Origin of the sequence: Enterobacter sp. 61D5 (assembly GCF_034107965.1) — a bacterium.
GTDB classification, from domain to species: Bacteria; Pseudomonadota; Gammaproteobacteria; order Enterobacterales; family Enterobacteriaceae; genus Enterobacter; species Enterobacter cloacae_M.
Genome location: NZ_JAWNFK010000004.1, coordinates 113,944 through 170,455 on the forward strand (window position 1 = coordinate 113,944; position 56,512 = coordinate 170,455).

The 56,512-nt window shown below is 57.2% G+C and carries 53 protein-coding genes (2 of these 53 running past the window's edge); 31 read left to right on the plus strand and 22 right to left on the minus strand.

What is annotated here, in order from left to right; all coding sequences use genetic code 11:
* The 4 genes from UTM25_RS03470 to UTM25_RS03485 form a co-directional block, all read left to right on the plus strand.
* A protein-coding gene (locus tag UTM25_RS03470; protein WP_194400257.1) for a 6-phospho-beta-glucosidase crosses the window boundary here: on the plus strand, positions 1-939 show its 3' portion. 492 nt of this gene lie to the left of the window's left edge; only the last 939 of its 1,431 coding nucleotides appear in the window; its start codon lies off the left edge, out of view; its stop codon occupies positions 937-939.
* A gap of 227 nt (positions 940-1,166) precedes the next feature.
* Positions 1,167-1,793 carry a uracil phosphoribosyltransferase gene (upp, locus tag UTM25_RS03475; RefSeq protein ID WP_023308769.1) on the plus strand — a complete coding sequence of 209 codons (627 nt, stop codon included), beginning with the start codon at positions 1,167-1,169 and terminating at the stop codon, positions 1,791-1,793.
* 83 nt (positions 1,794-1,876) lie between these two features.
* Complete coding sequence (gene uraA, locus UTM25_RS03480) at positions 1,877-3,166, plus strand: uracil permease (RefSeq protein WP_194400259.1); 1,290 nt, start codon at positions 1,877-1,879, stop codon at positions 3,164-3,166.
* A gap of 96 nt (positions 3,167-3,262) precedes the next feature.
* A complete protein-coding gene (locus tag UTM25_RS03485; RefSeq protein WP_211438414.1) occupies positions 3,263-3,964 on the plus strand; it encodes a DnaA inactivator Hda in 702 nt (233 codons plus the stop codon).
* 41 nt (positions 3,965-4,005) lie between these two features.
* Here the strand turns inward: UTM25_RS03485 and UTM25_RS03490 are convergent, their stop codons facing one another.
* Genes UTM25_RS03490 through celB form a run of 3 tightly spaced genes read right to left on the minus strand, consistent with a single transcriptional unit; the run spans position 4,006 to position 7,706 of the window.
* Positions 4,006-5,427, minus strand: coding sequence for a leucyl aminopeptidase family protein (locus tag UTM25_RS03490; RefSeq protein ID WP_194400649.1), 1,422 nt, complete (start codon positions 5,425-5,427; stop codon positions 4,006-4,008).
* Positions 5,427-6,383, minus strand: a complete 957-nt coding sequence (locus UTM25_RS03495) for a N(4)-(beta-N-acetylglucosaminyl)-L-asparaginase (protein ID WP_194400261.1) — start codon at positions 6,381-6,383, stop codon at positions 5,427-5,429. Before UTM25_RS03495 ends, UTM25_RS03490 begins: the two co-directional genes overlap by 1 nt.
* 3 nt (positions 6,384-6,386) lie before the next feature.
* Positions 6,387-7,706: a PTS cellobiose transporter subunit IIC gene (gene celB, locus UTM25_RS03500; RefSeq protein ID WP_024907562.1), complete on the minus strand. Its 1,320-nt coding sequence runs from the start codon at positions 7,704-7,706 to the stop codon at positions 6,387-6,389.
* A 146-nt stretch (positions 7,707-7,852) separates the two neighbouring features.
* On the opposite strand from celB, the gene UTM25_RS03505 reads away from it, so the two are divergent.
* Entirely contained in the window at positions 7,853-8,677 is an 825-nt protein-coding gene (locus tag UTM25_RS03505; protein WP_194400263.1) for a helix-turn-helix domain-containing protein, read from the plus strand.
* Here the strand turns inward: UTM25_RS03505 and arsC are convergent.
* Together arsC and bepA are read right to left on the minus strand one after the other, a co-directional pair.
* Positions 8,674-9,030: an arsenate reductase (glutaredoxin) gene (arsC, locus tag UTM25_RS03510; RefSeq protein WP_023308762.1), complete on the minus strand. Its 357-nt coding sequence runs from the start codon at positions 9,028-9,030 to the stop codon at positions 8,674-8,676. The genes UTM25_RS03505 and arsC overlap by 4 nt on opposite strands.
* 18 nt (positions 9,031-9,048) lie before the next feature.
* Complete coding sequence (bepA, locus tag UTM25_RS03515) at positions 9,049-10,512, minus strand: beta-barrel assembly-enhancing protease (RefSeq protein ID WP_023308761.1); 1,464 nt, start codon at positions 10,510-10,512, stop codon at positions 9,049-9,051.
* Between the two features lie 221 nt (positions 10,513-10,733).
* On the opposite strand from bepA, the gene UTM25_RS03520 reads away from it, so the two are divergent.
* On the plus strand, positions 10,734-11,798 hold the full coding sequence (locus UTM25_RS03520) for an AI-2E family transporter (RefSeq protein ID WP_194400265.1): 1,065 nt from the start codon (positions 10,734-10,736) through the stop codon (positions 11,796-11,798).
* Between the two features lie 100 nt (positions 11,799-11,898).
* Here the strand turns inward: UTM25_RS03520 and bcp are convergent, their stop codons facing one another.
* Both bcp and UTM25_RS03530 read right to left on the minus strand, forming a co-directional pair.
* Positions 11,899-12,369, minus strand: a complete 471-nt coding sequence (gene bcp, locus UTM25_RS03525; RefSeq protein WP_094934579.1) for a thioredoxin-dependent thiol peroxidase — start codon at positions 12,367-12,369, stop codon at positions 11,899-11,901.
* Positions 12,369-12,938 carry a glycine cleavage system transcriptional repressor gene (locus UTM25_RS03530; protein WP_023308758.1) on the minus strand — a complete coding sequence of 190 codons (570 nt, stop codon included), beginning with the start codon at positions 12,936-12,938 and terminating at the stop codon, positions 12,369-12,371. Before UTM25_RS03530 ends, bcp begins: the two co-directional genes overlap by 1 nt.
* A gap of 145 nt (positions 12,939-13,083) precedes the next feature.
* On the opposite strand from UTM25_RS03530, the gene dapA reads away from it, so the two are divergent.
* The 6 genes from dapA to ypfH all read left to right on the plus strand — a co-directional run bounded on the left by dapA (position 13,084) and on the right by ypfH (position 19,538).
* The gene (gene dapA / locus UTM25_RS03535; protein ID WP_194400267.1) at positions 13,084-13,962 is read left to right on the plus strand and encodes a 4-hydroxy-tetrahydrodipicolinate synthase; all 879 of its coding nucleotides are present in this window, start codon (positions 13,084-13,086) and stop codon (positions 13,960-13,962) included.
* A 16-nt stretch (positions 13,963-13,978) separates the two neighbouring features.
* A complete protein-coding gene (bamC, locus tag UTM25_RS03540) occupies positions 13,979-15,013 on the plus strand; it encodes an outer membrane protein assembly factor BamC (RefSeq protein WP_194400269.1) in 1,035 nt (344 codons plus the stop codon).
* 109 nt (positions 15,014-15,122) lie between these two features.
* Positions 15,123-15,836 (plus strand): phosphoribosylaminoimidazolesuccinocarboxamide synthase, encoded by a 714-nt coding sequence (purC, locus tag UTM25_RS03545; protein ID WP_032659350.1) that lies wholly within the window; start codon positions 15,123-15,125, stop codon positions 15,834-15,836.
* A 120-nt stretch (positions 15,837-15,956) separates the two neighbouring features.
* Positions 15,957-16,823, plus strand: coding sequence for a neutral zinc metallopeptidase (locus tag UTM25_RS03550; RefSeq protein WP_047749253.1), 867 nt, complete (start codon positions 15,957-15,959; stop codon positions 16,821-16,823).
* The gene (locus UTM25_RS03555) at positions 16,823-18,769 is read left to right on the plus strand and encodes a tRNA(Met) cytidine acetyltransferase TmcA (protein ID WP_194400271.1); all 1,947 of its coding nucleotides are present in this window, start codon (positions 16,823-16,825) and stop codon (positions 18,767-18,769) included. Before UTM25_RS03550 ends, UTM25_RS03555 begins: the two co-directional genes overlap by 1 nt.
* A gap of 73 nt (positions 18,770-18,842) precedes the next feature.
* A complete protein-coding gene (gene ypfH, locus UTM25_RS03560; protein ID WP_039263710.1) occupies positions 18,843-19,538 on the plus strand; it encodes an esterase in 696 nt (231 codons plus the stop codon).
* A gap of 38 nt (positions 19,539-19,576) precedes the next feature.
* Here ypfH and UTM25_RS03565 read toward each other — a convergent pair whose 3' ends face one another.
* Genes UTM25_RS03565 through UTM25_RS03575 form a run of 3 tightly spaced genes read right to left on the minus strand, consistent with a single transcriptional unit; the run spans position 19,577 to position 21,287 of the window.
* Positions 19,577-19,774: a YpfN family protein gene (locus UTM25_RS03565; RefSeq protein WP_014171111.1), complete on the minus strand. Its 198-nt coding sequence runs from the start codon at positions 19,772-19,774 to the stop codon at positions 19,577-19,579.
* A gap of 24 nt (positions 19,775-19,798) precedes the next feature.
* Positions 19,799-20,926 (minus strand): succinyl-diaminopimelate desuccinylase, encoded by a 1,128-nt coding sequence (gene dapE / locus UTM25_RS03570; RefSeq protein WP_039263709.1) that lies wholly within the window; start codon positions 20,924-20,926, stop codon positions 19,799-19,801.
* Between the two features lie 10 nt (positions 20,927-20,936).
* Positions 20,937-21,287 (minus strand): ArsC family reductase, encoded by a 351-nt coding sequence (locus tag UTM25_RS03575; RefSeq protein ID WP_109845422.1) that lies wholly within the window; start codon positions 21,285-21,287, stop codon positions 20,937-20,939.
* Positions 21,288-21,673: 386 nt separating this feature from the next.
* Between UTM25_RS03575 and ypfM the strand changes: the two genes are divergently transcribed.
* Positions 21,674-21,733 carry a protein YpfM gene (gene ypfM / locus UTM25_RS03580; RefSeq protein ID WP_015572204.1) on the plus strand — a complete coding sequence of 20 codons (60 nt, stop codon included), beginning with the start codon at positions 21,674-21,676 and terminating at the stop codon, positions 21,731-21,733.
* A gap of 109 nt (positions 21,734-21,842) precedes the next feature.
* Here the strand turns inward: ypfM and acrD are convergent, their stop codons facing one another.
* Together acrD and narQ are read right to left on the minus strand one after the other, a co-directional pair.
* Positions 21,843-24,956, minus strand: coding sequence for a multidrug efflux RND transporter permease AcrD (acrD, locus tag UTM25_RS03585; protein ID WP_194400273.1), 3,114 nt, complete (start codon positions 24,954-24,956; stop codon positions 21,843-21,845).
* Between the two features lie 142 nt (positions 24,957-25,098).
* On the minus strand, positions 25,099-26,793 hold the full coding sequence (gene narQ, locus UTM25_RS03590; RefSeq protein WP_194400275.1) for a nitrate/nitrite two-component system sensor histidine kinase NarQ: 1,695 nt from the start codon (positions 26,791-26,793) through the stop codon (positions 25,099-25,101).
* 152 nt (positions 26,794-26,945) lie between these two features.
* Between narQ and aegA the strand changes: the two genes are divergently transcribed.
* The 3 genes from aegA to UTM25_RS03605 all read left to right on the plus strand — a co-directional run bounded on the left by aegA (position 26,946) and on the right by UTM25_RS03605 (position 30,727).
* Positions 26,946-28,922 carry a formate-dependent uric acid utilization protein AegA gene (gene aegA / locus UTM25_RS03595; protein ID WP_194400277.1) on the plus strand — a complete coding sequence of 659 codons (1,977 nt, stop codon included), beginning with the start codon at positions 26,946-26,948 and terminating at the stop codon, positions 28,920-28,922.
* 66 nt (positions 28,923-28,988) lie between these two features.
* Complete coding sequence (nudK, locus tag UTM25_RS03600; protein WP_023308745.1) at positions 28,989-29,582, plus strand: GDP-mannose pyrophosphatase NudK; 594 nt, start codon at positions 28,989-28,991, stop codon at positions 29,580-29,582.
* Between the two features lie 101 nt (positions 29,583-29,683).
* A complete protein-coding gene (locus tag UTM25_RS03605; RefSeq protein ID WP_023308744.1) occupies positions 29,684-30,727 on the plus strand; it encodes a DUF1176 domain-containing protein in 1,044 nt (347 codons plus the stop codon).
* A gap of 2 nt (positions 30,728-30,729) precedes the next feature.
* Here the strand turns inward: UTM25_RS03605 and tkt are convergent, their stop codons facing one another.
* Together tkt and tal are read right to left on the minus strand one after the other, a co-directional pair.
* Entirely contained in the window at positions 30,730-32,748 is a 2,019-nt protein-coding gene (tkt, locus tag UTM25_RS03610) for a transketolase (RefSeq protein WP_320714300.1), read from the minus strand.
* A 19-nt stretch (positions 32,749-32,767) separates the two neighbouring features.
* Complete coding sequence (gene tal / locus UTM25_RS03615) at positions 32,768-33,718, minus strand: transaldolase (RefSeq protein ID WP_194400280.1); 951 nt, start codon at positions 33,716-33,718, stop codon at positions 32,768-32,770.
* Between the two features lie 289 nt (positions 33,719-34,007).
* Here tal and maeB point away from each other — a divergent pair, with 289 nt between their 5' ends.
* Entirely contained in the window at positions 34,008-36,287 is a 2,280-nt protein-coding gene (gene maeB / locus UTM25_RS03620) for an NADP-dependent oxaloacetate-decarboxylating malate dehydrogenase (RefSeq protein WP_023308741.1), read from the plus strand.
* Positions 36,288-36,343: 56 nt separating this feature from the next.
* Here maeB and hemF read toward each other — a convergent pair whose 3' ends face one another.
* A complete protein-coding gene (gene hemF, locus UTM25_RS03625) occupies positions 36,344-37,243 on the minus strand; it encodes an oxygen-dependent coproporphyrinogen oxidase (RefSeq protein WP_059446261.1) in 900 nt (299 codons plus the stop codon).
* Positions 37,243-38,118, minus strand: coding sequence for an N-acetylmuramoyl-L-alanine amidase AmiA (gene amiA, locus UTM25_RS03630; protein ID WP_023308739.1), 876 nt, complete (start codon positions 38,116-38,118; stop codon positions 37,243-37,245). The genes hemF and amiA overlap by 1 nt, the downstream gene beginning before the upstream one ends.
* A 212-nt stretch (positions 38,119-38,330) precedes the next feature.
* On the opposite strand from amiA, the gene UTM25_RS03635 reads away from it, so the two are divergent.
* From UTM25_RS03635 to pdxK, 10 genes are all read left to right on the plus strand, one after another.
* Positions 38,331-38,756, plus strand: a complete 426-nt coding sequence (locus UTM25_RS03635) for a GNAT family acetyltransferase (protein WP_032643505.1) — start codon at positions 38,331-38,333, stop codon at positions 38,754-38,756.
* A complete protein-coding gene (locus UTM25_RS03640; RefSeq protein ID WP_194400284.1) occupies positions 38,743-39,192 on the plus strand; it encodes a DUF2919 domain-containing protein in 450 nt (149 codons plus the stop codon). Before UTM25_RS03635 ends, UTM25_RS03640 begins: the two co-directional genes overlap by 14 nt.
* A gap of 63 nt (positions 39,193-39,255) precedes the next feature.
* A complete protein-coding gene (locus UTM25_RS03645) occupies positions 39,256-39,831 on the plus strand; it encodes an RpoE-regulated lipoprotein (RefSeq protein WP_194400286.1) in 576 nt (191 codons plus the stop codon).
* A 92-nt stretch (positions 39,832-39,923) separates the two neighbouring features.
* Complete coding sequence (locus UTM25_RS03650) at positions 39,924-40,823, plus strand: Dyp-type peroxidase (protein ID WP_194400288.1); 900 nt, start codon at positions 39,924-39,926, stop codon at positions 40,821-40,823.
* Positions 40,824-40,996: 173 nt separating this feature from the next.
* Positions 40,997-42,010 (plus strand): sulfate ABC transporter substrate-binding protein, encoded by a 1,014-nt coding sequence (locus UTM25_RS03655; protein ID WP_023308734.1) that lies wholly within the window; start codon positions 40,997-40,999, stop codon positions 42,008-42,010.
* Positions 42,010-42,843 carry a sulfate/thiosulfate ABC transporter permease CysT gene (gene cysT / locus UTM25_RS03660; protein WP_004123378.1) on the plus strand — a complete coding sequence of 278 codons (834 nt, stop codon included), beginning with the start codon at positions 42,010-42,012 and terminating at the stop codon, positions 42,841-42,843. Before UTM25_RS03655 ends, cysT begins: the two co-directional genes overlap by 1 nt.
* Positions 42,843-43,718 carry a sulfate/thiosulfate ABC transporter permease CysW gene (gene cysW, locus UTM25_RS03665; RefSeq protein WP_023308733.1) on the plus strand — a complete coding sequence of 292 codons (876 nt, stop codon included), beginning with the start codon at positions 42,843-42,845 and terminating at the stop codon, positions 43,716-43,718. The genes cysT and cysW overlap by 1 nt, the downstream gene beginning before the upstream one ends.
* A complete protein-coding gene (cysA, locus tag UTM25_RS03670; protein ID WP_194400290.1) occupies positions 43,708-44,802 on the plus strand; it encodes a sulfate/thiosulfate ABC transporter ATP-binding protein CysA in 1,095 nt (364 codons plus the stop codon). The genes cysW and cysA overlap by 11 nt, the downstream gene beginning before the upstream one ends.
* A gap of 118 nt (positions 44,803-44,920) precedes the next feature.
* Positions 44,921-45,832 carry a cysteine synthase CysM gene (cysM, locus tag UTM25_RS03675; RefSeq protein ID WP_194400292.1) on the plus strand — a complete coding sequence of 304 codons (912 nt, stop codon included), beginning with the start codon at positions 44,921-44,923 and terminating at the stop codon, positions 45,830-45,832.
* A 5-nt stretch (positions 45,833-45,837) separates the two neighbouring features.
* Positions 45,838-46,674: a pyridoxine/pyridoxal/pyridoxamine kinase gene (gene pdxK / locus UTM25_RS03680; RefSeq protein WP_023332955.1), complete on the plus strand. Its 837-nt coding sequence runs from the start codon at positions 45,838-45,840 to the stop codon at positions 46,672-46,674.
* Positions 46,675-46,718: 44 nt separating this feature from the next.
* Here pdxK and crr read toward each other — a convergent pair whose 3' ends face one another.
* The 5 genes from crr to cysZ form a co-directional block, all read right to left on the minus strand.
* Complete coding sequence (crr, locus tag UTM25_RS03685) at positions 46,719-47,228, minus strand: PTS glucose transporter subunit IIA (RefSeq protein WP_003861316.1); 510 nt, start codon at positions 47,226-47,228, stop codon at positions 46,719-46,721.
* A 40-nt stretch (positions 47,229-47,268) separates the two neighbouring features.
* A complete protein-coding gene (gene ptsI, locus UTM25_RS03690) occupies positions 47,269-48,996 on the minus strand; it encodes a phosphoenolpyruvate-protein phosphotransferase PtsI (RefSeq protein WP_023332954.1) in 1,728 nt (575 codons plus the stop codon).
* A gap of 44 nt (positions 48,997-49,040) precedes the next feature.
* Positions 49,041-49,298 (minus strand): phosphocarrier protein Hpr, encoded by a 258-nt coding sequence (gene ptsH, locus UTM25_RS03695; protein ID WP_000487600.1) that lies wholly within the window; start codon positions 49,296-49,298, stop codon positions 49,041-49,043.
* 317 nt (positions 49,299-49,615) lie between these two features.
* Entirely contained in the window at positions 49,616-50,587 is a 972-nt protein-coding gene (cysK, locus tag UTM25_RS03700) for a cysteine synthase A (RefSeq protein ID WP_014884739.1), read from the minus strand.
* Between the two features lie 163 nt (positions 50,588-50,750).
* Positions 50,751-51,512 (minus strand): sulfate transporter CysZ, encoded by a 762-nt coding sequence (gene cysZ, locus UTM25_RS03705; RefSeq protein ID WP_194400294.1) that lies wholly within the window; start codon positions 51,510-51,512, stop codon positions 50,751-50,753.
* A 230-nt stretch (positions 51,513-51,742) separates the two neighbouring features.
* Between cysZ and zipA the strand changes: the two genes are divergently transcribed.
* The 3 genes from zipA to UTM25_RS03720 all read left to right on the plus strand — a co-directional run bounded on the left by zipA (position 51,743) and on the right by UTM25_RS03720 (position 55,028).
* Positions 51,743-52,726, plus strand: a complete 984-nt coding sequence (zipA, locus tag UTM25_RS03710; protein ID WP_194400296.1) for a cell division protein ZipA — start codon at positions 51,743-51,745, stop codon at positions 52,724-52,726.
* Between the two features lie 69 nt (positions 52,727-52,795).
* The gene (ligA, locus tag UTM25_RS03715) at positions 52,796-54,811 is read left to right on the plus strand and encodes an NAD-dependent DNA ligase LigA (RefSeq protein ID WP_194400298.1); all 2,016 of its coding nucleotides are present in this window, start codon (positions 52,796-52,798) and stop codon (positions 54,809-54,811) included.
* Position 54,812: 1 nt separating this feature from the next.
* On the plus strand, positions 54,813-55,028 hold the full coding sequence (locus UTM25_RS03720) for a DUF3820 family protein (protein ID WP_121931860.1): 216 nt from the start codon (positions 54,813-54,815) through the stop codon (positions 55,026-55,028).
* Here the strand turns inward: UTM25_RS03720 and UTM25_RS03725 are convergent.
* Positions 55,025-56,020: a bile acid:sodium symporter family protein gene (locus UTM25_RS03725; protein ID WP_047060698.1), complete on the minus strand. Its 996-nt coding sequence runs from the start codon at positions 56,018-56,020 to the stop codon at positions 55,025-55,027. The two genes, UTM25_RS03720 and UTM25_RS03725, sit on opposite strands and share 4 nt — an antisense overlap.
* 89 nt (positions 56,021-56,109) lie before the next feature.
* Here UTM25_RS03725 and UTM25_RS03730 point away from each other — a divergent pair, with 89 nt between their 5' ends.
* Positions 56,110-56,512, plus strand: partial view of a LysR family transcriptional regulator gene (locus UTM25_RS03730; RefSeq protein ID WP_194400300.1) — the 5' portion only. It continues 533 nt past the right edge of the window; 403 of the gene's 936 nt are visible here — the first part of the coding sequence; its start codon is at positions 56,110-56,112; the stop codon falls past the right edge of the window.

The window sequence follows — 56,512 nt, forward strand, 5'->3', positions numbered from 1 at the left end:
CAGCATAAGGTGAAGTACTGGATGACCTTCAACGAGATCAACAACCAGGCTAACTTCCACGAAGACTTTGCGCCATTCACGAACTCCGGGCTGAAGTACGCGCCGGGTGAAGACCGTGAGCCGGTGATGTTCCAGGCGGCGCACTATGAGCTGGTGGCCAGCGCCCTGGCGGTGAAGGCGGGGCGCGAGATTAACCCGTCGCTGCAGATTGGCTGCATGATTGCCATGTGTCCTATCTATCCGCTGACCTGCGCCCCTGACGATATGATGATGGCGATGAACGCCATGCACCGCCGCTACTGGTTCACCGACGTACACGTGCGCGGCAAGTACCCACAGCACCTGCTCAACTACTTCGAACGTCGCGGCTTCGCGCTGGATATAACCGAAGAGGATAAAGCCGCGCTGAAGCAGGGCTGCGTCGATTACATCGGCTTCAGCTACTACATGTCCTTCGCCACCAAGGCGACGGCGGACAACCCGCAGCTGGATTACGACGAAAGCAAGAGCCTGGTCTCTAACCCGTACGTCCAGAAATCCGACTGGGGCTGGCAGATTGACCCGGTCGGGCTGCGCTACTCCCTGAACTGGTTCTGGGATCACTACCAGCTGCCGCTGTTTATCGTTGAGAACGGCTTTGGCGCGATCGACGTGCAGGAGAGCGACGGTACGGTGAACGACCAGTACCGCATTGACTACCTGGCCGCCCACATCCGCGAGATGAAAAAAGCGGTGGTGGAAGATGGCGTGGATCTGATGGGCTACACCCCGTGGGGCTGTATCGACCTGGTGTCTGCCGGCACGGGCGAAATGAAAAAACGCTACGGCTTTATCTTTGTGGATAAAGACAATGAAGGAAACGGCACGCTGAACCGCAGTAAAAAGAAATCGTTCGACTGGTATAAGCAGGTGATTGCGAGCAACGGCGAGAACCTGTAGTTGTCGGGTGGCGCTAACGCTTACCCGACCTACACTACACGTAGGCCCGCGTAAGCGCAGCGCCACCGGGCAGAACCCCGCCCCCAGGCCGGAGTCTCGCCTCCGGTTTTTTTGTCTCTAAATCACTTTGCTTGATATACGTCAAGCAACATGGGTATGGCCTAATCCGAAAAAAGCGGTATAATCCCGCGATTTTTTTGCGGACGCCACCTCAGAGGAGAAAGAGAATGAAGATTGTGGAAGTGAAACACCCACTCGTTAAACACAAGTTGGGCCTGATGCGTGAGCATGACATCAGCACGAAGCGTTTTCGCGAACTGGCATCTGAAGTCGGCAGCCTGCTGACCTACGAAGCGACCTCTGATCTGGAAACAGAAAAAGTCACCATCGAAGGCTGGAACGGCCCGGTGCAGGTTGAGCAGATCAAAGGTAAGAAAATTACCGTGGTGCCAATTCTGCGTGCCGGTCTCGGCATGATGGAAGGCGTGCTGGAGCACGTGCCAAGCGCGCGTATCAGCGTGGTGGGTATCTACCGTAACGAAGAAACCCTTGAGCCGGTTCCTTACTTCCAGAAGCTGGTCTCTAACATCGACGAGCGTATGGCGCTGGTGGTTGACCCAATGCTCGCGACCGGCGGCTCTATGATCGCCACCATCGACCTGCTTAAAAACGCGGGCTGTAACAGCATTAAGGTGCTGGTACTGGTTGCGGCGCCGGAAGGGATCGCGGCGCTGGAAAAAGCGCACCCGGACGTTGAGCTGTATACCGCCTCTATCGACCAGGGGCTGAACGAGCACGGGTACATCATCCCGGGGCTCGGCGATGCCGGCGATAAGATCTTTGGTACGAAATAATCGAATAACGATAAATAAGCCGACTTTGATAGTCGGCTTTTTTTTGAATAAAACACCAACAATACTACACAGAGGAAAACACTATGACGCGCCGTGCTATCGGGGTGAGTGAAAGACCGCCGCTTTTACAGACTATCCCGCTTAGTTTGCAGCACCTGTTCGCCATGTTTGGCGCAACCGTGCTGGTGCCAATCCTGTTCCACATTAACCCGGCCACCGTGCTGCTGTTCAACGGCATCGGTACGCTGCTGTACCTCTTTATCTGTAAAGGCAAAATCCCGGCGTATCTCGGGTCGAGCTTCGCCTTTATCTCGCCGGTGTTACTGCTGCTGCCGCTGGGTTATGAAGTCGCGCTGGGCGGCTTTATCATGTGTGGCGTCCTGTTCTGCGTGGTGTCCTTCATTGTGAAGAAAGCCGGTACCGGCTGGCTGGACGTGATGTTCCCCCCTGCGGCGATGGGCGCAATCGTTGCCGTCATCGGTCTTGAGCTGGCGGGTGTAGCGGCGAATATGGCCGGTCTGCTGCCTGCTGACGGTCAGTCACCGGATTCCAAAACCATTATCATCTCGCTGGTAACGCTGGGCGTCACGGTGTTTGGCTCCGTGCTGTTCCGAGGCTTCATGGCGATTATCCCGATCCTGATCGGCGTGCTGGCGGGCTATGCGCTCTCCTTCGCGATGGGCGTGGTGGACACCACCCCGATCGCTCAGGCCCACTGGTTTGCGCTGCCAACCTTCTATACGCCGCGCTTTGAATGGTTTGCTATTTTCACCATTCTGCCTGCGGCGCTGGTGGTCATTGCGGAGCACGTCGGCCACCTGGTGGTGACGGCGAACATCGTTAAGCGCGATTTAATCCGCGACCCGGGCCTGCACCGCTCCATGTTTGCGAACGGTTTCTCCACCATCATCTCCGGTTTCTTCGGCTCGACGCCAAACACCACCTACGGTGAGAACATCGGCGTGATGGCGATTACCCGCGTCTACAGTACCTGGGTTATCGGCGGCGCGGCGATTATCGCCATTCTGCTCTCCTGCGTCGGCAAGCTAGCGGCAGCGATTCAGATCATTCCGGTGCCGGTAATGGGCGGCGTTTCTCTGCTGCTGTACGGCGTGATCGGCGCCTCCGGTATTCGCGTGCTGATTGAATCCAAAGTGGATTACAGCAAAGCGCAAAACCTGATCCTGACCTCCGTTATCCTGATCATCGGCGTGAGCGGCGCGAAGGTGCACATCGGTGCGGCAGAGCTGAAGGGCATGGCGCTGGCGACCATCGTCGGCGTGGGCCTGAGCCTGATCTTCAAGCTGATCTCGGTCATTCGCCCGGAAGAAGAAATTCTCGACGCGGACGACAGAGAAAAAGCGCCACATTGATCGAAAAGTCGGGCGAGGGATCGCCCGGTTCTCTCCTTGCAGGTTCCGTGTTAAACTCCATTCCGATTTTACGTAGGATCTCTGGTTGAGGTATTTCTGAACGGACCGGCACAGCTCTCTCTGCCACTCTATCTCCCTGACGACGAAACTTTCGCGAGTTTCTGGCCGGGTGATAACCCCTCTTTACTGGCTGCACTGCAAAACGTGCTGCGCCAGGATCACAGCGGATACATCTATATCTGGTCACGCGAAGGCGCGGGGCGCAGCCACCTGCTGCATGCCGCCTGCGCGGAGCTTTCGGCGCGCGGTGATGCGGTAGGCTACGTGCCGCTGGATAAACGTACCTGGTTCGTACCTGAGGTGCTGGAGGGAATGGAACATCTCTCGCTGGTTTGCATCGATAATATCGAATGCGTGGCGGGGGACGAGCCGTGGGAAATGGCGATCTTTAACCTCTACAACCGCATTCTGGAGTCGGGCAAAACCCGGCTGCTGATCACCGGCGATCGTCCGCCGAGACAGCTCAATCTGGGGCTGCCGGATCTGGCGTCTCGTCTGGACTGGGGGCAAATCTACAAGCTCCAGCCGCTGTCGGATGAAGATAAGCTTCAGGCGTTACAGCTGCGCGCAAAGCAGCGCGGGTTTGAGCTGCCGGAGGACGTGGGGCGCTTCCTGCTTAAACGACTGGATCGCGAAATGCGCACGCTGTTTGACACGCTCGATCAGCTCGATCGCGCCTCTATTACCGCCCAGCGCAAGCTGACCATTCCGTTTGTGAAAGATATTCTCAAGCTGTAGTTGTGCCGGGTGGCGGCTGCGCCTTACCCGGCCTACGAAAACTAGACATCCCCCAGCAAGTGCTCAACCAAAAGTGGAATTGGTCTTCCCGACGCCACGCTCCTGCCGCTCTCTCGCCACAGCGCTGTACCGCTGATATCCAGATGCGCCCACGGAATGGTCGGCGGGCAAAAGTGGTGCAGCAGCCACGCCGCCGAGGCGCTGATCGCCGCATTGTTGGTCGGCGTGTTGCACCGATCGGCAATCGCGCTGTCGGTCTGCTTTTTCAGCCGCGCATCCAGCGGCAGGGACCACACTTCATCGCCACTATGTTTACCCGCCAGCGTCAGCGCCGCGCGCAGCGGTTCATCCTGCGTCATTAGCCCGCTCAGCTCATACCCCAGCGCCTTCACGACCGCGCCGGTTAAGGTCGCCATATCAATAATATAGCGCGCCTGCGGATGGCGCTGGCTGGCCCAGGCGATGGCGTCCGCCAGCACCAGCCGGCCTTCGGCATCGGTGTTGTTGATTTCAACCGTGGTGCCGTTGCAGGCCGTCGCCACCGTGCCGGGCTGCATGGCGTCCGGGCCGATGGCATTTTCCGCCAGCGCCAGCACGCCCATGATGCGCACGGGCAGCGCCAGCTCTGCGACGGTCAGCATCATGCCCAGCACGTTAGCCGCACCGCACATGTCGTATTTCATGGTGTACATGCCCGCGCCGTCCTTCAGCCACAGGCCGCCGGTATCGAAGGTAATGCCTTTACCTACATAGCAGCGCACCGGGCCGTCGTTGACGCCGTCATAATGAATAGCCAGCAGGCGCGGTGGACAGGTCGCCCCTTTGCCAACGGCCTGCAGCAGCCCCAGACCCTGCTCAGCAATAGCCTTTTCGTTCAGTACTTCGCAGCGCAGGGCGGGGAAGGCGGCACAGAGCCTTTGCGCCTCTTCCACCACAAACTGCGGCGTGCATCGGTCGGACGGGATATCCGCCAGACGTCGCGCCGCGACCATGCCGTGGGCGATGGCCTGCTGCTGGCGGAAAACACCCTCCAGTTTTGCCTGCTGTTCCGGCAGGCAGAGGGCGGTGATGTTCGCAAGTCGCACCGCCGATTCATCCGTTTTCTTCAGCTTCAGGTCGCTCAGCCTGTGCGCCTGATTAAAGAGAAAGCGCAGTATCTGCGCCAGCACCACATCGTCGATATCGGTAACGTCCAGTATCAGCTCTGGACTGACGGGCGAGGCCATCAGCGGGCGCAGCGCCGTCAGTAATCCTTCGGTCAGGCTATCCTGCCAGAGGGCATCCGGCAGCAGGGTGATCCGGGCAAACGGGGCGCAGCCAAAGCGGGTGTCAGCGATGCTGGCAGACTCGCGCATTTCCGCGACAAGCGCCGTTTCGGGCAAATGCGTACAGGAGGCGGACGCAATCAAATGGCTTTGCGGAGCCGCGTCAGAAAGCGCGGTGATAAACTGATACGTAATCATCATGACTCCTCAATCGGCGCGCGGATCCGCGCGGCATAGGCCTGCATCCACTCATCGTCTACGGCGTAATAATGCGTTTTCTCCCGCAGGCGTTCGGTACGAAAAACGGTGAGGGGCTGGCGAGCCGTCGCCACCACAAACGAGAAGGTTTTGATGTTGGTGGCTGCCCCGAATTCGCCCCTGTTGTTCATGCACACCACGGAAAGATCGCCCGCGCGGCCAAAGCGCGACATCAGCTTGTCCTCCAGTTCGAACACCACCGAATCCGCCGCCTGCTGCGGCGTCATACCCTGCGCCATGCGGCGGACGATTTCGTAGCTGGTGCAGCCTTTCATCAGATCTTCACCGACGCCCGTGGCGGTGGCGGCGCCGGTTTCACTGTCGCAGTAAAATCCGGAACCAATAATGGGCGAATCGCCGAGTCGACCACGTTTTTTCATGAACAGGCCGCTGGTGGAGGTGGCGACGCTCATTGACCCTTGTTTATCGAGGCCGATAATGCCGACGGTGTCATGCCCGTCGTAAGGGCTTAAGCCCTTATCCAGCGTCTCGCGGCAGCGTTTGCGGTAGTGCTGCATGGCGCGCTCGGTGAGCATGGTTTTGTCGGCGAAGCCCTGGCTCAGCGCCCATTCCCGCGCGCCCTGGCCGACAAGCAGGCTGTTGTAGCGCTGACGGCTTAACGCATGCGCCACGCGCACCGGGTTGGCGATATCCACCAGGTTGCCCACGGCGCCAAACGCCAGCGTATCGCCGTCCATGTAGGCGGCGTCCAGCTCCACCTCGCCATTTTCGGTGGGCAGCCCGCCGTAGCCGACGGATTTATAAAACGGAAAGTCTTCGACGGCGGCGACGGCATCCACCACTGCCGCAGAGACCGGTTTACCCGCAGCCAGCGCAGACGCAGACTCCGTAACGCCTTCAAGCGCCATTCTCCAGGTCGCGATAATTCCCCACATGCTTTACTCCTGTTTTGCAAGGGTGGTGTCGGTTTGCGTAACGGTGGCCATTTCCGCCGCGCGGTACTGTTTGTCCACGATACGCATAAAAGGCAGATACAGCATGGCGCCAATCAGCAGGTTGATAAGCTGCATGACGCTGCCGCTCAGGTGTCCGGTAACGATAAAACCGCTGATGACCGGCGGCAGCGTCCAGGGAATAAACACCCCGGTGGTGACGGCAACCGCGCCAATCTTCATCGCCGCATACTGCACGGTGACCAGCACCAGCGGCACCAGGTTGAACGGGATGAGCATGATCGGGTTCATGATCACCGGCAGGCCAAACAGGATCGGTTCGTTGATGTTAAACACCGATGCCCCGGCGCCGAGGCGCGCCACTTCACGCATGTTTTTGCTGCGGGCGAAAATCAGCATCGCAATCACCAGCGACAGCGTGGCCCCCGCGCCGCCCATCCAGATCATGTCAAAAAACTGTTCAGTAATAATGTGCGGCGGCGTCGTGCCTGCCTGAATCGCGGCGATGTTGTCGGTCTGGTTCTCCATCCACAGTGGGCGAATGATGCCGTTGATCATCGAGCCGGAGTTAATGCCCACTGACCACAGAATGGTGATGCTGAACACCGTCATCAGCGCGCCAAAGTAAGAGGTACCGTAGTGGCGCACCGGCGTGGCAACCACTTCGTAAATAAACTGGTGGATGGTGTTGTAGTGGGTGTTTTCAAACACGATGCGGATACCCAGCACCAGAATCATCACCAGCAGGGCCGGGATCAGCGCTGCGAACGACTCCTGCACCGCCGGAGGCACGCCGTCCGGCATTTTGATCACCAGCTTTTTGCGCTTGAGCCAGCAGAACAGCTCCGTCCACAGCAGGGAACCGATCATCGCCACGAACAGCCCTTTGCTGCCAATCCACTCCACCGGAATGACGGTAATACCGCCGTTTTCCGCCACTTTGATAAAGGGCGTCAGGATGAGAAAGGCGACCAGCGCCAGGATGCCGCAGGAGATGCGGTCTTCACCGTAGTGTTCCGCCAGGCGGAAGGCCACCAGGAAGCTGATGAACAGCGACATGGTGGAGAACACCGCGTTGAACGGGATTTCTATTATGGCGCTCCAGCTCTCACCAAAGGCCTGAGACATAAACTGCTGATAGGCTTGATTCGGGAACGACGAGATCACCAGCAGAATAGAGCCGACGATGATAAACGGCATGAAGGATACGTAGGCGCCGCGAATGGCCCCGAGATGACGCTGCTGGGCCGTTTTGGCCGCCAGCGGCATCAGTTTTGCTTCAAGAAATCCCAGAACATTGTTCATTGTGAACTCCGTACAAGATTGAGGGGTGTTGTTTGTGTTATGTCTGGGGATTATCAGTGAAGCGCGGCGAGCGAAAGGTGAAATCGGTCACAAAGCAATCGCTGGTGTAGTATAAATCTCATAAGATTGGTTCTGAGGATCCTGCGATGGAAATTAAACTGCATGCTAATGCCACCACGACGCCGCGCATCCGTCGCTATCTTCAGCAGTCAGATAAAAGCGACAGAGAGCTGGCTACCGAGCTGGGCATTTCGGTCACTACCGTCAGGCGCTGGCGCAACCGCGAGCAGGTTTCGGATAACCACACGACGCCAAAAGTGATACACAAAGCATTGAGACAGGAACAGGTTGCGCTGGTCAATGCCCTGCGTGATATCACCGGCGCCCCGCTGGACGAACTGCTGCAGATGGTCAATAGCGGACTCGGGATCGCCGTGTCCCGCGCGACCCTGAACCGCTATCTCAAACCGGCTTCGATAAAGCAGAAGGGCGCGACGTTGCAGGGAAAAAAGGCGCTGAAGGCAGGTATCGTGCCGCAAAAACTCCTGTTACATCATCAGCCTCTGTCGCTGCATATGGACGATGGCGGAGAACAGCATCTGCTGTGGGCGCGTGAACCCGTGAGCGGCTGGTGCTATGCCCGGCTGTACGCGGGCATTTCTCCGCAGCTGCTGACCCACTGGGCGAACGACGCGCTGGCAGCCTGTCCGGCTGATATTCAATCTGTTGAGACTTTTGGTTTCGAGGTGAAGCTTGGGGAGCGTAATACCACCGTGACAGCGCATCCGCAGCAGTACCGTGCCGTTCAGGTTGCTCTGCCGCTATGTGAAATCATCCCACGTCTGAGCAGTGAACCGGCAGGCGAGCTGTTGATCCAGCTGTGTGAATTTTACAACCGCGGAAAAGCGCAGAAAAAGCTGGGAGAGAGTACGCCGCAGGCCTTTCTGGAAGCGCTGCGGCATAAGAACTAGAGGATCTCGAGCACGTCTTCCGGCGGGCGTCCAATGCGCGCCTGGCCGTTCGCCACCACAATCGGGCGCTCAATCAGCTTTGGATTTTCAACCATCGCCTGGATCAGCTCAGCCTCGGTGAGGCGGCTGTCATCCAGGTTAAGCGACTTATACAGATCTTCTTTCTGGCGCATCAGCTCTCTTGCACTGCCCATTCCCAGCATGTGCAGCAGCTGGCGGAGGGTTTGCGCGTCAGGTGGGGTGTCGAGGTACAGCACCACTTCCGGCTCAACGCCGTTAGACTTCAGCAGGCTCAGGGTATCGCGGCTCTTGGAGCAGCGAGGGTTGTGATAAATTTTTACGGCGTCTGTCATGACGTGAATTCTCCTTTATTACATCTTCTCGTACGGCTTAAAGCGCTGCTGCAGGCCGCGCAGCTGATCGATACGCGCGTCGTAACGGGCCTGCTGGAGGCTGCCGAGCTTGACCTGCGAGCTGGCGCTGCTGAGCGCGGAAATTGCCTGATCGAGGCGGCCCACCAGGGCAAAACCTTCGGCACGCGCCGCCAGCTCCTGATCGCGGTTGCCGAGCTGGGCTTGCGCCTGAGCGAGCAAATCCCAGCCGTTTTGATCGTCTTTATTGTTAAAGGTATAGCGGTTCAGAATGGTCGCCGCTTCGCCAGGCTGACCGCCCTGTAAGTAAGCGTTCGCCAGGTTAAGCTGCAGCACCGGGTTGGTACGGACGTCTTTCGCCCCCTTCAGACGGTTAATCGCATCGGCCGTTTTCTTCTGGCCCAGATCGATATCCGTCGACAGATCGAGGTACCACGGGTTGTTCGGGTCGGCAGCCAGAAGCGGTTGCAGCGCTTTGCGCGCCTCGTCGTATTTGCTGGCTTCCATCGCCTGGAGCGCCTGACCATACTGCGCGGCGTTTTTCTCACGCACGTTGCCTTTCGCCAGGGTATCCAGCAGGTCGCTGGTGAGCTGGTTACGCCCGGAATTGTACATCCCAAGCGTTCTCACTTTCGCCATGTAGAAATCCTGCGAAGACTGAACCACGACCGGACGCATCTGGTTGGCACGGTTGCGCGCGTCCGACAGTCGGCTTTCCGGCAGCGGGTGGGTCAACAGAATTTCCGGCGGACGGGAAGAGTAACGCGCCTGATCGAGCAGTTTTTCCAGGAAGCTCGGCATGGCCTGCGGGTCAAAGCCCGAACGCTGCAGCACCTGAATCCCGATGCGGTCCGCTTCCTGTTCATTTTGCTGGGTAAAGCTGATCATTCCCTGACGCGTTCCCGCCAGCGTACCGGTCAGGGCCGCCATCCCGGCCTGCGGGCTGGCCATTGCCAGCAGAATAGAGCCCAGCGCGCCCACCCAGGTGAGGGGGGCGTTACGTTTCTGGTCTTCCATGGCGCGCGCCAGGTGGCGCTGGGTGACGTGCGAAATTTCGTGCGCCATTACCGATGCCAGCTGGCTTTCGTTGTCAGAGTAACGGAATAACGCCGAATGCAGCACCACGTTACCGCCAAAGAAGGCGAAGGCGTTGATTTCGTCATTATTGATTAAATAGAAGTGGAAGGGCGTTTTTACCGAGTCGGCGTGCGAAACCAGACGCATCCCCAGCCCGTTAATGTACTGTACCAGCAAAGGGTCGTTAATCAGCGGGGCGCTGCCGCGCAGCTGGCGAACATAGTAATCCCCCATTTGCATCTCTTGCCCAATAGAGAGCGTGCTTCCTGCTGTGGTGCCCATGTCCGGCAATGAATCGGACGAGTCAGCAAAAGCGGGCAACACCTGACCGACCGTCACCGCGGCAATCAGTGTTGCAACCAGTGTTTTTCTCAATTGCCTGAACATAACCACTGTCCTGTATGTTGGATGTGCTAATTTGACCGATGAACCGGCATAACGTTCATCTCTGCTGCTCTGCGAGTGTAGCCGTGTTGCAGCATGAAGAAAATCCCATTCATCAGGCTTTTGCGGATTGCGATCGGGATACAAAAAGCGAAAGTCTTTTTTGTGACAGTTAGATACAATTCACCGTCTCACTCCCGCCATTCGATTCAGGGAAGGGTTGTATGCTCGAAATGTTAATGCAGTGGTACCGGCGTCGGTTCAGCGACCCGGAAGCCATTGCTTTGTTGGTTATTCTGGTTGCCGGGTTCGGTATTCTGTTCTTCTTCAGCGGCCTGCTCGCACCCCTGCTGGTGGCGATTGTGCTGGCGTACCTGCTGGAGTGGCCAACGGTGCGCCTGGAGCACATCGGCTGTTCCCGGCGCTGGGCGACCAGCATCGTACTGGTGCTGTTTGTCGGCATCCTGCTGTTGATGGCCTTTGTGGTGATGCCGGTTGCCTGGCAGCAGGGAATTAACCTGATCCGCGACATGCCCGGTATGCTGAACAAGCTGTCTGATTTCGCCGCCACGCTGCCGCGCCGTTACCCGGCCCTGATGGATGCCGGGATTATCGACGCGATGGCCGAAAATATGCGCGCCCGCATCATGACGATGGGCGATTCGGTGGTGAAGTACTCTCTGGCCTCGCTGGTTGGACTGCTGACGCTGGCGGTTTACCTTGTCCTCGTGCCGCTAATGGTTTTCTTCCTGGTGAAAGATAAAGATCAGATGCTCAACGCCGTGCGACGTATTCTGCCGCGCAACCGCGGGCTGGCTGGGCAGGTCTGGGAAGAGATGAACCAGCAGATCACCAACTACATTCGCGGCAAGGTGCTGGAGATGATTGTCGTGGGGGTAGCCACCTGGATTGGCTTCCTGATTTTCGGCCTGAACTACTCGCTGCTGCTGGCGGTGCTGGTGGGGCTGTCGGTCCTGATTCCGTACATCGGCGCGTTTGTGGTGACCATTCCGGTTGTTGGGGTCGCGTTGTTCCAGTTTGGGCTGGGGACAGAGTTCTGGAGCTGCTTTGCGGTGTACCTGATTATTCAGGGGCTGGACGGTAACCTGCTGGTGCCGGTGCTGTTTTCCGAAGCGGTGAACCTGCATCCGCTGGTGATTATCTTATCCGTGGTCATTTTCGGCGGGCTGTGGGGATTCTGGGGCGTATTCTTTGCGATTCCACTGGCGACGCTGATTAAAGCCGTGGTCCACGCGTGGCCGGATGTGCCGGCGGTGGCAGAGAAGTAGTTTTTGTTCGTCCTGATGCCCTCACCCCGGACCGTACACCCCCACGGGGAGAGGGGGAAAACACTAAAAACGGCAACCTGGGTTGCCGTTTTGCTGTTTATCAGGCGTTCTCTTTCAGCCAGTTCAACACCACGTCGTGGTGGTTGCTGGTTTTGAAGTCGTCAAACACATGTTCAACTTTACCGTCAGCGTCAATCAGGAAGCTGATGCGGTGAATACCGTCGTAGGTTTTACCCATAAACGTCTTCTCGCCCCAGACGCCGAACTGCTCGCATACCTGATGGTCTTCATCAGAAAGCAGCGTGAAGTTCAGCAGCTCTTTTTCAGCAAATCGTGACAGCTTTTCTGGTTTATCCGTGCTGATACCCAGCACTTCCACGCCGACTTTTTTCAACTCGTCCATGTTGTCGCGTAAGCCGCAGGCCTGTACGGTGCAGCCGGGGGTCATGGCTTTCGGGTAGAAATAGACCAGAACACGCTGTCCCTGGAAGTCGGTCAAATTTACTTGCTCGCCGTCTTGATCCGGTAAGCTAAATTTCGGTGCGATGTCACCGGCTTTCAGTGGGTTCATTACTCAACTCCATCCTGTTCGTGCTGCGAATAATTGACGACGCTTATACTGCCCTGCGCGTTTAATTCTGTACAGAGGGCTTTGAACGCTTGCTCGATATTTGACGCATCCTGTGAGGCAGGGCTGTGCGCGGTAATTTGAATAAACAGCACCGGAAGACCATGGTCATCGCTTGTCTGCGTACGGGAAACCAGTTCGGCAATATTCATCTGATGGCTGTCAAAAAGCGCCGTGAAACGCTCAATCAGATGCGGAGAATCAGGCACTTCAACCTGTACCCAGACGGTAGAAGGCAGTGCCGGACGCGGACGCGCAGTGGTGCGCTTCATGACAATCAGCAAATCCAGTTCGGCCCCTTTCAGCGGCAGGGTCGATTCAATCAACGTAATGGCGTTCCATGTCCCGGAAAGCAACATAATAAATGTGAACTCTTCGCCAAGCATCGCCAGACGGCTGTCTTCGATATTACAGCCGCAGCTGCTTACGTGACGGGTGATGGTGTTCACGATACCCGGCCTGTCGGCACCCAGCGCAGTGATAACCAGGTAATGTTGTGATGAGGTTGTCAAACCTGTTCTTCCTTTGCATGGTTAAGTCTTCCTAAGGAAAGCATAAAAAAAACATGCATACAACCGCCTGAGAGCCTCAGGTCGCTTGCTTTTATTACAGTTCCAAACGTAACATTGAGGCTCTTGTTCGCACAGAGGATGGCTCATGTTCACGGGAAGTATTGTCGCGCTTGTTACACCGATGGATGAAAAAGGTAATGTCTGCCGGTCAAGCATGAAGAAGCTCATTGATTACCATGTCGCCAACGGAACCTCGGCGATCGTTTCGGTAGGGACTACCGGTGAATCCGCAACGCTGAGCCACGACGAGCACGGCGATGTGGTGATGCTGACCCTGGAACTGGCTGACGGACGTATTCCGGTCATCGCGGGGACAGGGGCTAATGCAACCGCAGAAGCTATCAGCCTGACCAGGCGTTTTAACGACAGCGGCATCGTTGGCTGTCTGACGGTGACCCCTTATTACAACCGTCCTACTCAGGAAGGTTTGTTCCAGCACTTCAAAGCCATCGCTGAACATACTGACTTGCCACAAATTCTGTATAATGTGCCGTCCCGTACCGGTTGCGATATGCTGCCGGAAACCGTTGGTCGTCTCTCGGAAGTAAAAAATATTATCGGTATTAAAGAGGCGACAGGGAACTTAAGCCGCGTTCATCAGATCAAAGAGCTGGTTTCAGACGACTTTATCCTGTTGAGTGGTGATGATGCGACCGCGCTGGACTTTATGCAGCTCGGTGGTCATGGCGTGATCTCCGTAACAGCAAACGTTGCGGCGCGCGATATGGCAGAAATGTGCAAACTGGCCGCAGCCGGTCACTTTGATGAAGCGCGTGTCATTAATCAGCGTCTGATGCCGCTGCACAATAAATTATTTGTCGAACCCAATCCTATCCCAGTGAAATGGGCATGTAAGGAGTTGGGACTTGTAGCATCCGACACGCTGCGTCTGCCAATGACACCGATTACCGACCACGGTCGTGACATCGTCAGGGCGGCGCTGAAGCATGCCGGTTTGCTGTAGAGTTTAGGGAGATTTGATGGCTTATTCAGTACAGAAGTCGCGCCTGGCGAAGGTTGCGAGTGTTTCGCTTGTTATGCTGCTCGCTGCCTGTAGTTCAGATTCGCGCTACAAGCGCCAGGTGAGCGGTGATGAATCCTATCTGGATGCGACCCCGCTTGCTGAACTTCACGCACCGGCTGGTATGATCCTGCCGATTCAGAACGGCGATTATAATATTCCCGTGACCAACGGCAGCGGCCTGGTCGGTAAAGCGCTTGATATTCGTCCGCCAGCACAGCCTCTGGCGCTGGTGAGCGGGGCGCGTACCCAGTTCACCGGTGATACGGCGTCTCTGATGGTTGAGAGCGCGCGCGGTAGCTCGCTGTGGCCGCAGGTTGTCAGCGTCATTCAGTCGAAGAATTACACCATCGATAAACGCGATGACGCCAGCCAGACGTTAACCACCGACTGGATAGAATGGAACCGTCTGGATGAAGACCAGCAGTACCGCGGTCGCTATCAAGTCTCCGTTAAACCACAGGGTTACCAGCAGGCGGTTAACGTTAAGCTGTTGAACCTGGAACAGGCGGGTAAACCGGTTGCGGAAGCCGCGTCCCTGCAGCGTTACAGCACCGAAATGCTGAACGTGATTGCCGCGGGTCTGGATAAGACCGCTACCGATGCTGCCAACGCCGCGCAGAGCCGCAACGGCGCGACCTTCGATGTACAAAGCGGTGCGGATGATACCGGCCTGCCAATGCTGGTGGTGCGTGCACCGTTTAACCAGACCTGGCAGCGTCTGCCAGCGACGCTGGAAAAAGTGGGCATGAAAGTGACCGACAGCACGCGTTCAACCGGCAGCATGACGGCAACGTATAAGCCGCTCTCCGACAGCGCATGGCAGGAACTGGGCGCGAAAGATCCTCAGCTTGCCTCCGGTGACTACAAGATTCAGGTAGGCGACCTTGATAACCGCAGCAGTCTGCAGTTTATCGATCCAAAAGGTCACACGCTGACCCAGTCGCAGAACGATGCGCTGGTCGCTGTCTTCCAGGCAGCATTCAGCAAATAAATACGAGGGCTGGTGAATCCAGCCCTTTTTATTTTAGTGCTACGCAAACGTGTGCGTGGCATAATATCCCCAGTTTTGAACACAAATCATCACACCAGGAGTAATGAAGATGCAGAAGCAAGCTGAGTTGTATCGTGGCAAAGCGAAGACCGTATACAGCACGGAAAACCCGGATCTGTTGGTGCTCGAGTTCCGCAATGATACGTCAGCAGGGGATGGTGCACGCATTGAGCAGTTCGATCGTAAAGGCATGGTGAACAACAAGTTCAACCACTTCATTATGACCAAACTGGCCGAAGCGGGCATCCCGACCCAGATGGAAGCGTTGCTGTCCGATACGGAATGTCTGGTGAAAAAACTGGATATGGTTCCGGTTGAGTGCGTTATTCGTAACCGTGCGGCGGGCTCCCTGGTGAAGCGTCTAGGCATTGAAGAAGGTATCGAACTGAATCCACCGCTGTTCGACTTGTTCCTGAAAAACGATGCCATGCACGACCCGATGGTCAACGAATCCTACTGCGAAACCTTCGGCTGGGTGAACCAGGAGAACCTGGCGCGCATGAAAGAGCTGACCTACAAAGCCAACGACGTGTTGAAAAAACTGTTTGATGACGCGGGTCTGATCCTCGTCGACTTCAAGCTGGAGTTTGGTCTGTTCAAAGGCGAAGTGGTGCTGGGCGATGAGTTCTCACCGGACGGTAGCCGCCTGTGGGATAAAGAAACCCTGGATAAAATGGACAAAGACCGTTTCCGTCAGAGCCTGGGTGGCCTGATTGAAGCGTACGAAGCGGTTGCTCACCGTTTAGGCGTTAAGCTCGACTAACTTCCTCACTTGCCAAAGGATGTTCCCATCCTTTGGCGTCTTACCCTTGTTTCCTATGGTAATCTTGCCGTTAACCGCCTACGATCATAGCTATTATAAATGGAATAGTTCGAGGTGGTTATGCGCTGGCAAGGGCGTCGTGAAAGTGACAATGTAGAAGACAGACGCAGTGATGGTGGCGGCGGTCCTTCAATGGGAGGACCCGGCTTCCGGTTACCCAGCGGCAAGGGCGGGATAATCCTGCTGATTGTCGTGCTGGTTGCGGGGTATTACGGCGTCGATCTCACCGGTTTAATGACCGGTCAGCCGCTGCAACAGCAGCATTCTCAGCGCTCCATCAGCCCGAATGAAGATGAAGCGGCCAAATTTACCTCCGTTATTCTCGCCACAACAGAAGACACCTGGAGTCAGCTGTTTGAGAAGATGGGGCGTACCTACCAGCAGCCGAAGCTGGTGATGTACCGGGGGGCAACCCGCACCGGATGCGGTACCGGGCAATCTGTGATGGGGCCGTTCTACTGCCCGGCAGACGGCACCGTCTATATCGATCTCTCTTTTTACGATGACATGAAACGCAAGCTTGGCGCTGACGGTGATTTTGCCCAGGGCTACGTGATCGCGCATGAAGTCGGCCATCACGTGCAAAAGCTGCTGGGGATTGAGCCAAAAGTGCGCCAGCTCCAGCAAAATGCGTCTCAGGCGGAAGTGAACCGCCTTTCCGTTAAAATGGAACTGCAGGCAGACTGCTTCGCGGGCGTCTGGGGCCACAGCATGCAGCAGCAGGGCGTGCTGGAATCCGGCGATCTTGAGGAGGCGTTAAATGCCGCTCAGGCTATCGGTGACGACCGTCTTCAGCAGCAGAGCCAAGGGCGCGTCGTGCCGGACAGCTTCACTCACGGTACTTCACAGCAGCGCTATAGCTGGTTCAAACGCGGCTTCGATAGCGGCGATCCGGCGCAGTGTAATACCTTCGGCAAAGCGATGTAATGCTGCAGTTTGAACAGCTGATAAGCGAGCTTGAGCGCATCGGCCATCGTCGGCTGGTGGTGCTCAGCGGTGAGGCACAGTGGACGTTAACCCAGGCGCTGGCCCTGCGTGAAGCCTTGCCCGGAGACTGGGTAAGGCTTGACGAACATCCTTCAAAAGCCATCAGCGGCCTGCTGGGACGCGAGTTCCGGCATGCCGTTTTTGACGCCAGCGCCGGGTTTGATGTCGCCGCGTTTGCCGCCCTGAGCGGAACGCTGAGCGCCGGAAGCCTTCTGGTGCTGCGGGTTCCGCCGCTCGACGCGTGGGCCGAGTTGCCAGACAGCGATTCGTTGCGCTGGAGCGACAGCGCCGAAGCGATAGCCACGCCGCATTTTGTACACCATTTCTGCCGGACGATTGCCGCCGATCCCGACGCGATTGTCTGGCTTCAGGGCCGCGCGTTTTCCCTTCCGCCTTTACCCGACGCGCCAGACTGGCAGCCTGCCAGCGGCGCACCGCAGCGCGAGCAGGCTGAGATCCTGGATGTGCTGCAGGGGATGGCGGAGGGCATCGTGGCCGTTACCGCCGCGCGCGGGCGCGGAAAATCAGCCCTGGCAGGCATGTTGCTGAACCGCATTGCGGGCAGCGCCGTGGTTACCGCGCCGTCGAAAGGGGCGACGGATATCATCGCCCGCTTCGCCGGAGAGCGTTTTCATTTTATGGCCCCGGACGCGCTGCTTGCCTCTTCACGCCGGGCTGACTGGCTGATTGTTGATGAAGCCGCTGCTATCCCCGGACCTCTGCTGGAAAAGCTGGCTGTCCGTTTCCCTCGCGTGTTGTTGACCACCACGGTGCAGGGCTATGAAGGGACGGGCCGGGGATTCCTGCTTAAATTCTGCGGTCGGTTTACCGGGCTGCAGCGCTACAGCTTATCTACACCGGTACGCTGGGCGGCGGGCTGCCCGCTTGAGCGGGTTGTCGCCAGCGCGCTGCTGTTTGACGATACTCTGATCGACCGCCGCCCGGAGGGAGAGGTGCGTTTAACCTCCCTGACCCCGGAGGCCTGGGAACGCCGCCCGGCGCTTGCAGCGAGCGTATACGAGCTCCTCTGCGCGGCGCATTATCGCACCTCGCCGCTCGATTTACGCCGCATGATGGACGCGCCCGGGCAGCAGTTTGCCGTTGCAGAAACGGACCCTGATATCGCCGGGGCGCTCTGGCTGGTGGAGGAGGGCGGGCTCTCCCCTGAGCTTAGCCGCGCCGTGTGGGCAGGATACCGGCGTCCGCGCGGTAACCTTGTGGCGCAGTCTCTGGCGGCGCACGGCGGCTCTCCGCTGGCGGCGACGCTCAGAGGACGACGGGTCACCCGCATTGCCGTACATCCTCACCGTCAGCGGGAAGGGATTGGCCAGGCGCTTGTTCGCAGCGCCAGCGGGGAAGACTATCTGTCGGTGAGTTTTGGTTATACCGACGAGCTGTGGCATTTCTGGCAGCAATGTGGGTTTGTGCTGGTGCGGATGGGAAGCCATCGTGAAGCCAGCAGCGGCTGCTACACCGCGATGGCGTTGCGGCCGCAGAGCGAGGCCGGGCGTCAGCTGTGCGAGCATGCGCAGCAGCGTCTGAAGCGCGATGCGCGGGTATTATCGGCCTGGAACGGTGAAAAGATCCCCGTGGAAGACGGCTGGGAAGCTACCCTTAATAATGACGACTGGCTGGAGCTGGCGGGGTTTGCTTTTGCGCATCGGGCTTTTTCAACCTCGGTTGCCGCACTGACGCGGCTGTTGTTAACCGTGGACATGCCGCTTCCGGCCCTGCGTGGGAAAATGGAAGGGAAAGTGGAAGACGTCGGGCGAAAAGCGTTGCTGGCAACGTTGCGGAATGAAACCGCGCAAGCGATTGAAAGTCTTGACTATCCTCGCTGCCAGCAGCTGAAAGAAGATATTTTGCAATGGCAATTTTTTCAATGACTTCTTCAGTAAAGTGGCATGGTCATTCACGTCGGGAGGCGTAGAATCCAGGTCATCTATTAAGGAGACCACCATGAAACACGACCATTTTGTTGTTCAAAGCCCTGACAAACCGGCTAAACAGTTACTGCTTCTGTTTCATGGCGTTGGCGATAATGCCGTCAATATGGGTCAGATTGGCAGCTGGTTTGCGCCCGTTTTTCCGGAGGCATTGATTGTCAGCATCGGCGGCGTAGAGCCATGCGGTCCGAACGGACGCCAGTGGTTCTCTGTTCAGGGCGTGACGGAAGAGAATCGTCAGGCTCGCATCGACGCCATCATGCCTACCTTTATCGACATCGTCCGCTACTGGCAGCAGCAGAGCGGCGTGGGTGCTGACGCGACCGCGCTGATTGGCTTCTCGCAGGGGTCAATCATGTCGCTGGAAAGCGTAAAAGCGCAGCCGGGTCTGGCGTCACGCGTCATTGCGTTTAACGGCCGTTTTGCGACGTTACCGACAAGCGCGACCACGCAGACCACGATCCACCTGATCCACGGTGGCGAAGACCGGGTGATTGAGCTCTCGCATGCGGTTGCCGCTCAGGAAGCGCTGATTCGCGAAGGTGGGGACGTGACGCTGGATATCGTTGACGAGCTGGGCCACGCGATTGACGACCGTAGCATGCAGTTTGCGCTCGATCGTTTGCGCTATACCGTACCGAAGCACTACTTTGATGAAGCGCTCAGCGGCGGTAAGCCGGATAACGATGATATTGTAGAGTTTATGTGAGGTTTCCCCCTCTCCCGAGGAGAGGGGAAACTTAACGATTACTTCTTCTGGTCCTTCTTCGGCCAGTCGTCGTCATCGTCCCACTTGTCGTTAAAATCACGGTGCGGGGGAAGATCCGGTTTGTTGGCGAGAAATTTTTTATGGTCAACGCGCTTAAGATCTTTAATCACGTTCAGCAGTACGCCGACCAGAAAAACCAACACCAGAATCCACCAGTACTTTGAAAGCCAATCCATTCGCTATTCCTCTCTGAGCGTTCGTCAGGCGACGAGTTGCTCCATAATACGTTGATACATACGGGCCAGCAGTTGCAAATCTGCCGCATTGACACACTCATTTATTTTATGAATGGTTGCGTTCACTGGACCCAGTTCGACAACCTGGGCGCCCATGCGGGCGATAAAGCGTCCGTCTGAGGTGCCACCCGTTGTCAGCAGCTGTGGCTTAATTTCATTATAGTGCTCGATGGCGTTCACCACCGCATCCACCAGTTTGCCGCGCTGCGTCAGGAACGGCTGGCCGGAAAGCCACCACTCCACGGTGTAGCGCAGGTGATATTTTTCCAGCAGGGCGATAACGCGCGCCTTGATCATCTCATCGGTCAGCTCAGTGCTGAAGCGGAAGTTAAACTGGACGAAGTAATCGCCCGGGATCACGTTATTGCTGCCGGTTCCGGCCTTGACGTTCGCGATCTGCATGCTGGTCGGCGGGAAGAATTCGTTGCCTTTATCCCACTCGATGCCCACCAGTTCGCTCAGCATCGGCGCAGCGCGATGAACCGGGTTATCGGCCAGATGCGGATAAGCCACGTGCCCCTGAACGCCGTGAATGGTCAGGTTACAGGTCAGCGAGCCGCGGCGCCCGTTTTTGACGACATCGCCCACCACTTCGGTACTGGACGGCTCACCAACCAGACAGTAGTCGAGACGCTCGTTACGCGCCATTAGCGCTTCAACGACCTTCACGGTACCGTTATGGGCGCTGGCTTCTTCGTCGGAGGTGATTAAAAACGCCAGACGGTTTTTGTGGTTTGGATGCTGAGCCACAAAGCGTTCTGCCGCCACGACCATCGCCGCCAGCGAGCCTTTCATGTCTGCCGCGCCGCGACCAAACAGCATGCCGTCGCGGATGGTCGGTTCAAACGGCGGGTTGATCCAGCGATCCGCGTCACCGGCGGGAACGACGTCAGTATGCCCGGCAAAGGCCAGCGTTTCACCCTGGCCGCGCCACGCCCAGAAGTTCTGGGTATCGCCAAAATCCATGCGTTCAACGGTAAAACCGATGGCACGCAGGCGCTCAATCATAAGTGCCTGACAACCTGCGTCGTCCGGGCTAAGGGAAGGACGGCGAATAAGCTGCTGAGTCAGCTCAATGACCGGGCATGACATAAACTACACCTCAACGAAAAAAGTCGGAATAAAGGGTTTCACTGAAACCCAGCAGCATAGGCTGCCCTGGCGCGCAGAGCAATGGGCGTTTGATAATTGCCGGCATCTCGAGCATCAGTTTTGCCGCGCTGTCGGCGTCGTTAATGCTGGCGCGCAGAGATTCGTCCAGCTTGCGCCAGGTGGTACCGCGCGTGTTCAGCAGTGCTTCCCACCCCAGTTCGCCGATCGCGCTATGCAGAAATTCTGCATCAAGCCCGTCGGCACGGTAATCGTGGAAGCGATACTCTACGCCGTTTGTTTCCAGCCAGCGGCGGGCTTTTTTGATGGTGTCGCAATTTTTAATGCCGTACATCACAACCATGGTGAATCCTTTTGACCTAATGATGATTAAATGTTCAGTAAATTCGAAGATATATCCTTAAGTGTAATATAACACATTCAGGATCGTCTGGATTTACACTTCTTCTTAATTCAACTCACATCTGTACGCTGAATATTCTTTCACCCTTTAAGCATAGATGTCCATAAAGTTTAAATTTCGAATAAACTCAGCGGGTAAAATAAAATTCACCCGTTCGGAGGGTTATTTCAAAATATTGCTAGCCGTCACAAAAAATTGAGGCCTCTCCGTTCATATTTATCATAAATCCCCGCAGGACGTGGGGTACAATCACAGCAATTGGTTAAATAGTCTTCACAATGATGGTCCGTTTTTGTAGAATGCGCATAATAATAAGAGAGGTTGTTATGATTGAACGTGAACTGGGGAACTGGAAAGATTTTATCGAAGGCATGCTTCGTAAATGACATTCAGTAAGAATTGCAAGAGCACTAAAATAAGTAAAATAACCATAGTGTGAATTAATCACACAATAAAAAGGCGGCCGATAAAGCCGCCTTTTTTTATTTCAATCACTTACTCAGCGCGTTCCTTTAACGGGAAGCGGCGACGCACCAGCACAAAGAACAGCGGCACGAAGTAAATGGCCAGAACGGTGGCCGAAATCATGCCGCCCATCACCCCCGTTCCGACGGCATGCTGGCTGCTGGAGCCTGCGCCCGTACTGGTCGCCATCGGCAGTACGCCAAAGACAAACGCCAGCGACGTCATCAGGATCGGGCGTAAGCGCTGACGGCAGGCGTGCAGCGTGGCGGCCATCAGCTCGTGGCCTTTGGCATTCATCTCGTTGGCAAATTCAACGATCAGAATGGCGTTTTTCGCCGATAGCCCAATTACGGTGAGCAGACCCACCTGGAAATAAACGTCGTTCTCGAGGCCGCGCATCCAGGTCGCCAGCAGCGCACCGATAACCCCAAGCGGCACGACCAGCATGACGGAGAACGGGACCGACCAGCTTTCATACAGTGCGGCAAGGCAGAGGAAGACCACCAGCAGAGAAAGTGCGTAAAGTGCGGGAGCCTGCGCGCCGGAGAGACGCTCCTGGTAGGACATGGCCGTCCACTCCAGCCCAAAACCGGCGGGCAGCTGTTGAACCAGTTTTTCCATGGTATCCATAGCGGTACCAGTACTGACGCCCGGCGCGGCTTCCCCGACGATTTCAACCGCAGAGTAGCCGTTATAGCGCTCCAGACGCGGCGAACCGCTCTCCCAGTGCGAGGTGGCAAACGCCGAAAACGGCACCATGCCGCCAGCGTTATTCCTGACAAACCAGCGGTTAATATCATCCGGCAACATGCGGAACGGCGCGGCGGACTGGACATACACTTTTTTCACGCGGCCGCGATCCATAAAGTCATTCACATAGCTTGAGCCCCAAGCCGTTTGCAGGGTGTCGTTGATATCGTTGATCGAGATGCCCAGCGCCTGCGCCTTACGCTGATCGATATCTACCTGCAGCTGCGGGCTGTCGTCAAGACCGTTGTGGCGAACGCGGGTCAGGTCAGGATCGTTGCCCGCCAGCGCTAACAGCTTATCGCGTGCCGCCATTAGCGCCGTGTGGCCCGCACCGGCGTGATCCTGCAGCTCCATATCAAACCCGGCAGAACTGCCCAGACCGCTTATCGCCGGCGGGCTGCTGGCGAAGACGCGCGCCTCTTTAATATGCGCAAAGGCTTTGGTCGCACGTTCAATGATGGCGAATGACGTTCCGGTTTTGGTATCGCGCTCGTCCCAGTCCTTCAGACGGACGAACATGCGGGCGACGTTCTGCCCGTTTCCGCCCGGGCCAGAGCCCACGGTGGAGAAGACCGACACAACGTTATCTTTCTCTTTGGTGAAGAAGTACTGCTCCACTTTCTGGACCACTTTCAGCGTCTGCTGCTGCGTTGCGCCGCTCGGGAGCTGCACCGAGGTGGTGAACATGCCCCGGTCTTCCATCGGCAGGAACGAGGTGGGGAGATGCATAAACAGCCAGACCATGCCGCCCAGCAGCACAACGTAAATCATCATCCAGCGCAGGCTGCGATGGAGCACGCCACCGACGGCAGATTCATATCGCGCGGCATTGCGGTTGAACATCCGGTTAAACCAGCCGAAGAGGCCTTTTTGCCCGTGCTGCTCCCCTTTGTGCAGCGGTTTTAGAATGGTGGCGCACAGCGCAGGGGTGAGGATCAGCGCCACCAGCACGGAGAGCACCATCGCCGAGACGATGGTTATTGAGAACTGACGGTAAATCGCCCCGGTTGTGCCGCCAAAAAAGGCCATCGGGATAAAGACGGCCGACAGCACCATTGCAATACCGACTAACGCCCCCTGAATTTGCCCCATGGATTTGCGCGTCGCCTGGCGCGGAGAGAGTCCTTCTTCGCTCATGATTCGCTCGACGTTTTCGACCACCACGATGGCATCATCCACCAGAAGGCCGATTGCCAGCACCATCGCAAACATCGTCAGGGTGTTAATGCTGTACCCGAACGCGTAAAGCACCGCAAAGGTGCCCAGCAGCACTACCGGGACGGCAATGGTTGGGATCAGCGTCGCGCGGAAATTTTGCAGGAACAGGTACATCACCAGGAATACCAGCGCGATGGCTTCCAGCAGGGTCTTCACCACGTCCTCAATCGACGCTTTAACGAAGGAGGTGGTCTCATAGGCGACTTTGTACTCCAGCCCGTGCGGGAAATACTGTGAAAGTTCGTCCAGGCGGTCCAGCACCAGTTTCGCCGTGGCCATTTCGTTTGCGCCGGATGCCAGTTTAATTCCCAGACCGGAGGCCTGATTGCCGTTAAAGCGGCTCAGGTAGTCGTATTTTTCCGCCCCCATTTCCACCGTAGCGACATCGCCCAGACGCACCTCCGACCCATCCTGATTCACGCGCAGGGTGATGTTGCGGAACTGGTCTGGTGTCTGCAGCAGGGATTGCGAATTAATGGTGGCGTTCAGGGCCTGTTTATCGACGGACGGCGTTCCCCCCAGTTGCCCCACCGCAATCTGGGCGTTCTGGGCCTTGATGGCATTCGTCACGTCGGTTGCCGTCATCTGGACGCTGTTCAGCTTGTTAGGATCGAGCCAGATGCGCATTGAGTACTGTGAGCCGTAGGCGTCGATATCCCCCACGCCGTTGATACGGCTGATGGGATCCTGAATATTACTGGCGACGTAGTCCGCGATGTCCTGTTTATCCATCGAGCCATCTGTCGAGACAAACGCGATGGTCAAAATGTTGGTATCACCGGTTTTACGCACGGTCACGCCCTGATTCTGCACCGCCTGGGGCAGCTTGCGCATGGCCGACTGCAGCTGGTTTTGCACCTGCTGCACCGCTTCGTCCGGGTCCGTGCCCGCCTTAAAGCTCAGGGTCACCGTCGCCTGGCCCGTGGCGCTACTTTGCGAGGACATGTACATCAGGTTATCCAGACCCGTCATGTTCTGCTCGATAACCTGCGTCACGGTGTTTTCCAGCGTTTGTGCTGAAGCGCCGGGGTAGTTTGCCGTTACGCGCACGTTAGGCGGTGCCAGATCGGGGTATTGCTCAACAGGCAGTGAAGTAATCGCCAGGACACCTGTCAGACACAACAGGATGGCAAGCACCCAGGCAAAAATGGGGCGATCGATGAAAAAATTCGCCATGAAAGAGTGACCTCGTTTTGCTGCACGTCATTATTGTTTATTGCCCGCATAACTTTAGCGGTAAGGCCCAGGCCAAACGTGGAGAAATAAAGGAGATAATGTAAATTATCATGCGCTTTTTCCTGCGCGTCCTCCTTTACCGTTATTTACCCGTTAACGGCGCGTGCGCCGGGAACGTCACGCTGACAAGCGTGCCGCCGTTTTGCGGCTGCGAGAAGTGCAGCATCCCGCCGAGCCGCTGCGCGCGTTCGCGCATAATGTTCAGGCCGTAGTGTCCCGGCGGCTCGCTGGCTTCGCCAATCCCGATGCCGTTGTCATGAATACTGACGCTGTGCGTACCGTCCGGTGCGGTCACGCAGCTGACGGTGATCTCGCTGGCCTGCGCGTGCTTAATGGCGTTCAGCACGGCCTCACGCACGATCTGCAGCAAATGTACCTGCTTTTGCGCGTCCAGCGCCAGCGAGGAGAGGCGGCAGTCGAGATGCAGCTTCGCCTGCGTCTGGCTCTGAAGGATGTCGAGAGACTCCTGCAGCGCTGCGGTTAAGTTCGCGTGGTTCAGCGTCAGGCGGAAGGTGGTGAGCAGCTCGCGCAGCTGCTGCCAGGCATTGTTCAGCTCGCGGGAGAAGTCGGTGATGATGGTCTGCGCCGGGATATTTTCCTCGGGCACGGCGCGTCTGAGCAGCGCAAGCTGAATGCGCAGATACGACAGGACCTGCGCCAGCGAATCGTGCAGCTCGCGGGCAATGGTGGCGCGCTCTTCCATCAGCAGCAGCTGCTGGTAATGTTTTTGCGCCTGGTTAAAGTACAGCCCGCGCCCGAGCATGGTCGCCACGCTTCTCATCAGCGGAAGGGGAACGCTGTCCGTCTCGCTTTGCCAGCGCAGCTCGCCGTAAAGGGTGTCCTGCATCAGTACCGGCAGGTGCTGCAGAGGAATGCCATGTGACTCCGTCCCTTCAGACAGCCGCCAGTCGTCGCTGGTGCGCAGTTCGAGATAATTCATCTGCGTATAGTCATGGACAATCTGCAGGATATGCCGGAAGCAGTGGCTGTCTATCTGGCCGATATTCAGCGCCTGAGAGCATTTGAACAGCATGTCGAGCTGCTGGTGGGCTTCATGCAAATGCCGCGTCTTTTCCGCGACCGAGGCTTCGAGCGAACGGTAGAGCGTAGCCAGCTCGGCGGCCATGTGGTTGAAGGCGCGGGAGAGTTGGCCCAGCTCGTTCGGCAGGGCGGTATCCGGCGCCGGGGTTGCAAATTCCCCGCGCTCAACCCGTTCGCTGGCCGCCACCAGATTGTTAAGCGGCAACACCACCTGGCGACGAATGCGTCGCAGGGTAAACAGCGTCAGCAGCAGGATCCCGAGAGCGCCCGCCAGCGAGAGCAGGGTCACCGTCTGAATTTTATGTTCGGTGTAGTGCTGAAGGGCGAGCACAAAGGCATCAATGCGGCCAACAAAATCCTCAATGTGGGTTTGATACCACGCGCTGTCGCCGCGGGCGATGCGCGCATCCATTTCCAGCCACGCCACGTGCAGCTGCTGGTATCGCGCTTTTACATCGTCCGGGACGTACCAGCGGTTCAGCTTCTGCAGGGCAGGCGCGTTCAGCGTCTGTTGCCAGCTGTCGCGATGCGCAGCAAGGGAAGGGCTGTTGCGCTGCATCTCGTAGCCCAGACGATAGCTCTGCATGCGCAGCGAACCCGCGATATTAATAGCTTCGGCGTCACGCTGGCTGCTGGCAAGAGTCAGCAGCGCGACGGTGCTGGTCAGCACGGATAAGGCAATTATCGAAAAGAAAGCCCAGGCAAGGCTTCCGGAAACGGGTCGTTTGACGGTCACAGAACGGCTCTCTGAATAAAATTGATCTGCTACAGGTTCACTGTAAATAATTCGGCATTCCGGGCATTTGAACATTGCCCGATCGCGCCGTGATGCGTAAATACCATATTCATACAAAGAATAAGGTTATTGAACCAAAAACAGGTGTGGTTATGAATCGTTTTATTATGGCTAACAGCCAGCAGTGCATCGGGTGTCGCGCCTGCGAAGTGGCCTGCGTGATGGCGCACAACGATGAGCAGCATGTCCTGAGCGAGCGCAATTTTCACCCCCGCATTACGGTCCTGAGATCCGGCGAGAAGAGTAGCCCCGTCACCTGTCATCACTGTGAAAATGCGCCCTGCGCGCAAAGCTGTCCGAATGGTGCCATCAGCAAATGCGATGACAGCGTACAGGTGAATCAACAAAAATGCATCGGCTGTAAGGCCTGCGCGGTGGCCTGCCCGTTTGGCACGATGGAGATTATCGTCACCCCGCTCGACAGCGGCGGCGTGAAGGCATCGGCGAATAAATGCGATCTCTGTCTGACGCGGCCACACGGCCCGGCCTGTATCGAAAACTGCCCGGCAGATGTCCTCTCACTGGCGACGCCTGCTGTCCTCGATACTCTGGTGAAATCGCGCCGCCAGCGCACGGCCTGCCTGGAAGCGCAGCCCTGGCATGCGGAGGCCGTCAGAGAAGACGCTTCTCGCACCAAACTGCAGCAGATGCAGACGGCGGCGCCGCGCGGCGAGCCCGATAAACTTGCTGCCGCAGAGCGCGTGGGCCATTTTAACGAAATTTACCTGCCGTTTCGGGCCGAGCAGGCCGCCCGCGAGGCGTCGCGCTGCCTGAAATGCGGCGAGCACAGCATTTGCGAATGGACCTGCCCACTGCATAACCACATCCCGCAGTGGATCGAGCGCCTCAACGCGGGGGATATCGCCGGCGCGGTCGAGCTTTCACATCAGACCAACTGTTTACCTGAAATTACCGGCCGCGTCTGTCCGCAGGACCGATTATGCGAGGGTGCCTGCACAATACGTGAAGAGGCGGGATCCGTGACCATCGGTAACATCGAGCGCTATATCTCCGATCGGGCGCTGGCGATGGGCTGGCGGCCGGATATGTCCGCCGTCACGCCGACAGGTAAACGTGTTGCGATCGTCGGGGCCGGGCCCGCCGGGCTGGCGTGTGCCGACGTGCTGGCGCGCAGCGGCGCGAGTGTGACGGTCTATGACCGGCATCCGGAAATTGGCGGATTGCTGACCTTTGGCATCCCGGCATTCAAGCTGGACAAATCGCTGCTCGCGCGGCGCAGAGAGATATTTACCGCGATGGGGATCCGCTTCGAGCTGAACTGCGAGGTGGGCCAGGACGTGTCGATGTCGCAGTTAAAGCAGGATTACGACGCCCTGTTTATTGGCGTGGGAACCTACCGCTCGATGAAGGCGGGTATCCCGCACGAGGACGCGCCTGGGGTCTATGACGCGCTGCCTTTCCTGGTGGGCAACACGCGACACGTTATGGGGCTGGAGGCGACGGCCAGCGAACCGTTCATCGACACCCATGGTTTAAACGTGGTGGTGCTTGGCGGCGGCGATACCGCGATGGACTGCGTCCGCACCGCGTTACGCCACGGCGCGGCGAAGGTAACCTGCGCCTATCGTCGGGATGAGGCCAACATGCCGGGCTCGAAGAAAGAGGTGAAGAACGCCCGAGAAGAGGGCGCGGCGTTTGAATTTAACGTTCAGCCGGTTGAGCTGACGCTGGATCCGAACGGTAAGGTCAACGGTATCCGGATGCTACGTACCGAGCTCGGTGAACCGGACGCGCAGGGACGGCGTCGGCCCGTTCCGGTAGCGGGCAGCGAGTTCGTGATGGCGGCAGATGCGGTCATCATGGCGTTTGGTTTTAACCCGCATGCGATGCCGTGGCTGCAGGCGCAGGGTGTCGAAACGGATGACCGGGGGCGGATCGTTGCTTCGGTCGAGAGCCGCTACCGTTATCAGACGACTAACCCACAGATCTTCGCCGGGGGCGATGCGGTTCGCGGTGCGGATCTTGTGGTGACCGCAATCGCGGAAGGACGTCATGCGGCGCAGGGGATACTCGACTGGCTTGGAGTTAACGCGCCAAAACATCATTAAACCGGCGGGCGACAAAGCGGGATTCACGGCGTACTATAGGACGACTCATTGTGTTGTGGAGCCCGTATGACCCTGAAAATTGACGTTATCAAAGACAAAATTCTCTCTGAAAACTACTTTGTCCTGCGTAACATCACCTATGACCTTACGCGTAACAACGGTGAGGTGATCCGCCACAAACGCGAGGTCTACGACCGCGGCAACGGGGCAACCATTCTGCTCTATAACCGTGAAAAGCAGAGCGTGGTGCTGATCCGTCAGTTCAGGGTGGCGACATGGGTTAATGGCAACCCTGACGGACGTCTGATTGAAACCTGCGCGGGCCTGCTCGATGATGATGAGCCGGAAGTTTGTATCCGCAAAGAGGCCGTGGAAGAAACCGGCTTCGAAGTGGGCGAGGTCAAAAAGGTCTTCGAGCTGTTTATGTCGCCGGGCGGCGTAACGGAAATTGTGCATTTCTTCATCGCGGAATACAGCGACGCGCAGCGCACTCACCGCGGCGGTGGCGTGGAGGATGAAGATATCGAAGTGCTGGAGCTTCCTTTTGCCCGGGCGCTGGAGATGATGCGTTCAGGCGAAATCAGGGATGGTAAAGCGGTGATATTACTGCAGTATTTACAGACAACCGGGCTGATGAACACCACTTTCGAACGGATATAGCCTGTTTTTCGGGTATATCTGATAAATCCGATTGAGCAACCCCGGCGGGAACACGAAGATACTGCCCAGTTAAGCGTTTTCGTTCCGGGATTGTGTCATTCATGCGCTACAGCGTCTTTTTGTTTTACCTGTTTTGTGTGCTCCTCGCGCCGCAGGTGCGGGCTGCACCTGCCCAGCAAGCCTTCTCCGACTGGCAGGTAACCTGCAATAACCAGAATTTTTGCCTCGCACGCAATACCGGTGAACACCGTGGTCTGGTCATGACGCTCACCCGTAGCGCCGGGGCGAAAACGGACGCCACGCTGCGTATCGATCTCGGCGGTCTTGATGCGCCCTCGGTCAAAGAGCCAGAGATTGCCCCCCGGCTGCTGCTGGATAACGTTCCCCTGAAGCTGGACAAACAGCGCTGGCAGCTCACGCCCTGGCATCTGAAAACGGACGATGCGGCCACCATCACCGCCTTTCTGAAAAACATCCAGGAAGGGAAGGCCCTGACCCTGCGCGACGGTAAGCAGGTTATTTCACTGAGTGGTCTGAAAGCCGCGCTGCTGTTCATTGATGCGCAGCAAAAGCGCGTCGGCAGCGAAACCGCGTGGATCAAGAAAGGTGACGATCCGCCGTTAAGCGTTCCGCCTGCTCCTGCCCTTAAAAAGGTGGCGGTCGTCAACCCGACCCCGACGCCGCTCTCCCACGCCGAACTGAACGACCTGCTGGACTATGGCACCGGGCGGATGAACGCCAGCCAGTGCTCGCTGGATCCTAACCGCCGGGAAGTGCGCGTTACCGCGTTAACCGATGACAAAGCGCTGCTGATCGTCAGCTGCGAGGCGGGGGCCTATAACACGGTCGATCTGGCGTGGCTGGTATCGCGTAAAAAACCGTTCACCGCACGCAGCGTCAGGCTGCGTCTGCCGTTTACGCCGTCAGGCGACGGGAGCGAAATGGAGTTGATGAACGCCAGCTTCGATGAAAAGACGCGCGAGCTGACAACGCTCGCGCTGGGGCGCGGTTTGGGCGATTGCGGGATCCAGACGCGCTGGCGTTTTGACGGCCAGCGTTTCCGCCTGGTGCGGTACGCCGAGGAGCCCAGCTGCGACAACTGGAACGGGCCAGATGCCTGGCCCACGCTATGGATCACGCGCTAGTTTTATGCCGGGTGGCGGCTACGCAGACCGCACAAGATCACGCTCAGCGCCTTCTCCACCACGTTCTCAACGGTAAAGCCGAAGTACGGGAACAGCTTATCGGCAGGGGCGGATTCACCGTAACCCCGCATGCCGACAATCGCCCCTTTGAGCCCGACATATTTGTACCAGTAGTCGGCAATACCGGCTTCCACCGCCACGCGCGCCGCGACGCTGGACGGCAGGACCGATTCACGGTACGCCTCGTCCTGGGCATCAAAAATATCCGTTGAGGGCAGGGACACCACGCGCACCGCGTGACCTTCGGCAGTCAGTTTCTCCGCCGCTTTCACCGTGATTTCCACCTCGGACCCGGTCGCAATCAGGATCACGTCCGGCTTGCCGCCGCTGTCCTTCAGGATGTAGCCGCCGCGGGCGATGTTCTTCACCTGCTCCGGGGTTCGCTCAATCTGCGCCAGGTTCTGGCGTGACAGAATCAGTGCCGTTGGGCCATTGTGGCGTTCTACCGCCAGCTTCCAGCCCACCGCCGCTTCGACCTGATCGCACGGACGCCAGGTGCTGAAGTTCGGCGTCAGGCGCAGGCTTGCCAGCTGTTCAACCGCCTGGTGAGTAGGCCCGTCTTCCCCCAGCCCGATGGAGTCATGGGTGTAGACCATAATCTGCCGCGCCTTCATCAGCGCCGCCATGCGCGCCGCGTTACGGGCATACTCGACGAACATCAGGAAGGTGGCGGTGTAGGGCACGAAGCCGCCATGGTGAGCGATGCCGTTGGCGATCGCGGTCATCCCGAACTCGCGCACGCCGTAGTGGATATAGTTCCCGGCAATGTCCTCTTTCAGCGATTTCGAGCCAGACCAGATCGTCAGGTTGCTTGGCGCCAGGTCCGCCGAGCCGCCGAGCAGTTCGGGCAGAATAGGGCCGATTGCGTTCAAGGTATTTTGCGACGCCTTTCGGGTGGCGATTTTTGCCGGATTGGACTGCAGGTTTTCAATCAGCGCCTGAGTTTTATCGTCCCAGTCCTCCGGCAGGCCGCCGCTCATGCGGCGGGAAAACTCGGCGGCCAGATCCGGGTGCGCTTTTTTGTAGGCGGCAAACTTCTCTTTCCAGGCCTGCTGGGCCTTTTCACCCGCCTCACGAGCATCCCAGGCTCTGTAGATATCTTTCGGGATCTCAAACGGTGGATGTTTCCACCCCAGCTTTTGCCGGGTCAGCGCGACTTCCTCCTCGCCCAGCGCCGCGCCGTGCGCCTCCTCTTTGCCCGCCTTGTTCGGCGAGCCGAAGCCGATGACCGTGCGGCAGATAATCAGGGACGGTTTATCCTTCACGCTCTGCGCTTCCTGAATCGCTTTTTTCACCGCCTCAGGATCGTGGCCGTCGATCTCGTGCACCACGTGCCAGTGGTAGGCTTCAAAGCGTTTTGCCGTGTCGTCGGTAAACCAGCCTTCGGTCTCCCCGTCGATGGAGATGCCGTTGTGATCGTAGAAGCCAATCAGCTTGCCGAGCCCCAGCGTGCCCGCCAGGGAACAGACCTCGTGGGAAATCCCCTCCATCAGGCAGCCGTCACCCATAAACACGTAGGTATAGTGGTCGACAATTTCGTGGTCCGGCTGGTTAAACTGCGCCGCCAGCGTGCGTTCGGCAATTGCCAGCCCAACCGCATTGGCCAGCCCCTGACCGAGTGGCCCGGTGGTGGTTTCCACGCCCGGCGTATAGCCAATCTCGGGGTGCCCCGGCGTTTTGGAGTGCAGCTGGCGGAAGTTTTTCAGCTCTTCAAGCGGCAGATCGTAGCCGGAAAGGTGCAGCAGGCTGTAGAGCAGCATTGAGGCGTGACCGTTGGAGAGAATAAAGCGGTCGCGATCGTACCAGGTAGGGTCATTGGGGTTGTGCTTCAGAAAGTCGTTCCACAGCACTTCGGCAATATCTGCCATGCCCATCGGCGCGCCGGGGTGGCCGGAATTGGCTTTTTGCACGGCATCCATGCTGAGGGCGCGAATGGCATTGGCTAGCTCTTTACGGGACATAGTTCACTCCGTGGCAATGTTAAAGTTTGGCGGCGAGAAGATCTTCAAGTTTGCGCTGGTCGACGGCGAACTGGCGGATGCCGTCCGCCAGTTTTTCCACGGCCATGGCGTCCTGATTGTGCTCCCAGCGGAACTCCGCTTCGGTCATGGCTTTCGGTTTTGGCAGAACGGTGGAGGTCGGCACCAGCTTGCGGATCACCGTTTCTTCTTTGTCCTGTAGCTCCTGGAGCAGGTTAGGGGATATGGTCAGACGGTCGCAGCCTGCCAGGGCGAGGATCTGCTCGGTACGGCGGAAGCTGGCCCCCATCACGATGGTTTCGTAGCGGTGCTGTTTGTAGTAGTCGTAGATATTACGGACCGATTTCACGCCCGGATCCTCATCCACCACGTACGGATCCATCGGCTGTTTCGCCTGATACCAGTCGTAGATGCGCCCGACGAACGGCGAGACGAGGAACACGCCCGCTTCAGCGCAGGCGCGCGCCTGGGCAAACGAGAACAGCAGCGTCAGGTTGCAGTGGATGCCTTCTTTCTCCAGCACCTCTGCCGCGCGGATGCCTTCCCAGGTGGAGGCCAGCTTAATCAGAATGCGTGATTTATCGATCCCCTGCTCCTCGTACAGTTCCACCAGGCGACGCGCCTTATTAATGCTCTTTTCTTTATCGAACGAGAGGCGGGCGTCGACTTCGGTCGAGACGCGGCCCGGGATGCTTTTAAGAATTTCCGTACCAAAATTAACCGCCAGCTTGTCGCTGGCTTCGGCAACCTGCTGCTCCTGCGTTTTCCCGCGCTGTTTACCATAGGCAATGGCGTCATCAATCAGATGACTAAAATGGGCAAGCCCGGCCGCTTTGAGCAGCAGCGAAGGGTTGGTGGTCGCATCCTCCGGCTGATAGTGGCGAATCGACTCGATATCGCCGCTGTCTGCAACCACGGTGGTGAATTTTTTGATGCCGTCTAGCTGGTTCATAAATAATTACTCCTTGGAAATAAAAGAGTTAGATGAGTGCGTTAGTTCACACTTCTGGAAAAATCATGATGGACTTAACAAAAAAGCATAGCAGACGGGGGAGGCATTGCTTTTGAGACGGGTAACATGGCTGTTATAAATTGATAACAATTTTTAATATGTGATGGTGAGAGTTTGGCTGCCTTCAAAGTTTAGGAGGCAGCCTGAGGCGATACTAGGCGGCACACCAGGGTGTGCATCAGGATCGCTTACGTCACCCTTTTGACCGATACGTGAAAGGAAAAATAAGATGGATGAGCAGTTGAAACAGAGTGCCCTCGATTTTCACGAGTTTCCTGTCCCGGGGAAAATCCAGGTCTCCCCAACCAAGCCGCTGGCAACCCAGCGCGATCTGGCGCTGGCCTATTCGCCGGGCGTGGCTGCACCGTGTCTGGAAATCGAAAAAGACCCGCTGGCGGCCTACAAATATACCGCGCGCGGCAATCTTGTCGCCGTGATCTCTAACGGCACGGCGGTGCTGGGGCTGGGCAACATCGGCGCGCTGGCCGGTAAGCCGGTGATGGAAGGGAAGGGGGTACTGTTCAAGAAATTCGCCGGTATCGACGTGTTCGATATCGAGGTGGATGAACTCGATCCTGACAAATTCATCAACGTGGTGGCCGCGCTGGAGCCGACCTTCGGCGGGATCAACCTGGAAGACATCAAAGCGCCGGAATGTTTCTATATCGAGCAGAAGCTGCGCGAGCGTATGAACATTCCCGTGTTCCACGATGACCAGCACGGCACCGCGATTATCAGCACCGCCGCGATTCTCAACGGCCTGCGCGTGGTAGAGAAAAATCTCTCCGACGTGCGCATGGTGGTCTCTGGCGCAGGCGCCGCGGCCATCGCCTGTATGAACCTGCTGGTGGCGCTGGGTATGCAGAAACACAACATTGTGGTCTGCGACTCCAAAGGCGTTATCTATAAAGACCGCGAGCCGAACATGGCGGAAACCAAAGCGGCGTACGCGGTCGACGACGACGGTAAACGCACCCTGGACGACGTGATTGACGGCGCGGATATCTTCCTCGGCTGCTCGGGTCCGAAGGTGCTGACCCAGGAGATGGTGAAGAAGATGGCGCGTGCGCCAATGATCCTGGCCCTGGCGAACCCTGAGCCGGAAATCCTGCCGCCGCTGGCGAAAGCGGTGCGTGAAGACGCCATTATCTGTACCGGCCGTTCGGACTACCCGAACCAGGTCAACAACGTGCTCTGCTTCCCGTTCATCTTCCGCGGCGCGCTGGACGTCGGCGCAACGGCGATCAACGAAGAGATGAAGCTTGCCGCCGTTCACGCCATCGCGGAGCTGGCGCACGCCGAGCAGAGCGAAGTGGTTGCGTCTGCGTACGGCGATCAGGATCTGAGCTTTGGCCCGGACTACATCATTCCCAAACCGTTCGACCCGCGTCTGATTGTTAAAATTGCGCCAGCCGTTGCCAAAGCGGCGATGGACTCCGGCGTGGCGACGCGTCCGATTCATGATTTCGACGCGTACGTCGATAAGCTCACCGAGTTCGTCTATAAAACGAACCTCTTCATGAAGCCAATCTTCTCCCAGGCGCGCGCCGACGCGAAGCGCGTGGTGCTGGCGGAAGGGGAAGAGGCGCGCGTGCTGCACGCCACCCAGGAGCTGATCACCTTAGGCCTGGCGAAACCGATCCTGATTGGTCGTCCGAGCGTGATTGAAATGCGTATCCAGAAGCTGGGCCTGCAGATTAAGCCGGGCGTCGACTTCGAGATCGTGAACAACGAATCCGATCCGCGCTTCAAAGAGTACTGGAGCGAATACTACGCGATCATGAAGCGCCGGGGGATCACCCAGGAGCAGGCGCAGAAGGCCGTCATCAGCAACACGACGGTGATCGGCGCGATCATGGTTCATCGCGGCGAGGCGGACGCGCTGATCTGCGGCACCATCGGCGATTACCACGAGCACTTTAGCGTTGTGCAGGAGATCTTCGGCTATCGCGACGGCGTCCATACCGCCGGGGCGATGAACGCGCTGCTGCTGCCGAGCGGCAACACCTTTATTGCGGATACCTACGTTAACGACGATCCGACCCCGGACGAGCTGGCGGAGATCACCGTGATGGCCGCCGAGACCGTGCGTCGCTTTGGTATTGAGCCGAAAGTGGCGCTGCTGTCGCACTCTAACTTTGGTTCGTCCAAATCCGCGGCGGCCTGCAAAATGCGTCAGACGCTGGAGCTGGTGCGCGAGCGTGCGCCGGAGCTGATGATTGACGGGGAAATGCACGGCGATGCCGCGCTGGTGGAGAGCATCCGTAACGAACGTATGCCGGACAGCCCGCTGAAGGGATCGGCGAATATACTGATTATGCCGAACGTGGAAGCGGCGCGTATCAGCTATAACCTGCTGCGCGTCTCCAGCTCTGAAGGGGTGACCGTAGGACCGGTACTGATGGGCGTGGCGAAACCGGTGCATGTGTTAACGCCGATTGCCTCCGTGCGTCGTATCGTGAACATGGTGGCGCTGGCGGTGGTTGAGGCGCAGACGCAGCCGCTGTAATTTTTACCCTCACCCTAACCCTCTCCCTTTGGGAGAGGGCCGGGGTGAGGTGAGGGTTACACCCAATCCCGAACCTGAATAAACTCACGCAAGGCAGCCTCCGGGCTGCCTTCTTTTGGTTCGTAACAGTACTCCCAGCGCACCAGCGGCGGCATCGACATCAGAATCGACTCCGTGCGCCCGCCGGTCTGCAGGCCGAACAGCGTCCCGCGATCCCATACCAGGTTGAACTCCACGTAGCGCCCGCGGCGGTAAAGCTGGAACTCACGCTCGCGCACGCCGTAGTCGGTGTTTTTACGGCGTTCGACGATGGGCAGATACGCATCGGTATACCCTTCGCCTACCGCGCGCATAAAGCTGAACGCGGTATCAAAATCAGGCGCGTTGAGATCGTCAAAGAACAGCCCGCCGATGCCGCGCTGCTCGTCGCGGTGCTTCAGGTAAAAGTAGTCGTCGCACCACTTTTTAAATTTCGGGTAGACGTCTTCGCCAAACGGCAGGCAAAGATCCCGCGCGGTGGTGTGCCAGTGCACGGCATCTTCTTCGAAGCCGTAGTAGGGCGTTAAGTCGAAACCGCCGCCGAACCACCAGACCGGGTCGGCGCCCGGTTTTTCCGCAATGAAAAAGCGCACGTTGGCGTGGCTGGTGGGCACAAACGGGTTGTGCGGATGCACCACCAGCGAGACGCCCATCGCCTCGAAGCTGCGGCCCGCCAGCTCAGGACGATGCGCCGTCGCAGACGCGGGCATGGCGTCGCCGTGTACGTGGGAAAAATTCACGCCCGCCTGTTCGAAGATGCCGCCGTTTCGCAGCACGCGGCTGCGCCCGCCGCCCCCGGCCTCGCGCTGCCAGCTATCTTCCTGAAATTCACCGCCGTCTGCGGCGGCCAGTTTCTGGCAGATCTCATCCTGCAGCTGCAGCAGGAAGGTTTTTACCAGTTGAGCATCGGGTTTCATCAACGTTTCCTGGAGTGCGCTTTCTGGTTATCGAACCAGTTGAAGTAGCTGATAATGCCGGAGGCGATGGCGTTGGCGATCTTCTGACGAAACGCCGTGGTGCCGAGGAGTCGCTCTTCTTCCGGGTTGGTAATGAAGGAGGTTTCCACCAGCACGGACGGGATGGACGGTGATTTCAGGACCACGAACGCCGCCTGCTCGGTGCCTTTGCTGTGCAGACGATGCACCGGCTTAATCTTCTTCAGAATATGCGAGCCGAGCGTCAGGCTGTTTTTGATCGTATCCGTCTGCACGAGGTCGAAAAGCACCTGCTGTAGCAGGTGGTCTTTGTCAGTGGCTTTCTTCCCGGCGACTTCATCCGCCCGGTTTTCGCGGTCGGAGAGGTATTTTGCCATGGCGCTACTGGCGCCACGGTTGGAAAGCGCAAATACCGAGGCACCGGCCGCAGAAGGGTTGGTAAAGCCGTCGGCGTGGATCGACATAAACAGATCCGCACCGTGCTGGTGGGCGATTTCTACGCGGTCATACAGCGGAATAAAGGTATCGCCAGAGCGCGTCAGACGGGCGTCAATGCCGTTACTGCGTAAAATTGCGCGCACATTTTTTGCAATCGCCAGCACGACGTGTTTTTCTTTCGACCCGTTTTTGCCGATGGCGCCGGTATCAATACCGCCGTGGCCCGGGTCGAGCATCACCAGACGCTTCGCGCCCGGCTTTTTGGTTTTCGGTTTGCTGTGTCCGTTACTGGTTTTGAGCGTGCTCTCGTCTTTCGCCTGAGCCTGCTTTGCGATGCCCGTTAACGTTAAGGCCGCCAGCCCCGCTTTGAGAACCTGACGACGCGATGTGAGTGCTTTTAATGGTTTGAATGTGCTCATGCGGCCTGAATACTAAAAAAAGGGGTCCTGGTGTTATATCGTATCGTGTTTCCCGTTACGACAGTCCATATTGAGAATTGTTTTACTTTTCATTTCAATACGTGACAAAGTGACATTATGCCAAATTTTGGCGAGATTTTCCCCGGTTATTGGCTAAAGGCGTGCTTCGCGCCATAATCACTGTTTTTAAACCCGAAAAGGCGGTTAATACCATGGAGATACGCGTTTTTCGCCAGGAAGATTTCGAAGAGGTGATCACCCTTTGGGAGCGCTGCGATCTGCTGCGTCCGTGGAACGATCCGGAAATGGATATCGAACGTAAGGTCAATCACGACGTCAGTCTGTTCCTGGTCGCGGAAGTCAACGGTGAGGTTGTGGGGACGGTAATGGGCGGTTACGACGGCCACCGCGGCTCGGCCTATTATCTGGGCGTCCACCCGGAATACCGTGGCCGCGGCATTGCCAATGCGCTGCTGAACCGGCTCGAGAAGAAGCTGATCGCCCGCGGCTGCCCAAAAATCCAGATCATGGTGCGGGAAGATAACGACGTGGTGCTGGGCATGTATGAGCGTCTGGGCTATGAACACGCTGACGTGCTGAGTTTAGGAAAGCGTCTGATCGAAGATGAAGAGTACTGAAATCCATCCGGCAGACTATGACGCGCAGGGCCGCGTCAGGCTGCCCTTTTTATTCTGGTGCGTTCTGCTGCTGCAGGCCCGGACCTGGGTGCTGTTTGTGATGGCCGCCGCGTCGCGCGGGCAGGGCGACACGCTGCTGAATCTCTTTTATCCCGATCATGATGCCTTCTGGCTCGGCTTGCTGCCGGGCGTACCGGCGGTGGTCGCTTTTTTATGCAGCGGACGACGGCAGGCGATCCCACGCTTTTGGCGAGCGCTTCGCTGGCTGCTGATCCTCGCCCAGGTTGCGCTGCTCTTCTGGCAGCCGGTACTCTGGTGGTACGGTGAACCGCTGACGGGCACCGGCGTTGCGCTGGTGGTTGCCGATATTGTGGCCCTGCTGTGGCTGCTGACCAACCCGCGTCTTCGCGCCTGTTTTGCGCATGAGGATGATTAATCCGGCACTTTTTGCCGATGCCGCACTCCAACAAGCGTTGATTTAACAAGAAAGGACGTTTCAATGAAATCGCTGCGTTTACTTTTATGCGCTCTCCCGCTGGCCTTGACCGGCTGTTCGACGCTCTCCTCCATTAACTGGTCCGCCGCGTATCCGTGGAACTGGTTTGGCTCATCAACGGAAGTGACCGAGCAGGGCGTGGGCAAAATTACCGCCGCGACGGCGCTGGATCAGGACGCTATTCAGGATGCGCTCAGCGGCGATTACCGCCTGCGCAGCGGCATGAAAACGGAGAATGGCAATATTGTTCGCTATTACGAAGCGCTGAAGGGTGACAAGCTTGCGCTGGTGATCAACGGTGACAAAGGCACCGTAAACCGTATCGCTGTGATGGATGAAGATATTCCGACGGCGAGCGGTGTGAAGGTGGGTACGCCGTTTAGCGAACTTTATAAGCAGGCTTTTGGCAACTGCACCAGCCTGCCGTCTGACGACAAGGTCGCGGTGGAATGTAAGGCTGAAGGCAGCCAGCACATCAGCTATGTCTTCACCGGAACCTGGAGCGGTCCGGAAGGACTGATGCCGTCTGACGACACGCTCAAGAGCTGGAAAGTGAGCAAAATACTCTGGAAGCAGTAATTTGCGCCTGAACAAACCGCCTCGCTGAAATCCGGGTATAATAGCCGCCATCAATGCCACGCTGACGTGGCATCTTTATTTCAGGAGGAGCGATGTCTCAGGTTCAGAGTGGCATTTTGCCAGAACATTGCCGCGCGGCGATTTGGATTGAAGCCAATGTTAAAGGGGACGTGGATGCCCTGCGTGCGGCCAGTAAAGCGTTTGTTGATAGGCTGGCAACCTTCCAGGCCAAATTCCCGGAAGCCCACCTCGGCGCCGTTGTTGCCTTTGGCAATAACGTCTGGCGTCAGCTGAGCGGTGGCGAAGGGGCGGAAGAGCTGAAAGACTTCATCCCTTACGGCAAAGGTCTGGCTCCGGCGACCCAATACGACGTGCTGATCCATATTCTCTCCCTGCGTCACGACGTGAATTTCTCCGTTGCCCAGGCGGCAGTAGCGGCTTTTGGCGACAGCATTGAGGTGCAGGAAGAGGTTCACGGCTTCCGCTGGGTGGAAGAGCGCGATCTGAGCGGCTTCGTCGACGGCACCGAAAACCCGGCGGGTGAAGAGACGCGTCGCGACGTGGCGGTGATCAAAGACGGCGTGGACGCGGGCGGCAGCTACGTGTTCGTGCAGCGCTGGGAGCACAACCTCAAGCAGCTTAACCGCATGAGCGTGCACGACCAGGAGATGATGATTGGTCGTACTAAAGAAGCCAATGAAGAGATCGACGGCGACGATCGTCCCGTTACCTCTCACCTGTCCCGCGTTGACCTCAAAGAAGACGGCAAAGGGCTGAAGATTGTTCGCCAGAGCCTGCCGTACGGTACCGCAAGCGGCACGCACGGCCTCTACTTCTGCGCCTACTGCGCGCGCCTGTATAACATTGAGCAGCAGCTGCTGAGCATGTTTGGTGATACCGACGGCAAGCGCGACGCCATGCTGCGCTTCACCAAACCGGTGACCGGCGGCTATTACTTTGCGCCGTCCGTTGAGCGTCTGCTGGCGCTGTAATGGCCTTTCTTCCTCTCCCTGTTGGAGAGGGCCGGGGTGAGGGCATCAGGCCGCACCCCTTATTCCCTTTTCTGCTTCTAAATCACCAAACGGTATATAAAACCGTTACTCCTTTCATCCCCGTTATAAATATTATGACTATAAGATAGTCATCACATTTATAAGGGTGCGCAATGGCCGTTACTGTACTGAAAAAAGGAACTCTGGCGCTGGCAGGTTTACTGCTGGTGGCACAGGCGCAGGCGACTGAACTGTTAAACAGTTCGTATGACGTCTCCCGCGAGCTGTTTGCCGCCCTTAATCCACCGTTCGAACAGCAGTGGGCGAAAGACAATAACGGCGACAAGCTGACCATCAAGCAGTCCCACGCCGGGTCGTCCAAGCAGGCGCTGGCGATTTTGCAGGGCCTGAAGGCGGATGTGGTGACCTACAACCAGGTGACTGACGTGCAGATCCTGCACGATAAAGGCAAGCTGATCCCGGCGGACTGGCAGAGCCGACTGCCGAACAACAGCTCGCCGTTCTATTCTACCATGGGCTTCCTGGTGCGTAAGGGTAACCCGAAGAATATCCACGACTGGAGCGACCTGGTGCGTTCCGACGTGAAGCTGATTTTCCCGAACCCAAAAACCTCCGGTAACGCTCGCTACACCTATTTAGCCGCGTGGGGCGCGGCCGACAAGGCTGACGGTAATGATAAAGCCAAAACCGAGCAGTTCATGACCCAGTTCCTGAAAAACGTCGAAGTGTTTGATACCGGCGGCCGCGGGGCGACCACGACCTTCGCGGAGCGTGGTCTCGGCGACGTGCTGATCAGCTTTGAATCGGAAGTGAATAACATCCGCAAACAGTACGAAGCGCAGGGCTTTGAGGTCGTTATCCCGAAAACCAACATCCTGGCCGAGTTCCCGGTGGCGTGGGTGGATAAAAACGTGCAGGCAAACGGTACCGAGAAAGCGGCAAAAGCCTATCTCAACTACCTGTACAGCCCGCAGGCGCAGACCATCATTACCGATTACTACTACCGCGTGAACAACCCGGACGTAATGAACAAGCTGAAAGATAAGTTCCCGCAGACCGATTTGTTCCGCGTCGAAGATCATTTCGGCTCCTGGCCTGATGTGATGAAAACGCATTTTGCCAGCGGCGGTGAGTTAGACAAACTGCTGGCGGCGGGGCATAAGTAATGTTTGCAGTTTCGACAAAACGCGTGCTGCCGGGCTTTACCTTGAGCCTCGGGACAAGCCTGCTGTTCGTCTGCCTGATCCTGCTGTTGCCGCTCAGCGCGCTGGTGATGCAGCTTGCTCAGATGAGCTGGGCGCAGTACTGGGACGTGGTCACCAACCCGCAGGTGGTGGCGGCCTACAAGGTGACGCTGCTGTCGGCGTTTGTTGCCTCCATTTTTAACGGCGTGTTTGGCCTGCTGATGGCGTGGATCTTAACCCGCTATCGCTTCCCGGGCCGCACGCTGCTTGACGCCCTGATGGATCTGCCGTTTGCGCTGCCGACGGCGGTGGCGGGCTTAACCCTCGCGTCGCTCTTCTCTGTGAACGGGCTGTACGGCGAGTGGCTGGCGAAATTTGATATCAAAGTGACCTACACCTGGCTCGGTATCGCGGTGGCGATGGCCTTTACCAGCATCCCGTTTGTGGTCCGTACCGTGCAGCCGGTGCTGGAAGAGTTGGGTCCGGAATACGAAGAAGCGGCGGAAACGCTGGGTGCCACGCGCTGGCAGAGCTTCCGCAAGGTGGTTCTGCCGGAACTCTCTCCGGCGCTGATGGCGGGCGTTGCGCTGTCGTTTACCCGAAGCCTCGGTGAGTTCGGCGCGGTGATTTTTATCGCCGGGAACATCGCCTGGAAAACTGAAGTCACCTCGCTGATGATTTTCATCCGTTTGCAGGAGTTTGATTATCCGGCGGCGAGCGCGATTGCCTCGGTGATCCTGGCGGCCTCGCTGCTGCTGCTGTACTCGATTAACACTCTGCAAAGTCGCTTTGGTCGACGTGTGGTAGGTCACTGATGGCGGAAGTTACGCAATTGAAGCGATACGATGCACCCCGCATCAACTGGGGTAAATGGTTTCTGATTGGGGCGGGCGTGCTGGTTTCCGCCCTCATTCTCGTCGTGCCGACGGTTTATATCTTCGTTCAGGCGTTCAGCAAGGGCCTGATGCCCGCGCTGGAAAACCTGGCGAACCCGGATATGCTGCATGCCATCTGGCTGACCGTGCTGATTGCGCTGATCACCGTGCCGGTGAACCTCGTGTTCGGGACCCTGCTGGCCTGGCTGGTGACCCGCTTTAACTTCCCAGGACGTCAGCTGCTGCTGACCCTGCTGGACATTCCTTTCGCCGTATCGCCGGTGGTGGCGGGTCTGGTGTACCTGCTCTTTTACGGCTCCAACGGTCCGTTGGGCGGCTGGCTGGACGAGCATAACCTGCAGATCATGTTCGCCTGGCCGGGCATGGTGCTGGTCACCATCTTCGTGACCTGTCCGTTTGTGGTGCGTGAGCTGGTGCCGGTGATGTTAAGCCAGGGGAGCAACGAAGACGAAGCGGCGGTGCTGCTGGGCGCGTCAGGCTGGCAGATGTTCCGCCGCGTGACGCTGCCGAACATCCGCTGGGCGCTGCTTTACGGCGTGGTGCTGACCAACGCCCGCGCGATCGGTGAGTTCGGTGCCGTTTCCGTTGTTTCCGGGTCGATTCGCGGTGAAACCCTGTCGCTGCCGCTACAGATTGAATTGCTGCAGCAGGACTACAACACCATCGGCTCGTTTACTGCCGCAGCGTTGCTGACGCTGATGGCCATCTTGACCCTGTTTTTGAAGAGTGTGGTGCAGTGGCGTTTAGAAAATCAGGAAAAACGTCAGCATCAGGAGGGAAATCATGAGCATTGAGATTGCCAATATTAAGAAGTCTTTTGGTCGCACCCAGGTGCTGAATGATATCTCGCTGGATATCCCTTCCGGACAAATGGTGGCGCTGCTGGGGCCTTCTGGCTCGGGTAAAACCACGCTGCTGCGTATTATCGCCGGGCTTGAGCATCAGACCAGTGGGCACATCCGCTTTCACGGCACCGACGTGAGCCGCCTGCACGCCCGCGATCGTAAAGTAGGCTTTGTGTTCCAGCATTACGCGCTGTTCCGCCACATGACCGTGTTCGACAACATTGCGTTTGGCCTGACGGTGCTGCCGCGTCGCGAGCGTCCAAATGCAGCGGCTATCAAAGCCAAAGTGACCAAACTGCTGGAGATGGTGCAGCTTGCGCATCTGGCGGACCGTTTCCCGGCCCAGCTTTCCGGCGGTCAGAAGCAGCGCGTGGCGCTGGCGCGCGCGTTAGCCGTTGAGCCGCAAATCCTGCTGCTGGATGAACCTTTCGGCGCGCTGGACGCGCAGGTGCGTAAAGAGCTGCGCCGCTGGCTGCGCCAGCTGCATGAAGAGCTGAAATTCACCAGCGTCTTCGTGACCCACGATCAGGAAGAGGCGATGGAAGTCGCGGATCGCGTGGTGGTCATGAGCCAGGGCAACATTGAGCAGGTTGACGAACCGGAGCAGCTCTGGCGCGAGCCGGCGACCCGCTTCGTGCTGGAGTTTATGGGCGAGGTAAACCGTCTGCAGGGCACTATTCGCGGCGGTCAGTTCCACGTCGGTGCGCACCGCTGGCCGCTGGGCTATACCTCCGCGCATCAGGGGCCGGTCGATCTGTTCCTGCGTCCGTGGGAAGTGGACGTGAGCCGCCGAACCAGCCTGGATTCACCGCTGCCGGTGCAGGTGCTGGAAGCTAGCCCTAAAGGTCACTACACCCAACTGGTGGTACAGCCGCTGGGCTGGTATACCGAGCCGCTGACCGTGGTTATGCGCGACGACGTGCCGCCGCACCGGGGCGAGCGCCTGTTTGTTGGGCTGCAGCACGCCCGTATTTATCACGGGAAGGAGCGCATCGAGACGCGCGAGGATATTGCTCTGGCTGAGACAGCCTGATAGGTTATTAGGATGTTTATCGCCCGGTGGCGCTGCGCTGACCGGGCCTACAGTTATCACTGCGTCTTGTAGGCCGGGATCGCTGCGCGCGCCCCGGCTTTTTTATTGAGTAAAAATCGTGAATACACTCGAACACACCATCGGCAACACTCCTCTGGTCAAGCTTCAGCGCATGGGGCCGGACAACGGCAGCGAAATCTGGGTCAAACTCGAAGGCAATAACCCGGCGGGGTCGGTGAAAGACCGCGCGGCGCTGTCGATGATTGTCCAGGCCGAAAAACGCGGAGAAATTAAGCCAGGCGACGTGCTGATAGAGGCCACCAGCGGCAATACCGGTATCGCCCTGGCGATGATTGCGGCGCTGAAAGGCTACCGCATGAAGCTGCTGATGCCGGACAACATGAGCCAGGAGCGCCGCGCCGCGATGCGTGCCTACGGGGCCGAGCTGATTCTGGTGACCAAAGAGCAGGGAATGGAAGGCGCGCGCGACTTAGCGCTGGAGATGGCCGAGCGCAGCGAAGGTAAACTGCTGGATCAGTTCAACAACCCGGACAACCCGTACGCGCACTACACCACCACAGGCCCGGAAATCTGGCAGCAAACCGACGGGCGTATCACCCATTTTGTCTCCAGCATGGGCACCACCGGCACCATTACCGGGGTATCGCGTTTTCTGCGCGAGCAGGAAAAAGCCGTCACCATCGTTGGCCTCCAGCCGGAAGAGGGGAGCAGCATTCCTGGCATTCGCCGCTGGCCGGCGGAGTATATGCCCGGCATCTTTAATGCGCAGCTGGTGGACCAGGTGCTGGATCTTCACCAGCGCGAGGCGGAAAATACCATGCGTGAGCTGGCCGTGCGCGAAGGTATCTTCTGCGGCGTCAGTTCGGGCGGCGCGGTAGCGGGTGCGATTCGGGTAGCGCAGGCAAACCCGGGTGCCGTAGTGGTGGCGATTATTTGCGATCGCGGCGATCGCTATCTGTCTACCGGCGTCTTTGGTGAAGAGAGTTATTCGCAGGGGGCGGGGATTTAAGCGTCATGGAGATGATTCTATTCCGGGATAATACCCGAGCGCAGCAAACCGACATTGTCGCCGTGCAGTCGCAGGTGGTTTACGGCAGCGTGGGGAACAGCATTGCGGTACCGAATATTCGTACCCACAGGCTGAACGTTACCGCCGTGCCGACGGTACTGTTTAGCAACACGCCGCACTACGACACGTTTTATGGTGGAGTGATCCCCGATGAGTGGTTCAGCGGCTATCTTAAGGCGCTGGAAGAGCGCGAGATCCTGCGCGAGCTTAAAGCGGTCACCACCGGCTATATGGGCAGCGCCAGCCAGATCGTCCTGCTGGCTCAATGGCTGAAGGCGGTCAAAGCGCAGCATCCTGACCTGCTGGTGTTGGTCGACCCGGTTATCGGCGATATCGACAGCGGTATGTACGTGAAGCCTGAGATCCCGCAGGCGTATCGGGAGCATCTGCTGCCGCTGGCGCAGGGGATCACGCCAAACGTCTATGAGCTGGAAGTGTTAAGCGGCAAACCGTGCCGTACGCCTGAGAGCGCCATCGCTGCGGCGCAGGGACTGCTCTCCGACAGCCTGAAATGGGTGGCGATCACCAGCGCGCCGGTGGCCGATGACCCGGAAAACATCCACGTAGTGCTGGTGACGAATGAAGGCGTGACCGTCAGCGCGCACCCGCGCGTAGAAACCGATCTGAAAGGGACGGGCGATCTGTTCTGTTCAGAGCTGGTGAGCGGAATTGTTGAGGGGAAAACCGTTGCTGATGCCATTCGCATGGCCGGCGATCGGGTGACTGATGTGATGCTCTATACCCAGTCGAAAGGCTACGACGAGCTTATCCTACCGGCATAAACAAAAATGGCGCCCGAAGGCGCCATTTTTCTGTGCGGCAAGAATTACTTCTTGATGCGGATAACCGGGGTTTCACCCACGGTGACGCTGCCAGACAGTTTGATCAGTTCTTTGATTTCGTCCATGTTGGAGATAACAACCGGCGTCAGGGTAGACTTGGCTTTTTCTTCCAGCAGTGGCAGATCGAATTCAATTACCGGGTCGCCAACTTTAACACGCTGGCCTTCTTCCGCGATACGTTTGAAGCCTTCGCCTTTCAGTTCAACGGTGTCGATACCGAAGTGAACGAACAGTTCGATACCGCTATCAGATTCGATAGAGAACGCATGGTTGGTTTCAAAAATTTTACCGATGGTGCCGTCAACTGGAGCAACCATTTTGTTGCCAGTTGGTTTGATAGCAATGCCATCACCAACGATTTTCTCAGCAAACACTACATCCGGCACGTCTTCGATGTTGACGATCTCGCCGGAGAGCGGAGCAACAATCTCAATAGTTCCGGAGTCTTTCTTATCATCAGAAACCAGAGATTTCAGTTTATCGAACAAACCCATGATCTTCTCCTAAGCAGTAATTTGGGCCGCATCTCGTGGATTAGCAGATTGTTTTTTCTTCAATGAACTTGTTAACCAGCGTCATTAACTCGTCCGTTGTCGGTTGAGCAAGAGCCTGCTCTGCTAACACCTTCGCATCTTCGAAGTTCGTGTTACGGATAATCTTCTTAATGCGCGGGATGGAAATGGCGCTCATAGAGAATTCGTCCAGACCCATACCCAGCAACAGAAGTGTAGCACGTTCGTCGCCTGCAAGCTCACCACACATGCCAGTCCATTTACCTTCTGCATGAGAAGCATCAATAACTTGCTTGATCAAGTTCAGTACGGACGGTGACATTGGCTGGTAGAGATGTGAAATCATATCATTACCACGGTCAACTGCCAGGGTGTACTGCGTTAAATCATTGGTGCCGATACTAAAGAAATCAACTTCTTTGGCTAAATGACGCGCAATGGTCGCCGCCGCAGGTGTTTCCACCATCACGCCGATCTCGATTGACTCGTCAAACGCTTTACCTTCGTCGCGCAGTTCCTGTTTGTAGATTTCGATCTCTTTCTTCAGTGCACGCACTTCTTCAACAGAGATGATCATCGGGAACATGATGCGCAGTTTACCGAAAGCAGAGGCACGCAGGATCGCGCGAACCTGGTCACGCAGGATCTCTTTACGATCCATCGCGATACGGATTGCACGCCAGCCCAGGAACGGGTTCTCTTCTTTCGGGAAGTTCATGTACGGCAGCTCTTTGTCGCCACCGATGTCCATGGTACGGACGATAACCGCCTGAGAGCCACACGCTTCAGCCACGGCTTTATAAGCAGCAAACTGCTCTTCTTCCGTTGGCAGCGCGTCTCGGTCCATGAACAGGAATTCTGTACGATAGAGACCTACGCCTTCCGCACCGTTGCGCTCAGCGCCATCAACGTCGCGGACGGTACCGATGTTTGCGCACACTTCTACCTGATGGCCGTCCAGGGTGATGGCTGGCAGGTCTTTCAGCTTAGCGAGTTCCGCTTTTTCAGTCGCAACCTGCTCCTGAACCGCGCGCAGTTTATCGATCTCTTCATTGGTTGGGTTGACGTAAACCAGATTGTTTACGGCATCCAGAATCAGATAGTCGCCGTTTTTCACCTGAGAGGTGACGCTACCGGTACCTACGATGGCAGGCAGTTCCAGAGAGCGCGCCATGATAGAGGTGTGGGAGGTACGGCCACCCGCGTCGGTGATAAAACCGAGGACCTTTTTCAGGTTCAGCTGTGCGGTTTCAGACGGGGTGAGGTCAGCGGCAACCAGGATAACTTCATCCTGAATCGCGCTCAGGTCGATGATGGCCAGACCCAGGATGTTGCGCAGCAGGCGCTTACCGATGTCACGTACGTCAGCCGCACGCTCTTTCAGGTATTCATCATCCAGTTCTTCCAGGGCAGTTGCCTGACCTTCGATAACTTCATGCGCAGCCGCATCGGCCGTCATGCCTTTATCTTTAATCAGGGCTATGATTTCCTGCTCCAGCTCCTCATCTTCGAGCAGCATGATGTGCCCTTCGAAGATGGCTTCTTTTTCTTCACCGAAAGTTTCGCCAGCTTTAGTTTTGATTGCTTCCAGTTGCGCAGATGCCTTGGCACGACCGCTCAGAAAACGTTCAACTTCCTGATCAACCTTGTCGGCAGAAATTTTTTTCCGGTCGATGACGATCTCGTCTTCTTTCAGCAGCAGTGCTTTGCCGAAAGCGATACCCGGGGATGCTAAAATGCCTGAAATCATAACCCTACCTTACTTGTGACTGATATTTAAAAGAACCCGGAAACTTACTCGAGCTCAGCCATCAGTTTTACCAGATGCTCAACTGCTTTCTGCTCGTCTTCACCTTCTGCAGAGATGGTGACAACGGTGCCCTGAGTCAGGCCCAGAGTCTGCAGTTTGAACAGGCTTTTTGCGCTCGCGCTTTTGCCGTTGGAAGTCACAGTGATTTCAGAAGTGAAGCCTTTTGCTTCTTTAACAAACTGAGCAGCAGGGCGGGTGTGCAGACCGTTCGGAGCGGTAATGGTAACTTCTTGCTGGAACATTGTATTTCCCCAACTTATAGGTTTAGTGTTGTGGAACTAAAGTCTAGCCTGGCGACTGAACTTTAGCCTGTATTGTTAGCGCTGACGTTTCGATCGTCATTAAACATTATGCAGCGAAAGCAAGACTTGAACCAAATCATAAAATCGATTCAGCAAGGCTATTTCATTCACCGATTAATTTCACGCATCAAAATAATTGCTGGTTTAAATACCAGACCCAACGGGGTGAAGCAATGGCAGGAGGGGCAAAAGTTTGAAGCAGGCCACAAAAAAGCACCTGAAAAGGTGCTTTTTTACGCGTTATTAACATGCTGGCACTACTGTTGCAGCTCTTTTTCGGTAAACAGATCGGCAAACAGTGCGGTGCTCAGGTAACGCTCGCCCGAAGAAGGAAGGATAACCACAATATTCTTGTTGGTAAAGGCTTCATCTTCCTGAAGCTTGAGTGCTGCCGCAACGGCTGCACCGGAAGAGATACCCGCCAGAATGCCTTCTTCATCCATCAGGCGACGTGCGGTAGAAATGGCTTCTTCGTTAGTGATTGTTACCACTTTATCGATTAACTTCAGATCCAGGTTGCCCGGAATGAAGCCTGCGCCAATACCCTGAATTTTATGCGGGCCTGGTTTAAGCTCTTCACCCGCCAGTGCCTGGGTGATAACCGGTGAGTCAGTTGGCTCAACGGCAACGGTGATCAGGTCTTTTTTACCCTTTGTGCCTTTAATATAGCGTGACACACCCGTCAACGTACCGCCGGTACCTACGCCGGAGATAAAGACGTCAACCTGGCCGTCGGTATCTTCCCAGATTTCCGGACCGGTGGTCTTCTCGTGAATTTCCGGGTTAGCCGGGTTGCTGAACTGCTGAAGCAGCAGATATTTCGCCGGATCGCTGGCCACAATCTCTTCAGCTTTCTGAATGGCGCCCTTCATGCCCTTCGCGCCTTCGGTGAGCACCAGGTTCGCGCCCAGCGCTTTGAGCAGCTTACGACGCTCGATGCTCATGGTTTCTGGCATGGTCAGCGTCAGCTTGTAGCCACGCGCGGCAGCCACATAGGCCAGAGCGATACCGGTGTTACCGCTGGTCGGTTCCACCAGCTCAACGCCAGGCTTCAGTACGCCACGTTTTTCAGCATCCCAAATCATGTTTGCACCGATACGGCATTTTACGCTGAAGCTCGGGTTACGTGATTCGACCTTCGCCAGAATGCGTCCATTACCGATACGGTTCAGTCGAACCAGGGGCGTATGACCGATAGTCAGCGAGTTGTCTTCATAAATCTTACTCATGGCCTGTCCTTAACTGTATGAAATTGGGATACCGACCCAGCATACCTGTTGAGCAGGTAGGGGGAAGTAAGGAATTCGCATATCTATATACTGCAAGGAAATAATGGGGATCAGTATGGAATAAGGGGCGGCATAAGCCACCCCTGCTTTACACATTTTTGCATTATTTCCATAACGCGTGCTTAGCACGGTAGCAGTCAACCCACATCACCGTCGCGCCGCAGACGGCGACGGGCATGATGAACAGATTCAGGAAGGGAATCATGGTGAACAGGCTGGTCAGCGCGCCAAACTGCATATTGGCGACCTTCTGGCTGCGCAGGGCAGTGCGCATCTCTTTAAACGGCACCTTGTGGTTATCGAACGGATAGTCGCAGTACTGGATGGCCAGCATCCAGGCGCTGAACAGAAACCACAGCACCGGTGCCACCGTCTGGCCAATGCCTGGCACAAAGTAGAGGATAAGCAGCACAATCGCGCGGGGCAGGTACCAGGCAAACTTCTGCCACTCGCGCTTCATGATGCGTGGCAGGTCTTTCATGATCCCCAGCACGTCAGTGTCCGGCGGCGTCGCACCGGTAAGCCGCGCTTCAAGCTGTTCCGCCAGCAGACCGTTAAACGGTGCGGCTATCCAGTTGGCAATCGTCGAAAAGAAGTACCCAAACACCAGCAGCACGGAGATTACCGCCACCGGCCAGAGCAGGTAGTTAAGCCACTGCAGCCAGTCCGGCACGTAGCTCATCAGCGACGGGATCCAGCTCTCCAGCTTTGTGAATAGCCACCAGAACGCGCCGCCCATCAGAATAATGTTGATCAATAGCGGCAGGATCACGAAGCGTCGAATCCCCGGCAGGGAGACCAGTTTCCAGCCCTGAGAAAAATACCAGACCCCGCTGCGCGGGGGAGAAGAAGATGTTGAAACCATAGCCAGGCTGTACTCCTTTTTACACAACCAGTGGAATTGCCTGCCTATATTATCCACTTACGGAGCAATGACCAGTTCGGAAATGTTCGAAAAACCAGCAAAAAGCACGATTTCCTTCATCTTTATGCTGTGAATGCTCTGCACACACTTGCACTTGACGTAAACGGCAAATACTCTTAGTGAGTAAATGTTTGCCGTGGTGGCAAGGTGTTAGAACAACAGAGAATATAATGATGCAGGATTTGCGTCTGATATTAATCATTGTTGGCGCGATCGCCATAATCGCTTTACTGGTACATGGTTTCTGGACCAGCCGTAAAGAGCGTTCCTCGATGTTCCGCGATCGCCCACTGAAGCGCATGAAGTCCAGTCGTGACGACGATGACAGTGAAGATGACATCGACGGCAGCGATGACGACGGCGTGGGTGAAGTTCGTGTTCATCGGGTCAATACTGCGCCCGGCGCAGGCCATGGGGAGCATGAAGCGCCTCGTCCTTCGCAGCACCAGTATCAACCGCCGTATGCTTCTGCGCAGCCGCGCCAGCCAGCGCCGCAGCCTGTGGAAGAGCCGGTGCGCCAGCCGCCGCAACAGCCTGTCTATCAGCAGCCTGCTGCGCCACAGCCGGTTCAACAGCAGCCGGTGCAGCAGCCCGTGCAGCAACAGCCTGATCAGCCGGTACAACAACCGCAGCAGCCTGTTCACGTACAGCCTGCGCCTCAGCCTGCTCCGGCCCCGCACGTTGAGCCTGAGCCCGTTGTAGAGCCAGAGCCGGTTGTTGAAAAACCGCAGCGTAAAGAAGCGGTGATCATCATGAACGTGGCCGCGCATCACGGCAGCCATCTCAATGGTGACGTGCTGCTCAACAGTATTCAACAGGCAGGATTCAAGTTTGGCGATATGAACATTTTCCATCGCCATCTGAGCCCTGACGGTAGCGGTCCGGCGCTGTTCAGCCTGGCCAACATGGTTAACCCCGGCACCTTTGATCCGGAAATGACCGGTGATTTCGTGACCCCGGGCGTCACTATCTTTATGCAGGTGCCTTCTTACGGCGACGAACTGCAAAACTTTAAGCTGATGCTGCAGTCCGCTCAGCACATCGCTGACGAAGTCGGTGGCGTGGTGCTTGACGATCAGCGTCGAATGATGACCCCGCAGAAGCTGCGCGAGTATCAGGACCGCATCCGCGAAGTCAAGGAAGCTAACGCGTAATCGTCGCGTTTACTTCAACTCCTCCTCAACCCCCGCCTGTCGGGGGTTTTTTCTCATTGATGGTGCGATATGGACTCAATCGAACAACAACTCACTGAACTGCGAACCACGCTTCGCCATCATGAATACCTCTATCATGTTATGGACGCGCCGGAAGTCCCGGATGCCGAATATGACCGCCTGATGCGCGAGCTGCGTGAATTAGAGGCGCAGCATCCGGAGCTTATCACGCCGGATTCCCCCACCCAGCGCGTCGGCGCTGAGCCGCTGGGGGCTTTCAGCCAGGTGCGCCATGAGGTGCCGATGCTGTCGCTGGATAACGTATTTGATGAAGAGAGCTTCCTCGCGTTTAACAAGCGCGTGCAGGATCGCCTGAAAAGCAGCGACTCCCTCACCTGGTGCTGCGAGCTCAAGCTGGATGGCCTGGCGGTCAGTCTTCTCTATGAAAACGGCGTGCTGGTGCGCGCCGCGACGCGTGGCGACGGCACGACGGGCGAAGACATCACCACCAACGTGCGTACCATCCGCGCGATACCGCTGAAGCTGCAGGGTGACAACATTCCCGCACGTCTGGAAGTGCGCGGCGAGGTGTTCCTGCCCCAGGCGGGCTTCGAGAAAATTAACGACGAGGCGCGTCGCACCGGCGGGAAGGTGTTTGCTAACCCGCGTAATGCGGCGGCAGGCTCTCTGCGCCAGCTTGACCCGCGTATTACCGCGAAGCGACCGCTTACTTTCTTCTGCTACGGCGTCGGTATTCTGGAGGGCGGCGAGCTGCCGGATACGCACCTCGGACGCCTGCTGCAGTTTAAAGCGTGGGGCCTGCCGGTGAGCAACCGCGTTCAGCTCTGCGACTCGCCGGAAGCGGTACTGGCGTTCTACCACAAGGTGGAAGAGGACCGCCCGACGCTCGGTTTTGATATAGATGGCGTCGTCATCAAGGTGAATTCACTGGCGCTGCAGGAGCAGCTGGGCTTTGTGGCGCGCGCGCCGCGCTGGGCGGTGGCGTTTAAATTCCCTGCTCAGGAACAGATGACCTTCGTTCGCGACGTGGAGTTCCAGGTCGGCCGTACGGGGGCGATTACCCCGGTCGCACGTCTGGAGCCCGTGCAGGTTGCGGGCGTGCTGGTGAGTAATGCCACGTTGCATAACGCCGATGAAATCGAACGCCTCGGCCTGCGCATTGGTGACAAAGTGGTGATTCGCCGCGCGGGCGACGTTATCCCGCAGGTGGTTAACGTTGTGGAGTCAGAACGTCCTGCCGATACGCGCGAGATCGTCTTCCCGACCCACTGTCCGGTGTGCGGGTCCGACGTTGAGCGTGTTGAAGGCGAAGCGGTGGCGCGCTGTACGGGTGGCTTAATCTGTGGTGCGCAGCGTAAAGAGTCGCTGAAGCACTTCGTCTCCCGTCGGGCGATGGACGTCGACGGCATGGGCGACAAGATTATCGATCAGCTGGTTGAGAAAGAGTATGTCCATACGCCAGCGGATCTCTTCAGGCTGACGGCAGGTAAACTGACCGGTCTGGATCGCATGGGGCCAAAGTCAGCCCAGAATGTGGTTAACGCGCTGGAAGCTGCCAAAGAGACCACTTTTGCCCGCTTCCTGTACGCGCTGGGCATTCGTGAAGTGGGTGAAGCGACGGCCGCGGGCCTGGCGGCGTACTTCGGCACGCTGGAGGCGCTGGAAAAGGCTAGCATCGACGAGCTGCAGAAAGTCCCTGACGTAGGCATTGTGGTCGCCACGCACGTCTTTAACTTCTTCGCCGAAGAGAGCAACCGTGAAGTTATCGGCAAGCTGCTGGAGGAGGGCATCAGGTGGCCCGCGCCGGTGGTGGTTAACGCCGAAGAGATCGACAGCCCGTTCGCCGGTAAAACGGTAGTCCTGACCGGCAGCCTGAGCCAGCTTTCACGCGACGATGCGAAAGCGCGCCTGGTGTCGCTGGGGGCCAAAGTGGCGGGCAGCGTGTCGAAGAAAACCGACCTGGTGATCGCCGGGGAAGCGGCGGGCTCTAAGCTGGCGAAAGCCCAGGAGCTCGGCATTGAGGTTATCGACGAAGCGGAAATGATGCGTCTGTTAGGAGAGTAACGTGGAGAAAGAACAGCTCGTTGAGATTGCCAATACGGAGATGCCGTTCGGTAAATACAAGGGCCGCAGGCTGATTGATTTGCCGGAGGAGTATCTGCTGTGGTTTGCCCGCAAGGATGAATTCCCGGCAGGGCGGCTGGGCGAGCTGATGGCTATCACGTTACTGATCAAAACCGAGGGGCTGACCCAGCTGGTTCATCCCCTGAAACGTCCTTAAGCCTTCGCGGCGCGGGTCTCTTCCTGCGCCAGCTTTTCGGTCTGGCGCTTGTAGCGACGCGCCAGCACCGCGCAGACCATCAGCTGGATCTGGTGAAAAATCATCAGCGGCAGCACCATCATCCCAATCACCGAGGTCGGGAACAGAATATTGGCCATCGGGATACCGTTAGCCAGGCTTTTCTTCGAACCGCAGAAGACAATAGTGATTTCATCCGCTTTGCTGAAGCCGCACCTGCGTGCCACAAAGACGTTTACCGCAATCACAATCGCCAACAGGACGAGGCTGACTACCACGATAAACAACAGCGAGCCTGCGCCTACCTTATGCCAGATCCCGTTCACGACCGCTTCGCTGAAGGCGGAATAGACCACCAGCAGAATCGACGACTGGTCGGTTTTGGAGATCCATTTTTTGTGCTTCGCCACGAACGCCCCGGTCCATGGACGGGATAGATGTCCCAGGACAAACGGCAGCAGCAGCTGCAGGCAGATTTTTCCAACCTGCTCGAGATTGCCTTCCGCGCCGTGCATGTTCATCAGCAGGCCCACCAGCAGCGGGGAAACGAAAATCCCTAACAGGCTGGATGCCGATGCCGAGCAAACCGCGGCCGCCACGTTTCCTCCCGCGAGAGAGGTAAAGGCAATGGCGGACTGTACGGTAGCCGGCAGAATACAGAGATACAGGAAACCGGTGTAGAGCGCCGGGTCGACGTTAACCGGCGCCCACCAGGCAAACAGCACTCCGAGGATTGGGAACAGAATGAACGTGCTGCACATCACCCAGAGATGCAGCCGCCAGTGGCTACCGCCGGCAATAATCGCTTCGCGCGAGAGCTTTGCGCCGTGCATAAAGAACAGCAGCGCGATGGCGGCCGTCGTCAGCCCTTCAAAAAACGGGACGAAGCCCCCGCGGGCGGGGAAAAACGAGGCCAGTAAAACGGTAACAACCAGGGTAAGCGTAAACGGATCAACAATACGAAATAGTTTCATAATGACTCCTGAAAACAGATGTCGCTATTGTGCTTTTTTCTATTTGAGAAATAAAATTGATTTATTGCATCCATTCATGAATAAAACAGATGAATTATTCCTTACGTCAGCTTCGTATTTTCGTCACCGTCGCTCACGCCCGCAGCTTTAGCCGGGCAGGGGAGACGATCGGCCTGAGCCAGTCGGCGGTCAGCCACAGCGTGAAAGAGCTGGAGAATCAGACCGGGGTGAAGTTACTTGACCGCACCACGCGCGAAGTGGTGCTGACCGAAGCGGGGCAGCAGCTCGCCCTGCGTCTTGAACGATTGCTGGATGAGCTGAACAGCACGCTCAGAGACGTGGGGAGGCTGGGTCAGCAGCTTTCGGGGACTGTGCGCGTCGCGGCCAGCCAGACGATCTCAGCGCACCTTATCCCGCAGTGTATTGCCGAGGGAAATCATCGCTACCCGGACATTGATTTTGTCCTGCATGACAGGCCGCAACAGTGGGTGC

What these genes read in the sequence shown, in the direction of transcription:
- UTM25_RS03605 (WP_023308744.1), top strand. Translation starts at nt 29,684, where the DNA reads ATGCGCTACAGCGTCTTTTTGTTTTACCTGTTTTGTGTGCTCCTCGCG.
- cysK (WP_014884739.1), bottom strand. Translation starts at nt 50,587, where the DNA reads ATGAGTAAGATTTATGAAGACAACTCGCTGACTATCGGTCATACGCCC.
- cysT (WP_004123378.1), top strand. Translation starts at nt 42,010, where the DNA reads ATGTTTGCAGTTTCGACAAAACGCGTGCTGCCGGGCTTTACCTTGAGC.
- bamC (WP_194400269.1), top strand. Translation starts at nt 13,979, where the DNA reads ATGGCTTATTCAGTACAGAAGTCGCGCCTGGCGAAGGTTGCGAGTGTT.
- hemF (WP_059446261.1), bottom strand. Translation starts at nt 37,243, where the DNA reads ATGAAACCCGATGCTCAACTGGTAAAAACCTTCCTGCTGCAGCTGCAG.
- dapE (WP_039263709.1), bottom strand. Translation starts at nt 20,926, where the DNA reads ATGTCATGCCCGGTCATTGAGCTGACTCAGCAGCTTATTCGCCGTCCT.
- UTM25_RS03635 (WP_032643505.1), top strand. Translation starts at nt 38,331, where the DNA reads ATGGAGATACGCGTTTTTCGCCAGGAAGATTTCGAAGAGGTGATCACC.
- zipA (WP_194400296.1), top strand. Translation starts at nt 51,743, where the DNA reads ATGATGCAGGATTTGCGTCTGATATTAATCATTGTTGGCGCGATCGCC.
- aegA (WP_194400277.1), top strand. Translation starts at nt 26,946, where the DNA reads ATGAATCGTTTTATTATGGCTAACAGCCAGCAGTGCATCGGGTGTCGC.
- UTM25_RS03495 (WP_194400261.1), bottom strand. Translation starts at nt 6,383, where the DNA reads ATGTGGGGAATTATCGCGACCTGGAGAATGGCGCTTGAAGGCGTTACG.
- purC (WP_032659350.1), top strand. Translation starts at nt 15,123, where the DNA reads ATGCAGAAGCAAGCTGAGTTGTATCGTGGCAAAGCGAAGACCGTATAC.
- ptsI (WP_023332954.1), bottom strand. Translation starts at nt 48,996, where the DNA reads ATGATTTCAGGCATTTTAGCATCCCCGGGTATCGCTTTCGGCAAAGCA.
- UTM25_RS03505 (WP_194400263.1), top strand. Translation starts at nt 7,853, where the DNA reads ATGGAAATTAAACTGCATGCTAATGCCACCACGACGCCGCGCATCCGT.
- UTM25_RS03650 (WP_194400288.1), top strand. Translation starts at nt 39,924, where the DNA reads ATGTCTCAGGTTCAGAGTGGCATTTTGCCAGAACATTGCCGCGCGGCG.
- UTM25_RS03645 (WP_194400286.1), top strand. Translation starts at nt 39,256, where the DNA reads ATGAAATCGCTGCGTTTACTTTTATGCGCTCTCCCGCTGGCCTTGACC.
- ligA (WP_194400298.1), top strand. Translation starts at nt 52,796, where the DNA reads ATGGACTCAATCGAACAACAACTCACTGAACTGCGAACCACGCTTCGC.
- ypfH (WP_039263710.1), top strand. Translation starts at nt 18,843, where the DNA reads ATGAAACACGACCATTTTGTTGTTCAAAGCCCTGACAAACCGGCTAAA.
- cysZ (WP_194400294.1), bottom strand. Translation starts at nt 51,512, where the DNA reads ATGGTTTCAACATCTTCTTCTCCCCCGCGCAGCGGGGTCTGGTATTTT.
- uraA (WP_194400259.1), top strand. Translation starts at nt 1,877, where the DNA reads ATGACGCGCCGTGCTATCGGGGTGAGTGAAAGACCGCCGCTTTTACAG.
- maeB (WP_023308741.1), top strand. Translation starts at nt 34,008, where the DNA reads ATGGATGAGCAGTTGAAACAGAGTGCCCTCGATTTTCACGAGTTTCCT.
- UTM25_RS03550 (WP_047749253.1), top strand. Translation starts at nt 15,957, where the DNA reads ATGCGCTGGCAAGGGCGTCGTGAAAGTGACAATGTAGAAGACAGACGC.
- bcp (WP_094934579.1), bottom strand. Translation starts at nt 12,369, where the DNA reads ATGAACCCACTGAAAGCCGGTGACATCGCACCGAAATTTAGCTTACCG.
- ptsH (WP_000487600.1), bottom strand. Translation starts at nt 49,298, where the DNA reads ATGTTCCAGCAAGAAGTTACCATTACCGCTCCGAACGGTCTGCACACC.
- celB (WP_024907562.1), bottom strand. Translation starts at nt 7,706, where the DNA reads ATGAACAATGTTCTGGGATTTCTTGAAGCAAAACTGATGCCGCTGGCG.
- tkt (WP_320714300.1), bottom strand. Translation starts at nt 32,748, where the DNA reads ATGTCCCGTAAAGAGCTAGCCAATGCCATTCGCGCCCTCAGCATGGAT.
- dapA (WP_194400267.1), top strand. Translation starts at nt 13,084, where the DNA reads ATGTTCACGGGAAGTATTGTCGCGCTTGTTACACCGATGGATGAAAAA.
- UTM25_RS03555 (WP_194400271.1), top strand. Translation starts at nt 16,823, where the DNA reads ATGCTGCAGTTTGAACAGCTGATAAGCGAGCTTGAGCGCATCGGCCAT.
- tal (WP_194400280.1), bottom strand. Translation starts at nt 33,718, where the DNA reads ATGAACCAGCTAGACGGCATCAAAAAATTCACCACCGTGGTTGCAGAC.
- acrD (WP_194400273.1), bottom strand. Translation starts at nt 24,956, where the DNA reads ATGGCGAATTTTTTCATCGATCGCCCCATTTTTGCCTGGGTGCTTGCC.
- UTM25_RS03655 (WP_023308734.1), top strand. Translation starts at nt 40,997, where the DNA reads ATGGCCGTTACTGTACTGAAAAAAGGAACTCTGGCGCTGGCAGGTTTA.
- UTM25_RS03725 (WP_047060698.1), bottom strand. Translation starts at nt 56,020, where the DNA reads ATGAAACTATTTCGTATTGTTGATCCGTTTACGCTTACCCTGGTTGTT.
- UTM25_RS03640 (WP_194400284.1), top strand. Translation starts at nt 38,743, where the DNA reads ATGAAGAGTACTGAAATCCATCCGGCAGACTATGACGCGCAGGGCCGC.
- bepA (WP_023308761.1), bottom strand. Translation starts at nt 10,512, where the DNA reads ATGTTCAGGCAATTGAGAAAAACACTGGTTGCAACACTGATTGCCGCG.
- upp (WP_023308769.1), top strand. Translation starts at nt 1,167, where the DNA reads ATGAAGATTGTGGAAGTGAAACACCCACTCGTTAAACACAAGTTGGGC.
- UTM25_RS03575 (WP_109845422.1), bottom strand. Translation starts at nt 21,287, where the DNA reads ATGGTTGTGATGTACGGCATTAAAAATTGCGACACCATCAAAAAAGCC.
- UTM25_RS03520 (WP_194400265.1), top strand. Translation starts at nt 10,734, where the DNA reads ATGCTCGAAATGTTAATGCAGTGGTACCGGCGTCGGTTCAGCGACCCG.
- arsC (WP_023308762.1), bottom strand. Translation starts at nt 9,030, where the DNA reads ATGACAGACGCCGTAAAAATTTATCACAACCCTCGCTGCTCCAAGAGC.
- UTM25_RS03565 (WP_014171111.1), bottom strand. Translation starts at nt 19,774, where the DNA reads ATGGATTGGCTTTCAAAGTACTGGTGGATTCTGGTGTTGGTTTTTCTG.
- cysA (WP_194400290.1), top strand. Translation starts at nt 43,708, where the DNA reads ATGAGCATTGAGATTGCCAATATTAAGAAGTCTTTTGGTCGCACCCAG.
- crr (WP_003861316.1), bottom strand. Translation starts at nt 47,228, where the DNA reads ATGGGTTTGTTCGATAAACTGAAATCTCTGGTTTCTGATGATAAGAAA.
- pdxK (WP_023332955.1), top strand. Translation starts at nt 45,838, where the DNA reads ATGGAGATGATTCTATTCCGGGATAATACCCGAGCGCAGCAAACCGAC.
- amiA (WP_023308739.1), bottom strand. Translation starts at nt 38,118, where the DNA reads ATGAGCACATTCAAACCATTAAAAGCACTCACATCGCGTCGTCAGGTT.
- nudK (WP_023308745.1), top strand. Translation starts at nt 28,989, where the DNA reads ATGACCCTGAAAATTGACGTTATCAAAGACAAAATTCTCTCTGAAAAC.
- cysW (WP_023308733.1), top strand. Translation starts at nt 42,843, where the DNA reads ATGGCGGAAGTTACGCAATTGAAGCGATACGATGCACCCCGCATCAAC.
- UTM25_RS03490 (WP_194400649.1), bottom strand. Translation starts at nt 5,427, where the DNA reads ATGATTACGTATCAGTTTATCACCGCGCTTTCTGACGCGGCTCCGCAA.